The 57,671-nt window shown below is 55.5% G+C and carries 43 protein-coding genes and 3 pseudogenes (1 of these 46 running past the window's edge); 19 read left to right on the top strand and 27 right to left on the bottom strand.

Features of this window, described 5'->3' with window-relative positions; all coding sequences use genetic code 11:
- Window positions 1–311, bottom strand: partial view of a Wzz/FepE/Etk N-terminal domain-containing protein gene (locus tag Q1A48_RS08375; protein WP_299943385.1) — the start only. The gene continues 841 nt to the left of window position 1, outside the view; 311 of the gene's 1,152 nt are visible here — the first part of the coding sequence; its start codon is at window positions 309–311; its stop codon lies off the left edge, out of view.
- A gap of 830 nt (window positions 312–1,141) precedes the next feature.
- Window positions 1,142–1,384 (bottom strand): annotated as a pseudogene (locus Q1A48_RS08370) (transposase); the annotation flags it as partial.
- Window positions 1,385–1,629: 245 nt separating this feature from the next.
- Between Q1A48_RS08370 and Q1A48_RS08365 the strand changes: the two are divergent.
- The 3 genes from Q1A48_RS08365 to Q1A48_RS08355 all read left to right on the top strand — a co-directional run bounded on the left by Q1A48_RS08365 (window position 1,630) and on the right by Q1A48_RS08355 (window position 4,556).
- Window positions 1,630–2,769: a sigma-70 family RNA polymerase sigma factor gene (locus Q1A48_RS08365; protein ID WP_299943383.1), complete on the top strand. Its 1,140-nt coding sequence runs from the start codon at window positions 1,630–1,632 to the stop codon at window positions 2,767–2,769.
- Between the two features lie 176 nt (window positions 2,770–2,945).
- The gene (locus tag Q1A48_RS08360) at window positions 2,946–3,518 is read left to right on the top strand and encodes an acyloxyacyl hydrolase (protein ID WP_299943381.1); all 573 of its coding nucleotides are present in this window, start codon (window positions 2,946–2,948) and stop codon (window positions 3,516–3,518) included.
- A gap of 147 nt (window positions 3,519–3,665) precedes the next feature.
- Window positions 3,666–4,556 (top strand): TraB/GumN family protein, encoded by an 891-nt coding sequence (locus Q1A48_RS08355; RefSeq protein ID WP_299943379.1) that lies wholly within the window; start codon window positions 3,666–3,668, stop codon window positions 4,554–4,556.
- A gap of 158 nt (window positions 4,557–4,714) precedes the next feature.
- Here Q1A48_RS08355 and Q1A48_RS08350 read toward each other — a convergent pair whose 3' ends face one another.
- Window positions 4,715–8,272 carry an indolepyruvate ferredoxin oxidoreductase family protein gene (locus tag Q1A48_RS08350; RefSeq protein WP_299943376.1) on the bottom strand — a complete coding sequence of 1,186 codons (3,558 nt, stop codon included), beginning with the start codon at window positions 8,270–8,272 and terminating at the stop codon, window positions 4,715–4,717.
- 275 nt (window positions 8,273–8,547) lie between these two features.
- Here Q1A48_RS08350 and Q1A48_RS08345 point away from each other — a divergent pair, with 275 nt between their 5' ends.
- Window positions 8,548–9,018: an Lrp/AsnC family transcriptional regulator gene (locus Q1A48_RS08345; protein WP_299943373.1), complete on the top strand. Its 471-nt coding sequence runs from the start codon at window positions 8,548–8,550 to the stop codon at window positions 9,016–9,018.
- A 105-nt stretch (window positions 9,019–9,123) separates the two neighbouring features.
- Here the strand turns inward: Q1A48_RS08345 and Q1A48_RS08340 are convergent, their stop codons facing one another.
- Together Q1A48_RS08340 and Q1A48_RS08335 are read right to left on the bottom strand one after the other, a co-directional pair.
- Complete coding sequence (locus Q1A48_RS08340) at window positions 9,124–9,636, bottom strand: shikimate kinase (RefSeq protein ID WP_299943370.1); 513 nt, start codon at window positions 9,634–9,636, stop codon at window positions 9,124–9,126.
- Window positions 9,637–9,664: 28 nt separating this feature from the next.
- Window positions 9,665–10,387: an acyltransferase gene (locus Q1A48_RS08335; protein ID WP_299943368.1), complete on the bottom strand. Its 723-nt coding sequence runs from the start codon at window positions 10,385–10,387 to the stop codon at window positions 9,665–9,667.
- Between the two features lie 115 nt (window positions 10,388–10,502).
- Here Q1A48_RS08335 and Q1A48_RS08330 point away from each other — a divergent pair, with 115 nt between their 5' ends.
- Window positions 10,503–11,120 (top strand): class I SAM-dependent methyltransferase, encoded by a 618-nt coding sequence (locus Q1A48_RS08330; protein WP_299943365.1) that lies wholly within the window; start codon window positions 10,503–10,505, stop codon window positions 11,118–11,120.
- Here the strand turns inward: Q1A48_RS08330 and Q1A48_RS08325 are convergent.
- From Q1A48_RS08325 to gloA, 8 genes are all read right to left on the bottom strand, one after another.
- Window positions 11,049–12,164 carry a prenyltransferase/squalene oxidase repeat-containing protein gene (locus tag Q1A48_RS08325; RefSeq protein WP_299943363.1) on the bottom strand — a complete coding sequence of 372 codons (1,116 nt, stop codon included), beginning with the start codon at window positions 12,162–12,164 and terminating at the stop codon, window positions 11,049–11,051. The genes Q1A48_RS08330 and Q1A48_RS08325 overlap by 72 nt on opposite strands.
- Complete coding sequence (locus Q1A48_RS08320; protein WP_299943361.1) at window positions 12,161–12,907, bottom strand: class I SAM-dependent methyltransferase; 747 nt, start codon at window positions 12,905–12,907, stop codon at window positions 12,161–12,163. The genes Q1A48_RS08325 and Q1A48_RS08320 overlap by 4 nt, the downstream gene beginning before the upstream one ends.
- Window positions 12,907–14,250 carry a glycosyltransferase family 4 protein gene (locus tag Q1A48_RS08315; protein ID WP_299943358.1) on the bottom strand — a complete coding sequence of 448 codons (1,344 nt, stop codon included), beginning with the start codon at window positions 14,248–14,250 and terminating at the stop codon, window positions 12,907–12,909. The genes Q1A48_RS08320 and Q1A48_RS08315 overlap by 1 nt, the downstream gene beginning before the upstream one ends.
- A gap of 589 nt (window positions 14,251–14,839) precedes the next feature.
- On the bottom strand, window positions 14,840–16,225 hold the full coding sequence (locus Q1A48_RS08310; protein ID WP_299943356.1) for a glutamine synthetase family protein: 1,386 nt from the start codon (window positions 16,223–16,225) through the stop codon (window positions 14,840–14,842).
- Window positions 16,226–16,332: 107 nt separating this feature from the next.
- Entirely contained in the window at window positions 16,333–17,682 is a 1,350-nt protein-coding gene (locus Q1A48_RS08305) for an aspartate aminotransferase family protein (protein ID WP_299943353.1), read from the bottom strand.
- A gap of 382 nt (window positions 17,683–18,064) precedes the next feature.
- Window positions 18,065–18,730, bottom strand: a complete 666-nt coding sequence (locus Q1A48_RS08300) for a GntR family transcriptional regulator (RefSeq protein ID WP_299943350.1) — start codon at window positions 18,728–18,730, stop codon at window positions 18,065–18,067.
- Between the two features lie 2 nt (window positions 18,731–18,732).
- The gene (locus Q1A48_RS08295; RefSeq protein ID WP_299943347.1) at window positions 18,733–19,839 is read right to left on the bottom strand and encodes a hypothetical protein; all 1,107 of its coding nucleotides are present in this window, start codon (window positions 19,837–19,839) and stop codon (window positions 18,733–18,735) included.
- 67 nt (window positions 19,840–19,906) lie between these two features.
- On the bottom strand, window positions 19,907–20,347 hold the full coding sequence (gene gloA, locus Q1A48_RS08290; RefSeq protein WP_299943344.1) for a lactoylglutathione lyase: 441 nt from the start codon (window positions 20,345–20,347) through the stop codon (window positions 19,907–19,909).
- A gap of 75 nt (window positions 20,348–20,422) precedes the next feature.
- On the opposite strand from gloA, the gene Q1A48_RS08285 reads away from it, so the two are divergent.
- On the top strand, window positions 20,423–21,589 hold the full coding sequence (locus tag Q1A48_RS08285) for a hypothetical protein (protein WP_299943341.1): 1,167 nt from the start codon (window positions 20,423–20,425) through the stop codon (window positions 21,587–21,589).
- A gap of 186 nt (window positions 21,590–21,775) precedes the next feature.
- Here the strand turns inward: Q1A48_RS08285 and Q1A48_RS21785 are convergent.
- Both Q1A48_RS21785 and Q1A48_RS08280 read right to left on the bottom strand, forming a co-directional pair.
- A pseudogene (locus Q1A48_RS21785) lies at window positions 21,776–21,997 on the bottom strand (DUF5615 family PIN-like protein); the annotation flags it as partial.
- Between the two features lie 54 nt (window positions 21,998–22,051).
- Window positions 22,052–22,441 (bottom strand): annotated as a pseudogene (locus Q1A48_RS08280) (transposase); the annotation flags it as partial.
- 176 nt (window positions 22,442–22,617) lie between these two features.
- Between Q1A48_RS08280 and Q1A48_RS08275 the strand changes: the two are divergent.
- Window positions 22,618–23,334 (top strand): SIMPL domain-containing protein, encoded by a 717-nt coding sequence (locus Q1A48_RS08275; RefSeq protein ID WP_299943338.1) that lies wholly within the window; start codon window positions 22,618–22,620, stop codon window positions 23,332–23,334.
- Between the two features lie 104 nt (window positions 23,335–23,438).
- On the opposite strand, the gene Q1A48_RS08270 is transcribed toward Q1A48_RS08275, so the two are convergent.
- Window positions 23,439–24,815, bottom strand: a complete 1,377-nt coding sequence (locus Q1A48_RS08270; RefSeq protein WP_299943335.1) for an amidohydrolase family protein — start codon at window positions 24,813–24,815, stop codon at window positions 23,439–23,441.
- Window positions 24,816–24,906: 91 nt separating this feature from the next.
- Between Q1A48_RS08270 and Q1A48_RS08265 the strand changes: the two genes are divergently transcribed.
- A complete protein-coding gene (locus tag Q1A48_RS08265) occupies window positions 24,907–25,518 on the top strand; it encodes a glutathione S-transferase family protein (RefSeq protein ID WP_299943333.1) in 612 nt (203 codons plus the stop codon).
- Window positions 25,519–25,633: 115 nt separating this feature from the next.
- Here the strand turns inward: Q1A48_RS08265 and Q1A48_RS08260 are convergent, their stop codons facing one another.
- Together Q1A48_RS08260 and Q1A48_RS08255 are read right to left on the bottom strand one after the other, a co-directional pair.
- The gene (locus tag Q1A48_RS08260) at window positions 25,634–28,450 is read right to left on the bottom strand and encodes a pitrilysin family protein (protein WP_299943330.1); all 2,817 of its coding nucleotides are present in this window, start codon (window positions 28,448–28,450) and stop codon (window positions 25,634–25,636) included.
- A 198-nt stretch (window positions 28,451–28,648) separates the two neighbouring features.
- Window positions 28,649–29,734 (bottom strand): Glu/Leu/Phe/Val dehydrogenase dimerization domain-containing protein, encoded by a 1,086-nt coding sequence (locus tag Q1A48_RS08255; RefSeq protein ID WP_299943326.1) that lies wholly within the window; start codon window positions 29,732–29,734, stop codon window positions 28,649–28,651.
- 338 nt (window positions 29,735–30,072) lie between these two features.
- Between Q1A48_RS08255 and Q1A48_RS08250 the strand changes: the two genes are divergently transcribed.
- Together Q1A48_RS08250 and Q1A48_RS08245 are read left to right on the top strand one after the other, a co-directional pair.
- On the top strand, window positions 30,073–32,040 hold the full coding sequence (locus tag Q1A48_RS08250; RefSeq protein ID WP_299943323.1) for a VacB/RNase II family 3'-5' exoribonuclease: 1,968 nt from the start codon (window positions 30,073–30,075) through the stop codon (window positions 32,038–32,040).
- A gap of 191 nt (window positions 32,041–32,231) precedes the next feature.
- Window positions 32,232–33,704: an aminoacyl-histidine dipeptidase gene (locus tag Q1A48_RS08245; protein ID WP_299943320.1), complete on the top strand. Its 1,473-nt coding sequence runs from the start codon at window positions 32,232–32,234 to the stop codon at window positions 33,702–33,704.
- 164 nt (window positions 33,705–33,868) lie between these two features.
- Here Q1A48_RS08245 and Q1A48_RS08240 read toward each other — a convergent pair whose 3' ends face one another.
- From Q1A48_RS08240 to Q1A48_RS08200, 9 genes are all read right to left on the bottom strand, one after another.
- A complete protein-coding gene (locus Q1A48_RS08240) occupies window positions 33,869–36,649 on the bottom strand; it encodes a TonB-dependent receptor (RefSeq protein ID WP_299943317.1) in 2,781 nt (926 codons plus the stop codon).
- A 170-nt stretch (window positions 36,650–36,819) separates the two neighbouring features.
- Window positions 36,820–37,515, bottom strand: a complete 696-nt coding sequence (locus Q1A48_RS08235) for a gluconate 2-dehydrogenase subunit 3 family protein (RefSeq protein WP_299943314.1) — start codon at window positions 37,513–37,515, stop codon at window positions 36,820–36,822.
- A 1-nt stretch (window position 37,516) separates the two neighbouring features.
- Window positions 37,517–39,313 carry a GMC family oxidoreductase gene (locus Q1A48_RS08230; RefSeq protein ID WP_299943311.1) on the bottom strand — a complete coding sequence of 599 codons (1,797 nt, stop codon included), beginning with the start codon at window positions 39,311–39,313 and terminating at the stop codon, window positions 37,517–37,519.
- A 97-nt stretch (window positions 39,314–39,410) separates the two neighbouring features.
- Window positions 39,411–39,533, bottom strand: a complete 123-nt coding sequence (locus Q1A48_RS08225; protein ID WP_299943308.1) for a hypothetical protein — start codon at window positions 39,531–39,533, stop codon at window positions 39,411–39,413.
- Between the two features lie 162 nt (window positions 39,534–39,695).
- A complete protein-coding gene (locus Q1A48_RS08220; protein ID WP_299943305.1) occupies window positions 39,696–40,406 on the bottom strand; it encodes a DUF1080 domain-containing protein in 711 nt (236 codons plus the stop codon).
- Window positions 40,407–40,475: 69 nt separating this feature from the next.
- The gene (locus Q1A48_RS08215; protein WP_299943303.1) at window positions 40,476–41,486 is read right to left on the bottom strand and encodes a LacI family DNA-binding transcriptional regulator; all 1,011 of its coding nucleotides are present in this window, start codon (window positions 41,484–41,486) and stop codon (window positions 40,476–40,478) included.
- A gap of 46 nt (window positions 41,487–41,532) precedes the next feature.
- The gene (locus Q1A48_RS08210; protein ID WP_299943301.1) at window positions 41,533–42,876 is read right to left on the bottom strand and encodes an MFS transporter; all 1,344 of its coding nucleotides are present in this window, start codon (window positions 42,874–42,876) and stop codon (window positions 41,533–41,535) included.
- 69 nt (window positions 42,877–42,945) lie between these two features.
- The gene (locus Q1A48_RS08205) at window positions 42,946–44,007 is read right to left on the bottom strand and encodes a sugar phosphate isomerase/epimerase (protein WP_299943298.1); all 1,062 of its coding nucleotides are present in this window, start codon (window positions 44,005–44,007) and stop codon (window positions 42,946–42,948) included.
- A gap of 55 nt (window positions 44,008–44,062) precedes the next feature.
- Complete coding sequence (locus Q1A48_RS08200) at window positions 44,063–45,238, bottom strand: Gfo/Idh/MocA family oxidoreductase (RefSeq protein WP_299943295.1); 1,176 nt, start codon at window positions 45,236–45,238, stop codon at window positions 44,063–44,065.
- Window positions 45,239–46,485: 1,247 nt separating this feature from the next.
- Here Q1A48_RS08200 and Q1A48_RS08195 point away from each other — a divergent pair.
- The 9 genes from Q1A48_RS08195 to Q1A48_RS08155 all read left to right on the top strand — a co-directional run bounded on the left by Q1A48_RS08195 (window position 46,486) and on the right by Q1A48_RS08155 (window position 57,573).
- The gene (locus tag Q1A48_RS08195) at window positions 46,486–48,342 is read left to right on the top strand and encodes a multicopper oxidase domain-containing protein (protein ID WP_299943293.1); all 1,857 of its coding nucleotides are present in this window, start codon (window positions 46,486–46,488) and stop codon (window positions 48,340–48,342) included.
- A 591-nt stretch (window positions 48,343–48,933) separates the two neighbouring features.
- A complete protein-coding gene (locus tag Q1A48_RS08190; protein WP_299943290.1) occupies window positions 48,934–49,632 on the top strand; it encodes a hypothetical protein in 699 nt (232 codons plus the stop codon).
- A 205-nt stretch (window positions 49,633–49,837) separates the two neighbouring features.
- On the top strand, window positions 49,838–50,338 hold the full coding sequence (locus Q1A48_RS08185; protein ID WP_299943287.1) for a hypothetical protein: 501 nt from the start codon (window positions 49,838–49,840) through the stop codon (window positions 50,336–50,338).
- A gap of 10 nt (window positions 50,339–50,348) precedes the next feature.
- On the top strand, window positions 50,349–50,687 hold the full coding sequence (locus tag Q1A48_RS08180; protein ID WP_299943285.1) for a hypothetical protein: 339 nt from the start codon (window positions 50,349–50,351) through the stop codon (window positions 50,685–50,687).
- Window positions 50,688–51,227: 540 nt separating this feature from the next.
- Window positions 51,228–53,591, top strand: a complete 2,364-nt coding sequence (locus tag Q1A48_RS08175) for a TonB-dependent receptor (protein WP_299943283.1) — start codon at window positions 51,228–51,230, stop codon at window positions 53,589–53,591.
- A 292-nt stretch (window positions 53,592–53,883) separates the two neighbouring features.
- Entirely contained in the window at window positions 53,884–55,014 is a 1,131-nt protein-coding gene (locus Q1A48_RS08170; protein ID WP_299943280.1) for an alkaline phosphatase family protein, read from the top strand.
- 251 nt (window positions 55,015–55,265) lie between these two features.
- On the top strand, window positions 55,266–56,258 hold the full coding sequence (gene rdgC, locus Q1A48_RS08165) for a recombination-associated protein RdgC (protein ID WP_299943277.1): 993 nt from the start codon (window positions 55,266–55,268) through the stop codon (window positions 56,256–56,258).
- A gap of 273 nt (window positions 56,259–56,531) precedes the next feature.
- The gene (locus tag Q1A48_RS08160; protein ID WP_299943274.1) at window positions 56,532–56,924 is read left to right on the top strand and encodes a hypothetical protein; all 393 of its coding nucleotides are present in this window, start codon (window positions 56,532–56,534) and stop codon (window positions 56,922–56,924) included.
- A 112-nt stretch (window positions 56,925–57,036) separates the two neighbouring features.
- Window positions 57,037–57,573: a DUF2058 domain-containing protein gene (locus Q1A48_RS08155; protein WP_299943271.1), complete on the top strand. Its 537-nt coding sequence runs from the start codon at window positions 57,037–57,039 to the stop codon at window positions 57,571–57,573.
- Window positions 57,574–57,671: the final 98 nt, after the last annotated feature.

The following is a 57,671-nucleotide window of genomic DNA, read 5'->3' as shown; positions in this document are numbered from 1 at the left end:
CGGCGGCTTTCTTCAGATTGTAGGTTGCCAGTAAACTCTGCGAATACTTCATCGACAGTGAAAGGCAGGAGCCCACTCTTCTCGCTTCGCGCTACGTTGAAACCAGCAATATCCCTGAGCGCTGGTGGCAATACAGCAATACGTGCTTCGTAAACCGGCTTACTCAAAAATACATAAAGCGCAGATCCCAGAGTAATCACAAGGGTTACTGACGCTATCAGCCATTTTTGAGCCCACAAGCCCTGTACCAGCGCAACCAGGTCGATTTCGTCATCCTCTGGTGCTCGGCCTGGATAATTAGTTTGAATCACTGTTGACCTACTCTGTTTTTGAAAAACTGTAATTTGCCGCGCGTGAGAGTAACTGCTTGACACGCCGAACACTTGCACAAAAACGCAGCATTCTGCCACTGCTCCCGGACTTTTCAACCCCCCCGCCATGGTGAATTTGGATTAAGGCAGGATCCGTGCTGATATTGAAGTCCTTCCCCGCACCCTATTAAATCACTTTAATTCACTTGACAAATGCAGATTTTATCAGCATGTTTCATAAAATTTTGCTCAAGAAGGAGTGCAAGATTTAAGCGATGCAACTTTAATGGGTTTGATAAACATGCCCAGGCCCAGCCTCCACCTCATAGCCGTACTTATCACAGAAGGCGCAGGGGCTTACAATGACTTGCGGGCTCATGATACGAACAGATTCACTACTACCCTTTACCAAGACCGGACAACCACTCAGAGTATTTGGATTAGTGTTACTAAGAAAATAACAAGGTCTAAAATCCTATTGGGACAACCAAACCTTTAATTGTATACGATCTAATCATCAATATACAAGCCGAACTCTTCCATGAGGCATGAATATCCTCAAGCCAGGCACTCGAAGTAAATATCAGCATACCAAGTTGCCGGTTGAAAGAACTCCAAGAGCATGAAAATGTGGCTTTTCGCGACTACACTGCGCTGAACACACAGAAATAAGAATGCTTCGTTTGCGGAAGGAGAGCAAACAGCTAATTAGCTGTGCAAAATCCTAAAAAATAATCTCCGCCGTACATCCTTTATATACTCCCCTGCCACTAGTCCTAGGGGCTGTTCCTGTTTCACATAGGTAGCCATAGGAAGGCACAAGCCATAGTTATCACCAGCGCTTGAAATACTTTCTGCCACTTACCTAACGCTGACCAGGCATTGAAGCGCTAGCACATCTCACTCCAACATCCGAAGCCCTTCGGTAGATCTCTCCATGGACAACCTGTACGCATTCGATTGAACATGCCCTCAACGGTCATACGGAGATCCCCCTTGTTAGAGATGGCCAGTTGCCGCAGAATTCTCCACAGCTTCGACCAGTGCTCATCGCTGAGCATTAATCGGGACATTGCAAGCTCGTTTCATCGTTGTGATAGAACCTAAATAACGCGAACTTGCTCTTATAAATCAATATGGCTACATTCAAGCGGGAACAGCTCCTAGTCTTCGCCTTTAGAAAAAAGACCCAAGAGTCCACATCAAAATAGGCGCTTTTTTCAACGTTCAACTATAGTTAAAGTGAATTTGGCGCCAAACTGCGTCTGGCCCCAACCGCTTACAGCGTTCACACACTACGTACAGAGAGTTTAGGTACTTGTCCCGAGAAAAGTTTTACTCAAGGGATGAAGATTGGCTGAAGGATACAGACGAAGCCCTATCCGATTCCGGCACAGGTGCCTGTGGCCATGCAGAGCCTGGACCGGATATCGGAGAGATCCCCGCATCAGGGGAGCCGCTCACTGAGAGTGGCAGCACCCCAATGCAAAGCTATCTCAAACACCTGTACCGGCTCGACTTACTCACTCCCGAGGAAGAGCACAGTACCACCTGCCTGCTGCGGGATTTGGAGGACCGATTAATCGCCCTGTTACAACACTATGGCAAACAAGCGGTGCAGCTGCGCAGCGAGGGCGTTGAGCAGAGAGGCAGCACCGGGGCCTATGATCACGGCCTGATCATAGGCCATGCCCAGGAACTTCTGACACTGGGGCATCTTCTCCCGCGGGACCGCAGTCGGCTGACCGGCTTACTGCAGCGCTTCCAAAAACAGCGCAAAAAACTGATCCAGTGCAACCTGCGCCTGGTCATTGCCATTGCCAAGCGGTTTCGCAATCCGGCTGTGCCCTTTATCGATCTGATTCAGGAGGGCAATGTGGGGTTAATGAAAGCCATAGAGCGCTTTAAACCCCAAATGGGCTATCGCTTCTCAACCTATGCCTACTGGTGGATACAGCAGGAAATCCAGCTGGCTCTGCGCCGCAACGAGGATCTGGTGCGCCAGCCTGCCAATGTCCAGGACGACCTTCGGAGCATATATCGGGCCATTGGCGAAGTGCGCGCGCAGGGTCTGCCGGCCTCGGATGAGAACCTTGCAGGGCATACGGGATTGGACCTGGAACGCATCCAGAGCCTGCTGAAATTGCCCGGCCCCACCGGTTCACTCGACGACCCTGTCGCGGATGATCAAAGCAGTACCCGGCTCGACTATGCGCCCGCCGACGAGCTGTACAACACCGATGCGCTGGTCACCAATCAGGAACTGGCAGAGCGGTTGCGCGAAGCGGTCGAGCGCCTGCCGGCGCGACAGCGCACCGTATTAAATCTGCGTTACGGGCTCGCCTCTGACAGAGACTGCTCTTTTCGTGTGATAGGCGAACAGCTCGGCCTCAGCCAGGAGCGCGCCCGTCAACTCCACTCGGATGCCCTCCGCCAACTGAAACGACAGTGGCGATAATACAGTGCCCGCAACCGACCCGCCGCTGGCATGGGTTCCCCCCTGTCGTGTACTTACCCGGCACTTTGGGGGATCACTCCGCCAGGGTCAACACTCTTGCCACCAACAGCATTCCTACTAGTCTTAAATACGACCTTTAAGCAGTGAGTTACCTACCTGAGGTTATGTGTAAATCTATGGCCGTAAGTGCGCATTGCACCGGAGTGATCAATTGTATACTTCTCGCCACTTGCGGGTTTTCCATCTCCCCAACTGTTTTTGCTGAGCAGGAGTTGATTGTCAGTGCCGGCAAGGGGCTGGGAAAGGCTCTGCTACAGAGAAATTCCATTTCCGCTGCGGAAATGGCGGGCGTGAATTATTCCTATCTCTTTGCCTCATCCGGCAATGCAAGCAATCTTTGGCAATGGTGGGGACAGGGAAGTTACTCCTACCTGCGCCTGGCACACCACAACGAAAACCAACAACAGAATATTGTTGAAATCAAGCCGGTGCTACGCTGGTATCCACGCAATGAGCCCAGCGGCACTTTTGCTGAAGCCGGTGTTGGCGCCTCCTACCTGAGTCGCAGGAATTTTGGTGATATCCAACTCAGTACAAAGCTCAATTTCGCCTTACACTTTGCATTGGGGTATCGCTTTTCCAGTGGCCACACCTTGTCTCTGCGTTACAGCCATTTTTCTAATGCTTATACCAATAATCCCAACCCCGGGTTTGATTTTGCCTCACTAAACGGGCACTTTAACTTTTAATACATCTCTCAGATGATCCCGCGAAAGAACCAATCCCTTCAAAACCTGCAACACCATTCCCCCCGATAGAGACCTCATCGGCCGCAGTATAAAGCGTGAAGGCAGAGTGCTAACATGTGTTGACTTAGATAAGATCAGGAAAATGACATGTTTCATCGCTATCTAGCCCATTCGATTGCTGCTGCTCTCCTCCTGTTTGCCGGGCTTGTGTCGGCAGCTGAGGCAGACAAAGGCGTCTTCTGGAAGGCTACCAGAGAGAACAAAACTGTCTATCTGCTCGGCTCCATTCATCTGGCGACTGAGGATTTCTACCCCCTGCGCGCTCAGATAGAAGAAGCCTATTCAAACAGCGATACCATTGCCGTTGAGGCCGATATCACCGCTGCCGAGAGCGATATGCTGCTGCAGCAGAAAATCATGATGGCGTCGGTTTACCAGGGTGATCGGAGCCTGCGCGATGATCTGCCCCCGGAACTGTACCAACAGCTGCAGGGCTGGATACGCAAACACAACATGCCCGAAGCCCTGTTTATTCGCCAGCGCCCCGCCATTGCCATGGCTTCCATGGGCATGATTGAAATGCATGCCCACGGCCTGAAACCCGAATGGGGCATCGACAGGCACTTTCTCAAAAAAGCCAAACAGGACGGCAAGGCGGTATTGGAACTCGAAGGGGTACTGCAACAAGTCGAGCTGCTCAACAGCCTGGAGAATCCAGCATTGCTGCTCCAGCGGACCCTGGAGCAACTGGAGGATATCTCCTCTTTACTGCCGCAAATCACCCGTGCCTGGAAAACCGGCGATATCGACGCCCTCAACCGCCTGATTGTTCTGCAGGGACTTGAAGAAAACCCGGACTACAAACCGTTGTTCGACGCTTTGTTTTTCCAACGCAACGAAAAGATGACAGCCTGGATCGCGACTAACGCGCCCAACTACCCCTCTCTATTTGTGATCCTGGGAGCGGGCCACTTGGTGGGTGAAAAGGGCGTGATCCGACTGCTTGAACAGGCAGGATACAAGCTGGAACAACTCTGACGATCATTGAATAGCTATCGGCTTGCCGGACTCTGTATCTGAAGGCGCTGTGCCAGGACAACAGGGAGAGCGCGCAATTTCACCGGCTGCAACAGGGGTAACACCGATATACCGGCGCGGCAAATAACCGCCAGTGCCAAACCCCTGATGCACATGGCCTACCCCGCTTGCTGCGCTCTGGCGGGATCGAATACTGCCACCTCGGCCGCCAGGTCGTTATCACCCTCGGGGCTTTCAAACCGGTTGAGCGCCATGGCGCGCCGTTGCTGCGCATCCTGCACAGCAGCCTCTTTTACCGGGCCATAACCGCGGATCACATCCGGGTAGCCCAGCAATTCAAGGGCTGCACTGTGGTTCTGGCCGCTTAGCTCACGCACGACCTTGTTAACCAGCTGCTCATAGTCGGCGATCAGGGCCCGCTCCTCCCTGCGCTCGGCAGTATATCCAAACACATCCAGGGTTGTGCCGCGCAGGCATTTCAGTTTGGCCAAAACGGCAAAGGCTTTAAACATCCAACCGCCAAATTTCATCTTGCGAGGCCGTCTCAGCACTTTGTCAAAGGGGGCCAAAAGTGGCGGGGCCAGGTTGAACTCCAGATTAAAGTCCCCGCTAAAATTCTCCTGCAGTGACTGGATAAAACGGTCGTCGGTATACAGTCGTGCAACCTCATACTCGTCTTTATAGGCCAGCAGCTTGGCATAGTTGCGAGCAACCACTTCCGCAAGTGCCTGGCTTTTGGGCAAGATGAGGGCTTCTGCGGCGCTCACTTGGTCTACCAGGTTCTGATAGCGCTTCGCCAGTTTCGGATTCTGGTAGCCAGTGAGATGTTCAACCCGGTGGGCAACCAGTTCTTGCAGCCCTTGCGGAAATGCCACTGGCGCTTGCTCACTGGCGAGAAGCCCTTCCAGAGCCCGGGGGTTTGCAGCGGCAAGCCGGCCTGCTGCAAAACCTTGCAAGTTGCCTTCCACAACAACACCGTTCAACTTGATGGCCTGCTGTAGCGATGCCTGGGAAAGCGGTAATAACCCTTTTTGCCAGGCAAAACCCAACATAAAGATATTGGCGGCAAGCGTATCGCCAAGTGCGGATTTGGTGAGCCGGTGCGCTGCAACGGAATCCAGCGCACTGACTGCGCTGCTCAGGGTATCCAGAATCGCCTGGGGCGAATGCACCTCTTCCCGCCCCAATACACTCGCAGCAGTCGGACTCAAATGGGTGTTCACCACGGCGCGGCTGCGGGTTTCGTCCAGCTTGCTTAGACAGGCGGCCAGGTTACCCGCGGCTATCAGGTCGCAGGCCATCAATGCATCGGCACGGCCGTCGGAGATACGCACCGCTTGCAGCGCTTGCGGCCGCGCGGCAAAGCGTATGTGGGAGTAAACCGCACCGCCCTTTTGCGCCAGGCCGGTCTGGTCCAGTGTACTGCAAGCCGTCCCTTCGATATGGGCCGCCATTGCCAGCAGTGCACCGATTGTCACTACACCGGTACCACCCACACCTGTCACCAGGAAATTGTAGGGAACCTCCAGTGTGGGCTGCTGTGGCGCAGGGAGTTTCTCCGCTTCGGTGCAGAGCCGATCCCCCACTCCGGCATTTTTGGCCAGGCGCCCCCCTTTCACAGTGACAAACGACGGACAGAAACCATTGATGCAAGACAGATCCTGGTTGCAACCGGTCTGATTGACCCGGCGCTTGTCACCCAGTGCAGTGGAGACTTTCTCCACGGCTATACAGCTGGACTGCTGCACACAGTCGCCACAGCCCTCACAGACTAGTTCGTTGATAAATGGACGACCCTCGGCCTGAGGCAACAGGCCGCGCTTGCGCTTGCGACGCAATTCGGTGGCACAGGTCTGGTCATAAATGATGATGGAACAGCCCTCAAGTTCCCGCAGTGTTTCCATTACCGCTGGCAGGTGATCGCGGTGGCGTATCTCAACCTCGGCGGGAAAGGACAGGACACCACGATATTTCTGGGGGTTATCCATCACCAGTACAACCTTCTGCACCCCCTCCGCCAGTACCTGTCGGCAGATCATATCCGGTGACAGCTCGCCGTCGTGGGGCTGGCCACCGGTCATTGCTACAGCGTCGTTAAACAGGATTTTGTAGGTGATATTGACCCCGGCGGCGACAGCGGCGCGAATCGCCAGAATGCCGGAATGGAAATAGGTGCCATCACCGAGATTCACAAACACGTGTTTTTCGCGAGTGAATGGTGCCTGCCCCACCCAGTTGACACCCTCGGCACCCATCTGGGTAAAGGTATAGGTCTCACGATCCAGCCACTGGGCCATATAGTGGCAACCGATACCGGCAAGGGCACGGCTGCCCTCCGGCACTTTGGTGGAACGGTTATGGGGGCAACCGGCACAGAACATGGGCAGGCGCGAAACACTGGAACCCGCCTGCCGGGAGATACGTTGGGCCAAGGCACTGAGGCGCATCAAGCGGTGTTTGCCGCCTTCACCCAGCCTGTCAGCACCCAGCACAGCACCCAGCACCTGGGCAATAATAGCCGGCGACAGCTCTCCGTAAGCCGGCATCAGCGGTCGATCATGTTCGTCCACCTTGCCCAGAATACGCGGAAAGTGGGGATCTTTCTGGTGTACGTTGTACAGCTCCTCTTTCAGCTGCACTTCCATCAGGCTGCGCTTCTCCTCCAGCACCAGCAGCGTATCCAGGCCGCGGGCAAATGCCTGGATACCGGGTACATCCAGGGGGTAGGTCATGCCCACCTTGAGAATCCGGATTCCGATCTGGCGGGCCCTCTTCTCATCGATGCCCATATCCTCAAAGGCCTGCATCAGGTCCAGGTGGGCCTTGCCTGTGGTGACAATACCCAGCGTGGCCTCGGGATTCTCCAACACCACCCGGTTTAAGTGATTAGCGCGGGCAAATGCGAGGGCTGCCGGTCGTTTGTAACGCCACAGGCGCTCCTCTTGCGCGAGGGGGTTGTCCTGCTTGCGGATGTTCAAGCCGCCATCGGGGCGCTCGATCTCCGGATAGATGAACGCTACGCGCCGCGGGTCCACTTCCACCGTGGCGGCACTGTCCATATTTTCCGCCAGGGTAATCATTGCCACCCAGCAGCCGCTAAAGCGGGACAGCTCCAGCCCGTAGTGGCCGTAATCCAGCACTTCTTGTACAGTGGCGGGATTCAGTACCGGGATATGCATATCCACAAAGGCGAATTCCGACTGACCGGGATAGGATGAGGACTTGCAGCCGTGGTCATCACCGGACACGATCAGGGCGCCCCCTTTGGGAGAGGAGCCCGCTGCATTGGCATGACGGAAGGCATCGCAAGAGCGGTCCACCCCCGGGGTCTTGCCGTACCAGATGCCGCAAACGCCATCCACCTCGGCACCCTCGAACAGGCCCACCTGCTGGGACCCCCACACAGCGGTCGCCGCCAGTTCCTCATTGACGCCGGGCTGGAAACGGATATTGTGCTGCTCCAGCAGTTTTTTGGCTCGAGACAGTTGTAGATCGTAGCCCCCCAGTGGAGAGCCGCGATAACCGGAAATAAAAGTGGCAGTGTCGAGGCCGCGGGATTGATCCATGCGCATCTGGTCAATCGGCAGGCGCACCAGCGCCTGTATCCCGGAGAGCAGCACACGGCCCTCGAGGAGGGTATAGCGGTCTTCCAGGGAGATCTGTTTTCTTGCCTGGGTAAGCTCCGCGCACTGGGAACGGGTCTCTTTATCAGTCATACACCTAATTTCCGCTCATTCACTCTGTGTAAAACCCGTTTTGGGCTATGAGTCATTATTTTTTGAATTGCCTCTAGTCGGCAAACAAATATCGCCATTGTGGTCCACACCAGCATCCGCGGGCGGGCAATCAGCAACAGCACCCGTCCCGAGACAAGCTGGTCGGGCCATACTAGTTCGTTAGGCGCAACAGGGCATTGCTTTATTTACACAAATGTGCGTAAATTTATGATGAAAATTTCGATTATAAAAATATTTATAGGATAGGAGTCTTTATGAAGCGCTTGACAGACATGGATGACTTCGACCGCAAGATTCTGCGTGCACTGCAGGAAAACGCCGATTATTCCATGGCGGAACTCGGCGACAAGGTCGGTCTCTCCCACACCCCCTGCTGGCGGCGCATTAAAAGGCTCGAGGCAGAAGGCATTATCCGCGGCCGTGTTACCCTGCTGGACCCCCGCAAGCTAGACCTAGGGGTCACAGTATACTGTTATATCACGATTCACAACCACGACGAAGAATCCCTGAACAGTTTCGAATCGGCAGTACAGGACGTTCAAGAAGTGGTTGAATGCTACTCGACCAGTGGGGACAAGGACTATGTGCTGCGCGTAGTCGTCGACAGCGTAGAGCATTATGAGCAGCTTTTAAAGCGCTCGCTGGTCCACCTGCCCAATGTGGCTTCGGTCAATTCCACCTTTGCCTTGAAACAGGTGAAATACACCACGCAACTGCCTCTATAAACAAGGCAGGCAAGGGGTTCAAAAGAGAGCCCCACTGTTCCGGGGCTATCAGCGCTGCTCTCCAATGGCTGACAACCCCGATTGACCGGGGGTATCCCAGGTGTTTTAACCCCGCGCCTTTAGCGCCTCTATCAGCTGCTCCAGCACTTCCTGCATGGTCAAACCGTCACAGCGTACCGTCATATCCGCATATTGCCTGTAAAGCGCCTGGCGCTCTAAAAATAACGCTTCAAAGGTTTGCCCCGGTGCCTTGGCGATACCGCGGCTTTCGTAATTGTGAATACGGCGGCGCAGCGCTTCTGCCGAGCACTCCAGAAACACGACCGCACCGAGGCTACGCAGGTTTGCCATACCCGCATCGCTGTACACAGCGCTACCGCCGGTTGCGATCACATGCCTGGGCAAATGGGCACTGGCAATAATTTCCCCCTCAATCCTCCTCAAGTTCAGATAGCCACTCTCCGCGATAATCTGTTGCAGGGTTTTGCCTTTACGGGCCTGAATCAACACATCGGTGTCGACAAAATCCAGAGCCATCTCTTTGGCCAGCAAAACGCCCAGAGTGCTTTTCCCGGCACCGGGCATCCCAATGAGCACAATACTTTTTCTTTTCTTCATCAGTTCACATCTTGGAGCAAAAAACCATTCAATCACCACGCCGAGGGAAAAACAACGCGCGCAACCAGCCGCGCAGGCTGTTGCCCTGCAACAGCATTTTATCCAGTTCCTCCAGGTTATGGGTTTGGCGGAAAGCGTCGGTAAACAGGGCCTCGCGGGTGATCATCCGCCGTTTGGGATCGATGGTTTTCACCGGCTTCGCCGGATTGCCGGCGACCACCATATTCGCCGGCACATCCCGCGTGACAATGCTACCGGCACCCACCACAGAATGATCGCCGATGCTAACCCCTTTGCAAATGGTCGCACTATCGCCGATCCAGACATTATTGCCCAGCCGCACCGGCGCTGTGCAGCGAAAAGGCCGCGTGCGATTGTAAATACCATGCCAGTCGGAATCAGAGATATACACGTTGGCAGCGAGCATGCAGGCATCGCCAATTTCTATGGAGTGCGCCGCGGAGATCCGCACTCCGGGAGAAATCAGTACATAGTTTCCAATGGTAATGAATGCCTCGCGCCCCCTGTGGCCAAAAGTGGTGAAGCGTATGCATTTTTCCGCATTGGAAATTAAATGGGGGTAGTGACCCAAGCGAATATTTGCACCAAATACCTGTACCGAGGCAGGGTCCATGACCTCCGGCTCAACCCCCACAGCATCGAACTGCGGAAGCAGGTAACGCTCGGTACGCCACGTGCGCCAGCGCAGCTGCAAGCGCTTTAGCCAATAGGGTCTGTGATCTTTGCGCATCGTTTAAATTCAGGTTTCGTCCATTTGAGGTCAGCACCAGCAAAGCAAATCGCAATTGCTTTTGCGGATGCCGGGGTTTAGTGTTCGGACCACAACAAATAGAAAGCCTTTCTCCATGACCATTAGACTATCCATTGATACTCGAGCCATTAAGGGGTTCCTCGCAGCCCAGGAAGGGGAGGCCCTCTATCATCTCGCCGCGGAGGCCAGTGGCCTTGGCCCCTGCCTGGAGGTCGGTAGCTATTGCGGTAAATCCACCGTTTATCTGGCCGCGGCCTGCAAACTGACCAACAGCGTGTTGTTTGCCGTGGATCACCACCGGGGCTCCGAAGAGCATCAACGCGGAGAGGAATACCATGATCCGGAGCTGTTTGACGATCACATTCAAATGATGGACAGTTTTGGCAGCTTCCGCGCAAATATCCGTACCGCTGCACTGGACGATTGGGTGGTTCCCATTGTGGCGCCTTCGTCGGTTGCGGCGCGCTGCTGGAATACCCCTCTGGGCCTCGTCTTTATCGACGGTGGCCACTCCCTGGAAGCGGCGATGACCGACTACCGCTGCTGGTCACGCCACATAGTCCCGGGCGGTTACCTCGCCATCCACGATATCTTCCCCGACCCAGCCTATGGGGGGCAGGCACCCTACGATATTTATAAACTAGCCCTGGCTTCCGCTCAGTTCGAACTGGTCGAGACAGTGGACACCCTGGGTATTTTGCGCCGTCTCTGACAACAGGGACACAGTGGTAAAGAGCCCGCTCGCCGGTGTCAGACCGGCAAGTGCATCGGCAGCCAACAGCATCGCCCCCACCGTCCAGGTGGTTTTCTCCTCCGGCCAAACCGCATCATCGGGATAGACATACCCTGTCCAGTAACCGCCGTCACTGTCCTGCCAGCGGTGCAGCCCCCGATAGATTACTTCGGCGCGGGCGCGCTGCCCGGTGGCCAGTAGCGCCATGGCCAATTCACAGGATTCGGCCACTGTCACCCAGGGCTCGTCATTGACACAGTGGCAACCCAACCCGGCCACCACAAACTCCTCCCAGCGCTGCTGCAGACGCACACGGGCCGCCGCGCCGGAGACAGCACCGCAAAGCACCGGGTAAAACCAATCCATGGAAAAGCGCGCCTTGGAAGCCCAGGTGCGGTCGAAGCGCTCGGGGCTGTTGCGCAAGGCATTGCCCAGGGCAAAGCGGCCCGACTCCCAATGCGCGCGCGAAACCCCCAGTCGGTGGGCGATATTGATCGCGCACTCAAGGCTCTTGTAAATGGAAGAGCAACCGGTAACCAGGGCATCCTCTTTGGGTTTGCTCTCAGTATCCACCGCCCAATGGATTTCACCGTGTTCGGTTTGCAGGCCCAGCACAAACTCAATGGCACGCTCCACCATCCGCCAAAAACGATGCAGGCACTTCCTATCACCGCTGATCAGGTAGTAATGCCAGATACCGGTGGCAACATAGGCAACAAAATTGCTCTCGCGGCGCTCTTGGTTTTCTATTGCGCCATCCTTGTAGGCCGCCCACCAGCTGCCGTCCTCCAACTGCGTATCCGCCAGCCACTGGTAGGCTTTTTCTGCAGCGGCCAACTCACCGGCAATCGCCAGTCCCATGGCCGCTTCTACATGGTCCCAGGGGTCGGCGTGGCCTCCCTTAAACCAGGGAATAGCACCGTCGGGCTGCTGCTGGGAAAGGATATAGGCTGCGCTGTCTTGCACAAAGCCGTTTGGGAATAACCCTGCAGGGTTAAGCGGAAAAGCCTCCAGCTCACTCACGGGCTTTTTACTCCTGCCGGCAACTGCCGCACGGCCCGGTGGGCCTTGACAAAATAGAGTGCGAGGCTTTTGCCAAGTACCGGGTTTAGCAGTTTTTCCACAACGCGGGTGGCCACGGGCTGTTTCATTAGATCCCACACCAGCAACCGATGATAAGCGGCGACCAGGCGGGATTCCGGTTTGTTCCAGAACAGACACTTTAGCCACCAGTAAGGGGCGTGCAGGGCGTGGGCTTTGTGACGAGCGAAATAGCGGTGTCCCAGGGCCTCAATACTTTCGCGCAGTTCACGCTCACGAAAAATACGGATATGGCCCCCCTCCACCTGGTGGTATGCATCGCTGAGCTGCCAGCAAAGCCATTCGGGGAAGTAAGCCGGTACAGTGGCGGCGAAAATACCCGAGGGTTTCAGCACCCGATCGATTTCCGCCAGAAGCGCCTGATATTCCCCGATATGCTCCAATACCTCAGAGCAGATCACCACATCAAAGCAAGCGTTTGCAAAAGGCAATTGCAGACCGTTGGCAACGCCGAATAACAGGCGCCCTTTTGCGTATTCGGGGCTGCTAAATGATTCAGCACGCCCACTGGCAGTGCGCACATCGTCAAAGCAGAGGTCGATGCCATAAACATCCACCGCATCGGTGATCATCAGGTGGATGCAGTGACGCCCTTCTCCACATCCGAGATCAAGCACCTTCTGACCGGGACGGAGGTTCAAGTGTTGCGGAGCCACTGTAATCATCAAGCGGCCTCCACACCGCGGATAGTGTTCGTCGCCAAACCGCACTCACTGTTCTGGGACACGGGGGGCTCACCCAGGATTTCGCGGTAATACGCCACCAGATTCTCTGCGGCCAGATTCCAGGAGAAGCTGTTTTCAATCCGGGCCCTACCCCGTGCACCCAGTTCAACCCGCAGGGTTTCACGGGACAACACCCTGCCAAGGGCTTCCGCCAGCGCTTTGCTGTCGCCGGCCGGCACAAGGATGCCGGCATCTCCAACCACCTCCGGAAGCGCGCCGCCATCACTCGAAACCACCGGTGTGCCACAGGCCATCGCCTCTCCCGCAGGCAGACCAAACCCTTCGTAGAGGGACGGGCAGGCCACGACAGTGGCACTGCGGTAGTAATCCACCAGCTCCTCAATGGAAATGCCGGAAACAAACTGTACCGAATCGCGCAACTGCAGGCTTTGCAGCAGTTGCTCGGTGGCACCGCCCGCCTGCATCGCGCCCACCACCAGTAATTCCACATCGGTGAACTGTTTGCGCAACTCGGCCAGGGCCAGCAACAACACCCGCAGCCCCTTGAGTGGCTGGTCTGCCGACGCCGTCGTCATAATACGTAGCGGCCGGCGCTGCACCTGCAGGTCCGGTTTGAATATCTCCGTATCAATGCCATTGTAAATCAGCTGTACCTGCTCGGGTGCCACACCAAACAGCTCGACAATATCCCGTTGCGACTGGCGCGACACTGTCACGATGTGACGTAGTTTGCGCGCGACCTTGGTCTGCATCTTCAGAAAGCTATGCCAACGGCGCACCAATAACCTGAAACGCCAGTCCGGCGCCGCATCCAGGGCCAGTTGCCGGTCACGTGTGATGGGGTGGTGAATGGTGGCCACAACGGGCAAACCGCTTTTTTCAATCTCCAGCAGGCCATAACAAAGCGACTGGTTATCGTGCACTATGTCGTAGTGACGGCCACATCTGCGCAGGTACCTGACCACCCGGCGGCCAAAGGTATAGGGTTCTGCGAACCCGCCGGTGAGCTTGCTCAACCATTCGAAGAAGTCCGTCCAGGACAGCAGATGCTTCGCCTTGAGGGCCCGGATGGGGTGCTCAGCCTCATAGAGGTTGAGCCCGGGCATCTCGATCAACCTTACCCTTTCATCCAACTGCGGATAAGGTTGGCCCGAGATAACATCCACGACATGCCCCGCATCCACCAGTGCCTTACTCAGGTAGCGCAGGTAAATTCCCTGGCCGCCACTGTGTGGATGGCTGCGATAACCCAGAAGGCATATGTTGAGTGGCCGAGCCTTGCCGGCCAGAGGACCGTCCGCATACTTACCCAAGGCGGTCATAAATTCCCTATTCGCATTGTTCGGGGACCCACACGCAACGACCGATCAACGCTGTCTTTTATGCAGCATCCCTGTGAACGCCGGTTGAGTCGGGCCCGCGCAGTTAAAGCGGAAGAATACACTGAGGTGGAAATGACCGCTAGGCTGAAACAGTCCACACCAATGGCCATGCTGGCCAGAAAACATGACTTCAGGACAGAAAAAACGCGCAGGGGGCAGTGGGCTCTGCGCCAAAGAATCTATAAATATCCCACCCATAAATTTAATAAATACAGATAGTTATACAAAGATTCTCACCTTACATATAACCTCTGTTTCTCCCTCACCCCCACCCGCTCCGCCAGCGCGCGAACCTGCCATTGGGCTGGGATGCACAAGCACCATGATACCCGCAGGTAGAATAAAAAATGCCCGCCAAATAGCGGGCCAGGTTTTTTGAACACACTTTCAGGAGGAGAGTTGCAAGCGCATTACGCACTTAAATTTAGGTATAGCAGAGGATCACAATCCGCCGCCGCTCCCTGTCGTGAAAGCCGTTTAGTCAAGATGCCTTGATCACCGCTGTGACGCATAGCAATACGCCTTGAGCTTACACGCGGTACAAGTAGCTCTGATATTCCACATCGGTCACCCGTGCGCCAATTTCTGCCTGCTCCTGCCGCTTCAGCAACAGGAACAGCGCAACAAAGCGCGGGTCGAGATACTCACGCCACAGGGCGCTCTGCTCAAAACGCTGCAGTGCGCCATCCCAGGTATTGATCAGCTGCTCACTCTCAACCTGATAGGCATCCCCTTCAACCGGAGCCGGTGGTTCCAATTGGTTTTCCAGCCCATGGCATACACCGGTGAGAATCGCCGCCAGAACCAGGTAGGGATTCACATCGGCACCGGCGATACGGTGCTCAATGCGGCGGGCCTCCGGGCTGCTGGCTGGAATGCGCAGGGTGGTGGTGCGGTTATCGTAGCCCCAGCACAGGTTCAGCGGTGCGTGGGAACTCTCCTGGAAACGGCGATAGGAATTGCTGTGCGGTGCGAAAAATGCCATCGCATCATTTGCGCTCGCCAGCATACCCGCAACCGCCTGGTGCAGCAGCGCTGAGCCCTGTTCACTGCCATTGTCGAAGACATTCCTGCCAGCGCTGTCAACCAGGCTCAAATGCACATGCATACCATTCCCCGCCCGGTTGCCAAACGGTTTTGCCATGGTGCTGACACGCAAACCGTGACTGCGCGCCACACCCTTTAACAGACGTTTGAACAGCAGGGTTTGATCCGCAACCGCGAGCGGATCGGCACTGTGATTCAGGTTGATTTCAAACTGACCGGGAGCGCATTCCGACAGCACTGAATCCGCTGGAATACCCTGCTCTTCACAGGCAGCACGGACATCGGCGAAGAAATGCCCCTGGGCGTTCAGCTCCGACAGATCGTATACGTCTGTGGAGGGCACCAGTTCCGCATCGTTATCACACACGGGGCGCGGATGCGCCAGGTGATCCAGCTCATCATGCAACAGGTAGAACTCCAGCTCAGTGGCACAAACCGCGCTGTATCCGAGCTTTTTCAACCTGTCCAGCACCCGTTGCAACTGGCTGCGCGGATCGGCGTAGAGTGCGGAACCATCCGCCTCGTGCAATTGCATATGCAGCTGAGCGGTCAACTCCCTGTGCCAGGGTGCCGGGCTGATTGGGGATACCGGAAGACAGACGCCATCGCTGTCGCCACTGGCAAACACCAGTGGGCTATCCTCGATATCTCGCCCCCAGATATCCAGACTAACGGCGCTGCGCGGCATTTGCAGGCCCCCCTTGAACAGCTTCTGCGCCGAATCGGCGGGCAGCCATTTACCCCGGGGCACACCGTTGATGTCGAATATAAAACCTTCAATCCACTTTAAGTCCGCATGCTCTGCCAGGAATTGGTGTGATTGCGCCAGCAGGTCCGGCCGAGCAGCGAATTTTTTTTCTTGAGACATAAGTTGCCTGAGATAATCCTGTCAAACCACAAAAACAGTCTAGAGCCGCCACCCCGGCCCGCTAGAGGCGGGCAGAGGTGGCGGCCATAAGAGGCACTACGACGAGTTTACGCCAGTGCCGCGGCAGTGCCGTCCAGAGCGCGCCATGCTTTTTCCACCAGCTCATCCACCTGCTCGGTGGTGATGATCAACGGCGGGGCGATGATCATGGTATCGCCGGTGGCGCGCATCACCAGTCCATTTTTAATACTGAGGTCGCGACACATAGCACCGGCCGTGCAATCCTCATCGAAACGGGCACGACTGGGCTTGTCTTTTACCAGCTCCAGGGCGCCAACCATGCCCAGGCTGCGGGCCTCGCCCACAATCGGATGATCCGCCAGCTCTGCCCAGCGCTTGGCCAAATAGGGACCGGTCACATCACGTACAGTGTCGATAATCTTCTCATTGCGCAGGATGTTGATGGTCGCCAGGCCCGCCATACAGGCTGCCGGGTGCGCAGAGTAGGTGTAGCCGTGGGTAAATTCCCCCCCTTTGCTTTTGATCACCTCGGCGACACGGTCATTTACCAGAGTACCACCCAACGGAAAGTACCCATTGGTCACCGCCTTGGCAAAAGTCATCAGGTCCGGTTTCATGCCATAGTAGTCAGCCCCGAACCACGCACCGGTGCGACCAAAGCCAAAGATCACCTCGTCCATCACCAGCAGAATATCGTACTGGCCCAACACCTTTCTCACCTCAGGCCAATAGGTCTCCGGCGGGATTACCACACCACCTGCCCCCTGGATCGGTTCGGCAATAAAGGCCGCAACATTCTCCGGGCCCAGTTCCTGGATTTTTTCATCCAGGGTCCGGGCGGCGTAAATGCCAAACTCTTCCGGTGACATATCGCCGCCCTCGGCGAACCAATAGGGCTGCTGTACATGCTCGATGTAGTCCAGCGGCTGGAACTGCTTGTGCATACCACTCATGCCACCGAGACTGGCGCCGGCGATGGTGGAACCGTGGTAGCCATTCTTGCGGGAGATCACAATGCGCTTCTCCGGCCTGTCCTGTAGATCCCAAAAGCGGCGAATAATACGTAGATTGGTGTCATTCGCCTCGGAACCCGAACCGGTAAAGAACACGTTGTTGATAGCCGCCGGAGTCACTTCCGCCAGGGCATCGGCCAGTTCAATGGCGGGCGCGGTGGTGCACTGGAAAAAGCTGTTGTAAAACGGCAGGGTGTTCAGCTGCTCATAAATGGCATCACTGATTTCCCTGCGGCTGTAGCCCAGATTACAGCACCAGAGACCGGACATGCCGTCCAACATGCGGTGGCCATCGATATCGGTAATATAGGCGCCCTCTGCACGGGTGATCACCCGGGTGCCCTGCCGACCCAGGTCGTGGAAATCGGTGAAAGGGTGCAGCAGATGTTTGCGATCCTGTTGTTGCAGCTCAGTCTTGTTCATATTCCGCTCCTGTCTTTTGCGCCGAGATCCACTCCAGTGAGTGAGATCATGGACCCGCACCAATGAATGAAGAGTAATCCCGCCATCTGTCAGCCACCTGGATAGGTCTTGTACACAGGCCGCCACCCGGTAGCGCATTTCTCTTAAATTTTGTGATCACATTTTAGTGGCGAGGCTCACAGAAGTGCAAGATTTATCGAACCTTCACCCGCTGCCTAAACGTCAACGGGGCTCTTATGGGACTATTACAGAGGTTAAACAAAATTTGACCAAACAGTCAGAGCAGGTAGCAGCCCGCGATGCAGCACTTCGGAGCAACGCTCCCCCGAGGTGACTGAAGAGGGCCACTGGCGCACCGGGACTGGGTGGGATACGAGGCTCGCTAAAGCAATTCCTCCGCAGAGATAGAGCCGAGTCCCTCCTCAATATCCTGGCGAATGGCCCTGCGCACCTGCTCAACATCCCCCCTGGCAACCCCCATCAGGAGATCCTTGTGGCGGTCGGGCAGTTCCTGTACACCGAAGCGCTGGAACACCAGATGTTGCAGAGGGGCTGTTTGCAGCCACAGACTCTCGATCAAAGAAAGGATGATATGAGGGCGCCCCAGGCGGTAGAGCGTAAAGTGGAAATCGAGATTGGCCGTCACATACTGCTCTATATCTTTTTCCTCCAGTGCAATATTGACTCGGGTATCCAGTTCGCACAGAGCCTCCAGGGCTTCCTCATCCACAAAAGGCAGGGCCTGCTCGGCAGCCTGGCACTCCAACACCACCCTGGCTGCACAGATCTCTGCGAGCTTTTCCAGGGTCATAGTGGGAACGGTCACGCGGCGGGTATCCGATACCTCCAACGCCCGCTCGGAAGTGAGGCGTCTCAGCGCTTCCCGCACAGGCATGGGGCTGCAATCCAGTTCCGCCGCCAACCCGCGAATAGTGATTGCGTGGCCGGGCAGAAATTTGCCGCGCAGAATCGCGTCGCGTACCTGAAAATAGACCCGCTCCTGGGTGGTGCGAAACACTTCCTGCGTGGGGTTAAATGCCCGCGTCATAGTCACGCCGCCCTGACCTGCTGCAGCTTATGGGGCGCCTCATCGCAACCGACCTCGATCAGGTGATCCGCCACCCGACCGCTCTGCCAGATGTTGTGGAAATCATCGGCAACCCCCCGGCTCAGATCCACCACCCGATTCCAGTACCTGATGCGCTCTGTGGGATTCAGCTTGTAAAAATCGCTGCGATCCGGAATCCTGCCACCGGGCAGCCCGGCCACAAATGCGGGAGATGGTGCAACCAGCAGCGTGGATGCCATCGCATCACCGCGCACACGCCGCCAGGAGAGCCCCTTGTCGAACCAACCCGGCACCATATAGGGGAAAAAGTGCGGATAGAGGACCAACCCGTGCGGGTGGCGAAAACGCAGATCGAAATGGTAATCGGTGATACCACCATCGCGGTAGTTGCCCTGCGGTGCTCCGGCGGGGTTTTGTACGCCCGCCATCACCAGAGGAATAGACCCGCTGGCAAGTACTGCGGCACAGACATTGCGGGCAGACAAGGCCGCATTGACCGTGCTCAGGTTGCCAAATTCCACTGCCGCGCTGACGTCGGAGTGGAATATCACCCGCTCCCAAAAGGCGCTCAGACTGTGTCGGGACACCGCGTTAGCCAAAGCCGAAGCGAAGAGGGCCGGGGCCAGCAGGGCGCGTTTTTCACTCCCGAGGGGCCCCCGGCCCCGCACGGTGACAAAATGGCTGTGCCATAGCGGGTTCTTCACCACCTCACAGGCACCGCGCTCGCCCAATACACTTTGCAGAACCCGTTCCCCCGTGGCAGTAATTTCCCTGGGTGTCGGCTTTGAAGAAGTGTAACTTTGGTTGATATACCCGTGCTCCAGGCGCTCCAATGCCGCCAATGGGTCCCGCATCGCGTAACACAAGTTGCGGAAACTGCCAATGGAGGATCCCAGAGTCACTATTGGCTCACGCCGCCCCTTGAAAAACTCCCCCATCAACACCCGGTCCAACTGACTGATCACCAGCCATTTGGGGCCACCGGAGGCACCGACCAGGGTCGAGAACTGCTTCTGGTGTAAACCTTCCTGGCGAATGCGGCGAGCTGCCGTAGCGCCGGCCAGCAAAATGCAACGGGTACGCTTCACAAAACTTCTCTTGTACTTTTCCACAGATCCACACTTCACCTGCTGCTCAAAAAGACTTCACTCCAGGCTACCACTCGCCGGTATTTTCCATCGACTGCCAGGGCTCCTGGGGTGTGAGTGGTTCGCCGTTTTGCAGGAGTTCGATAGAGATACCGTCCGGTGAGCGGATAAATGCCATATACCCATCGCGGGGTGGTCGATTAATGGTCACACCCGCTTCCATCAGACGCTGACACACCCCGTAGATATCATCCACACCGTAAGCCAGGTGGCCAAAATTGCGCCCCCCGGGGTAAGATTCGGGGTCCCAGTTGTAAGTCAGCTCAAGTACCGGCGCCCTTTTCTCGCAGGCGGCTTCCATATCCCCCGGCGCGGCCAAAAACACCAGCGTAAAACGGCCCTTGTCATAATCCGTGCGGCTCACCACCTGCAGACCCAGTATTTCACAGTAAAATTTCAAAGACGCATCCAGATCTGACACGCGCACCATTGTATGTAGGTAGTTCACCCTCTACTCCTTCGTTTTGCCCGGATATACAATTGCGATATAAGGGATGATTCAACTTCACACCGTCAAATGCAAATGTATAAAAAATTCTATCGCAAGTTTTCACAGCCATCCGACATCTGCGCGCCGCCGATACTGCACATGGCCTGCCATTCCCACCATTACTGGCCGGATGTCACCCTCGATGCGGCACAGGAATACTGGCACGACGCGGCACGCTTGGCCGATGACAAGTGGGACACCATCTTCGGAAAAAAAATACCCGCCTGGCAAAACGCTGTTGCGCGCACCCTACAGTTGCCCGATGCCGATCAAATTGCCATTGCCCCCAATACCCACGAGTTGGTCTACCGCTTGATCAGCGCCTTCGATCAAAACCAGCCCTTGCGTATACTGACCACTGATGGCGAATTCTACAGTTTCACGCGCCAATTGGAGCGACTGGAAGAGCTGCCCAACATAGAAGTTACCAGGATTCCAAAAGCCCCCTACGCCACACTGGCCGAGCGCTTCGAGCGGGCGTTACAGACAGCAGACTACCAGCTTGCCTATGCGAGTCTGGTCTTTTTCGATTCGGGTGTGGTGTTCCCGGACTTATTGCGCATCGCCGAGGGCAGGCCCGCTGGTACCCAGTTCGTTATCGACGGCTACCACGCCTTCTTCGCGCGCCCGGTCAACTTGCACGGAGTCGCCAACAAGGTGTTCTTTATCGCCGGCTCCTACAAATATCTCGGCGCCGGTGAAGGCCTTTGCTTTATGACTATTCCCGCTCCCTGCACCCTACGTCCGGTCAACACCGGCTGGTTTGCGGACATGGCAGAATTGCAAAACCGCTCGGAAGGCGTCAACTATGGAAATAACTGGCTGCGTTTTGCCGGGGCGACCATGGATTACTCCTGCCTGTACAAAGGGCTGGCCATTTTCGACTTGTTCCGGCGCGAGGGCATTACAGTCGGGAAAATCCACCGTTATGTCCTGGCTGCACAGCGGCGCTTTCTTCACAGCATGGACAACGCTAACCATCCCCTGCTCAACCGGGGGAACCTGATTTTTCATGATCTTGAGCAGGGCCATGGACACTTCTTCACCTTTGACTGCCACAGTGTGGAGAATGCGGAGCGACTGCACAAAGCACTTAGAGCCCGCAACGTGCTGTGCGATCGGCGCCAACAACTGCTGCGGCTGGGCTTTGCCATCTATCACGATGAGAATGAGACGTATCGACAGGTTTTCAGTGGCTGAGGTTGTCACGTCTATAGCGCTTTGCGGTGGATGATTTTCCGCCTACAGGGCTTCCAATGTAACCCTATAGATTCCACCCAGCTCTAGGAATAACAGGGCCTGCGCGTTATATTCCTTCCAAAATCATCCAAAGTCTACCTTGGGAATCCGCGATAACGTGGGGGGCCAAGTGGGGGGAATGGAAAGCTATAGGAGGAGCATGGGAAAGCTAACCGCGAAAGAAATTGAAAGGATTAAGGCGCCGGAGAAGTATGACGACGGGGACTTATTGGTTTTCATCAAAGTCTCAATGGAACGTACTCGCACATTGTTGCCAATATCCAGACGAATCACCTTGGGCGGTGGCCCGAAGCGGTGCCAGTAATCGACAAAATCTTTGTCTTTAGTGAGCAGTGGTAAGTTGTGCTCTTGAGCACACTCCGAGTGTGTAAATAATTCTGTGTAACCGTCCCTGCCAGTTGCTTATTGATAATCGGTGAGGCGGTCACCGAATTCGATCATAAAGCGGTTCGGTGCTGGCTTCCAGTTGTGGATCGGGACCGTCCATTTTTTCGCGGCGGCTAGCATCGCCAAGTACACCACTTTCATCGCAGAGTCGTCCGAGGGGAACACCTTGCGTTGCCTGGTTGCTTTCCGTATAACGCTATTCAGTGACTCAACGGCATTGGTCGTATAGATCACTTTTCGGATCTCCGGCGGATACTCAAACAAGGTGATCAGGTTCGGCCAGTACGTCGCCCAAGACTTACTGATTTGCGGGTAGGCCTCATCCCATCGCTCTCCGAAGCGCTCTAGCTCTGCGTGTGCGGCGGCTTCCGTGGCTGCTGTGTAGATCCCTTTCAGATCGGCCGTATGAATCACCCTGGGTTCCTCGGAGGCTAACATTCTTGAGAGAATCAGCCAATGAGCAAACAACCTAGAGGGCACCTCTATAAATTCACATATTATTCTTGAAAATAGCGGTTGTATTCTCCCCCGCCAATACTCCAGGGTTTCTCACAACCCATTGCGATTGATAAGGAAAAATCATGAAGTTAATACAAATCTCCACAGTCACACTACTTGCCCTGCTTGTCACCGCTTGCGGCAGCGGTAGCGCACCTGCCGAGCGGGGTACTCTGGTCACTATCGCCGCGCGTGGTGAAGTCAGCCAGGCGCCCGATATCGCAAGCATCTCCGTGGGTGTGGTCACTGAGGCTGCGGACAGTAAAAAAGCCATGGGCGATAACGCCGAGCAAATGGAATCCTTGATGGCGGCCATCACAAAAGCCGGTATCGCCAAAAAAGACATCCAAACCAGCGGCATCAGCCTATGGCCCCGCTACCAGTATCAACAGAATCGAAAGCCACAACTCGCCGGTTATACTGCGCGTAACACGGTCAGCATCAAGGTGCGCAAGCTGGACGAGTTGGGTAATCTGCTGGACGACCTGGCGAGCGCCGGTGCCAACCAGGTGAACGGCCCCAGCTTCGAGATCGGCGAGCCGGCACCGGTTCAGGCGGAGGCCCGTGAAAAAGCCCTTTTGGATGCCCAGGAACGAGCGGCCATCTATGCAAAAGCTCTCGGCATGAAGGTGCGCCGAATCGTGAGTATTTCTGAAAATGGAACCGGCGATCTGCCCCACCCGGTCATGCTTCGCCGCAACCAGATGACCGCCGAAAGTGACCAGGCGACCACTCCTGTTGCCCCTGGGGAAATAAAGGTAACAGTGAACCTGAACTTGGTATTTGAGTTACAGGACTGATCTTTTTGGGCCCTGCATCCTCTCCCGCAGTGCCCGAGGATTCACCTTCCAATTAACAATGCCCCGCGCGCAATGGGGATAAGTTCGGTTTCATTGCGGACTCATCAACCGCGCGCTCCCGGCTCTACAAAGATATCGGCGGCGGGTTGGCTGGGTTCTTTATAAATCCTGCCGTCTTTCATCACAAACTGCACCCGCTGCAATTCGGAAATATCCTCAAGCGGGTTTCCCGCCACTGCAATAATATCTGCCATCTTGCCCTCGCTGATACTCCCCAGTTCATCCTGGACTTGCAGTAGCTGCGCGGCATTCCAGGTGGCTGAGCGAATCGCATCGGCAGGGGTCATACCCCCTTGTACCATCAGGACAAATTCCTGCGCATTGTCCCCGTGGCGGGTCACCCCGGTGTCGGTCCCAAAAGCAATTTTAACACCACGCCTGTATGCCCTGGAGAATGTCTCCAGCATCAAAGGGCCGATGGTGGCCGCTTTTGGGCGCACAATGTCCGGCAAAAATCCCTCAATGGCGGATTTTTCCGTCACCCACTCCCCGGCCATCAGTGTCGGCACAAACCAAGTATTGTTGCGACGCATCAGATTAATCACTTCCTCATCCATATAGGTGCCGTGTTCGATGGAGTCCACACCGGCGCGAATCGCGCGCATCATCCCCTCTTTGCCATGGGCATGGACCGCCACAGTAAAGCCGTAATCCCGCGCGGTGGCCACAATTGCCTCCAGCTCATCCGCCATGAACTGAGGATTCTGTCCACTTTTGGCCACGCTCAACACACCACCGGTAGCGGTAATCTTAATCAGGTCGGCCCCCTCCTTGTAGCGCTGGCGAACGGCCTGTCGCGCGCTGGCCGGTCCGTTGATCACACCCTCTGCCGGGCCGGGATTACCCATCAGATCCCAGCGGCGACCATTGGTGGGGTCGGCATGGCCACCGGTGGTCGCAATGGATTTGCCCGCGGTATAAATCCGCGGCCCCTCAATGATGCCCGCCTCTATGGCTTTGCGCAGACTCACGGTGACATTATCCTGGTCACCGAGATTACGCACAGTAGTAAAGCCCGCAAGCAGCGTGCGCTTGGCGGCATCCACCCCGCGCAAAGTGAAATCCGCCGGATTCCAGGTATAGGACTCCATATAGGCTTGCGGACCAAATTCATAGGTGAGGTGACTGTGCATATCCATCAGCCCGGGCAATACGGTAAAATCGCGCAGGTCCACCAGAGCCTCCCGGTCCCGCTTGGCAAACCCTTTTTGCACAGACTCGACCCGGCCATCCACTATATGCACAGTGCGGTTTTCCAACAATTTTCCGCTACTGCTGTCAAACAGTTTCCCCGCGTAAATGGCTGTACCCTGCGCTTGGATCTGCGCCTCAGTCTGCAGGCTCGGCAATCCCATGCAGATAAACACTATCGCGACGGCAGCGCGGTTGGCGAGGTAGCCCCACTTGGTATTTGTTGTCATTGTCGTCCCCAGCAAGTCTCACTTAGATTCGTATCGTTCTTATTGGAACGCGCACAATTTACCGCAATCTGTGAGTCGAGAGGAAGCCCCAATGAAAATCTACGAATATGCTGTTGCACCCAATTGCCGTCGAGTGCGCATGTATCTGGCGGAAAAAGACCTCGATATACCCTTCGCTCAGGTGGATATTGCCAAGGGGGAAAACCTCACCCCGGAATTTCGCAGCATGAATGCCAATACGAAGGTGCCGGTATTGGCGCTGGACGATGGCACGCACATCACGGAGTCAGTGGCGATTCAACGCTATTTTGAAGAGCTGCATCCGGAGCCCCCTTTGTTTGGGCGGGATGCAAGGGAAAAAGCCCTGGTCGAGATGTGGGGCCGTCGCGCCGACTTCAATCTGATGCTGACCGTCGGGATGTGCTTCCAGCATGTCTCGGGTTTCTTTAAAGACCGTATGAACGTCTACCCGGCGTTCGGCGAGGATGCCGGTAAGCACGCAATGCAGTTTATGGGTGTCTTGAACGACCACCTTTCCGACCACGAGTATCTGGTGGGTGATTATTTTTCTGTAGCAGACATCGGTATGGTTTGTGGTCTGGATTTCGGCAAGGTGCAAAACCTGCGCCCTGATGCCGAAAAGCACCCTCATCTGATCCGCTGGCGCGAGCAGCTCAAACAACGCCCCAGTTTCAACGCCTGAGGGTCGATTTGCACTAACACCTAAATGGCGGAATAAAAGCGGGGGGGGGTGTAAAACTATTCAAATTGGTCATCGCCCCCACCTATTCTGAAGGGGCGATGACCCTTCCGGGGTGTCAATCCCTGGCGGGCAGTACCTCTACAGGCCCGATGTCCAGGGCTTCCACTTCCCCTTGAATCTTGTCGAGGTCTCCCACAATTACCCAGGTAAACTGCTCTGGAGCGAGGAATTCCCTCGCGGCAGCCACCACCTGCTCCTGATTGAGGGCGGCAACTCGCTGGGGATACTCGGCAATATAGTCTTCCGGCAGGCCTTTTTCTAGCTGCCAGTTAATACTGGAAAGCAACTGCCCCTTGGTCTGGAAGCGTGCGCTCTGCTTGAGCACCTCATCGTTACGATAGTCTTCCAACTCCTTCTCTGTGATCGGGCGTTTATCCAGGTAGTCCCGGTACTCTTTCACAAGCTCCTTGATCGCGGGAGCCGTTTTGTCAGTTTGCACGGGCGCGAACAGGATATAAGGGCGCTGGCCTTCCGTATCCATAGACACTGCGCGGGCACCGTATGACCAGTGTTTGTCCTCGCGCAGGTTCATATTGACCCGGGAGGTAAACTTACCCGCGATAGTATTGGTCATCGCATCGAAAGCCTCAGCGCCCTGGGGTTGCCAGGGGGGCATGACCAGCCCCGCCATGATGTAGCTCTGCTGCGCGCCGGGGCGGTCCAGCAGATACACCCGCGCTTTGTTCGGGCGCGCCACCTTTGCAAGCTCAACACCTGGTAATTCTGCCTCGGGCGCTTTCCAGCCGCCCAGGGTACCATTCAGCAGGGGTTCCAGCTCCTTTTCTGTCACATCGCCAACAACAGTAAGGGTGGCATTGTCCGGCCTGACCCAGGTTTTCTGGAACTGCACCAGGTCTTCACGGGTAATGGAGCTGATTCCTTCTGGGGTACCAGAACCGGTCAAGGGTGAACTGTAGGGGTGTCCAGCACCAAACAACAGTGGCGGCAGCTCCCGCAGGGCAAGCCCCCGCGGCTGGGCCTTTTCCTGAGCGATCCTATCCAGGCGATTGGACTTGACCCGCTCTAGATCGGATTCCGGGAACTGCGGCTCGGTCACCACTTGCGCAAAAAGCTCCAGAGACGGGGCCAATTGCGACTTGAGCGCACTCATACTGATGGTGTTGTAATCCAGCCCGCTGCCCCCGCCGATATTCACGCCCAGCTCTTCCGCCCGCGCACTGAATGCCAGGCTATCCAAGTCACCAGCACCCTCGCTCAGCATCTGTGCAGCGACAGAGGCCAGGCCGGGTTTGCTGTTGTCCGCCGCCGCGCCACTGCGAAACTGCAGGTTCATCAACACTACCGGTGTGTCATGGCGCTCGGCCAAAACCACCTTCAGTCCGTTTTTGAGGGTGAACGCCTGCTGTTGCGGCAATTCCAGTTCGACCGTTTTATCCACCTCAGGTAAGTGGCTGCGATCCGCACCCTCACTGTCGGCAGTATATTGTTTTTGGGGCTCGATAATCAGGGTGTAAGCATCCGCCTTCAACCACTGCTGCGCCACATCCTGTACCTCGAGCGCGGAAACCCGGGCGTATTCCTCGATTCCCTTTAACAGGGCACCGGGATCGTCAAAGTAAAATTCAGAGCGGGCCAGGATATCGCTCTTGCCGCCAAAGCCGCCAGTTTTTTCCAGACCCTTTACAAGGCCGGCAAACTCCCCCTGCTTAACCCGGCGCAGGTCCTCTGTACTCACGCCATTTTTTGCAAATGCACGCAATTCCTTGTTCAACAGTTTTTCGACTTTATCGACCGACTGCCCGGGTTTTACATCCACAATAATAAAGAGCTGCCCGGCCAGCTGACGCCCGTAGTAGAAGGCGCTCACGCTGGTGGCGACTTTCTCATCTCGTACCAGGCGGCGATAGAGCAGAGAATTCTTCCGATTTGCCAACAATGATGTCATCAATTCGAGCGCGTGCTCCTCTTCACTGCCAACCGCCGGTACATTCCAAACCTTGTAAATACGGGTTTGTGGCACCTGGTCGTAGACCACTTCGCGTTTTTTGACCTGAGCCGGCAATTCCCAGCGTTTGATACGCGGCTGCGCGCCCGTACTGGGTATATCGCCAAAATACTTGCGCGCCTTGGCCATAGCCTCATCAACAGTGACGTCGCCGGCAATCACCAGGGTGGCGTTTGCCGGCTGGTAGTGATCCGCAAACCACGTTTTCACGTCTTCCAGGCTGGCATTGTCAAGATCTGCCATAGAGCCGATGGGTGTCCAGGAGTAAGGGTGGGAGGCGGGAAAGGTACTCTTGGCGATGATGTCGAAGGCTTTACCGTAGGGGGCATTTTCACCTTGTCGCTTCTCGTTTTTTACCACACCGCGCTGCTCATCCAACACTTCCTGGGTGATCGCGCCCTTGAAGTGGCCCATCCTGTCCGACTCCATCCACAGCGCCATATCCAGAGCACCTTTGGGAACCGTGGCGAAATAATTGGTGCGATCATTGTTGGTGGTGCCATTCATATCCGTGGCACCGGAACGCTGGAAGGGCTCAAAGTACTCGCCTGGGTGATTTTCGCTGCCGTTAAACATCAGGTGCTCAAACAGATGTGCAAACCCGGTTTTCCCCTTCGGCTCATCCTTGGAGCCCACCTTGTACCAGATATTGGTGGATACAACCGGGGCCTTGTGGTCCTCATGCACGATCACCGTTAGACCATTGGACAGCACTTCCCTATGGTAGGGAATATCCAATTTCGGCGCCGGGACATAGGCCGCTTTACCAAAAGCGGCCGCCTTGCTAGGGGGCGCCGCCGCTTCATCCACGGATAGCGCGTGGGACCTATCGTTGGTGGATTTCCCACAACCGGCAAGACCGATGGTGGCGATAAGAACACTGATAAACACTGGACGCAGGTCCATATTGTCACTCCTAATCAATAGCAGCGGAATCAGGGCAATTGTTTACCCGCCATTGTCTACAAAACCTTCTGCCGACTCAGAGTTCGGCCACGATCCTGCCTGGACAAAAAAATGGGCACAGACGTGCCCAAATATATACAACACAGAGAGAAGCGGTGAACCTCAGCCGCCCACGGTATGAAACCGCCGGTGCCTTTGTTATGCCGCTACTGTACCGGATTTGTTCTCGGCGCTCGGCACAGAATGGTGGCCAAAGCGCTCCTCGGCGATGCGGTCAGCCACATGTGCCGTGGTTTCACCGGTGTTATCCGCCCGCTCAAACACCTCTTGCATGGTGTTGCCGATTTCTTCAATGTGGGCGCGCACCTCTGCAGCGTCATAGTCGCCCCGCTGCTGGTAATAAACGTCGATAATACCACCGGCGTTAATCACATAGTCGGGGGCATAGAGAATGCCTTTCTCGCGCAGTACTGCGGCGTGGCACTCCTCGGCCAGTTGGTTGTTGGCGGCACCGGCGATAGCCCCCACTTTCAAACGGGCAATGGTGTCATCATTCAAAATGGCCCCCATGGCACAGGGCGCGAACAAATCCACATCCAGATCGAAGATCTCGTCAGCAGTTACGGCAATGGCACCCAGCTCATTGACCGAACGATCAATATTGTCTTGGAAAATATCCGTGACAAAGAGTTCCGCGCCGGCCTCTTTTAGCAGCTTGCCCAGGCGGAATCCCACATTGCCCATCCCCTGGATAGAAACTTTAAGACCACTCAGGTCGGTTTTACCCCAGCGGTGCTGCGCGGCGGCCTTGAGGCCCACAAACACGCCATAGGCAGTGGAGGGCGACGGGTCACCGCCATATTCGGAGCCCGCGAACAGACCGGACACATACTCTGTGGTCTCGCCGATAACTTGCATATCGGCAACGCTGGTGCCGGAATCCTCCGCGGTGATGTAACGCCCGCTAAGTGTGTTGATGAACTCGCCCATGGCCCGCAATAGCTCGGGCGTCTTATCCTGACGCGGATCACCGATAATCACCGACTTTCCGCCTCCGAGCCTCAGACCGGCCATGGCAGACTTATAAGTCATTCCGCGCGAGAGGCGCAGCACGTCATTGAGCGCCTCGCCGTCATCGACATAGGGCCACATGCGGCAGCCCCCCAGGGAAGGCCCTAAATTCGTATTGTGGACCGCGATAATTGCCTTGAGACCGCTCTTGGCATCCTGAAAAAACGCCACTTGTTCGTGTTTATCGTAAGCGGAATGGGAAAAAACACTCATTAACTGTTCCTCTCCGGAAGGCTGGTTCTAGCGCTGGGGAACAACCACAGCCCTTATCATTTTTTTGAGGGGTAAGATTATATCCTGCTTCACCAGATAAAGTTTGCATATTTTGCACATATCGGCGAAATAATAGCGAAATCTTCATTTATATTGTTATTTCTTAGGATGACTCTCTTAAAAGAATATGCCGGACCTGAGGGTCAGAAAGCCTTGTGGTTGGACCATTGCGTCCGGCACCCAAGAAAAGACTTCCAGCTCCGGACAGGATCGCATTACACGATGCAAACTGGGTCTGGTAGAATCCGCGCCCAAATCGAACCCTAGGGAACTACTCGATGCTGAATTCCGACGCTCTGAAGCAACTCTCACAGCTGAAAACCGATATTCGCTCCAGTAAAGAATTTGCCGAAGGCCGGGTACGCGGCAGTAATGGCAAATTCGGTTTCGTGGCGCTGGTGGATGGACGGGAGGCCTTCCTGCCCCCCAGTCAGATGGAGCGTGTTTTCCCTGGCGACCGGGTTCGCGTCAGCCTGGCAGAGGAGCCCAAGGGCAAGCTCACCGCCGAGCTGGATGCCCTGCTTGAAAGTGAACTCGACTATCTTGTCGGCCGATATATCCAGCGGGGCCAGGGGCACTTTATCCAGCCCACCCAAAATGCCCTGACCCGCTGGATCTTCCTGCCCCCAAAGGCCCGGGGCAAGGCCCAGCCCGGCGACTTTATTGCCTGTAAGGTCAATCGCCATCCCTTTAAGGACGGTCGCGCCCAGGCCAGGGTGGAGACGGTTATCGGCAAACCCGAGATACCCGGTATTGAGCACGCCTATACAATCGCCCAGTACCGGTTGCCAGAGCAATTCGGTCCGGCCGCAAAGAAACAGTCGGAAACCATTGCCGGGCAACTGGCGTCTGTGACTGCCGGGCGCACGGACCTCTCCGGACTGGGCTTTGCCACCATTGATGCGGAAAGCACCCGTGATATGGACGACGCCCTTGCCGTTAGCGCACGTGAGGAGGGTTGGACCCTGCATATCGCTATTGCCGACCCCACCAGCGTGATTGACCAGGACAGCCCGCTGGATCAGGAAGCCTTCAAACGCGCCCACAGCCTATACCTGCCCGGCGAAACCCTGCCCATGCTGCCCTGCAATCTGTGCGAGGACCTCGTCTCCCTGATTCCCGAACAACTGCGCCCGGCACTGGTTGTGCATATTGATATCAACAACGATGGCAGTATCAGCGGGAGCCAGTATGAATTTGCCGCAATTCGCTCCCAGTACAAACTGAGTTATACACAAGTCAGCCGTTTTATCGAGGGTGACGATGCCGCAGTGCCCGAAGCGCAAAAGGAGAGCTTACGCAATCTCGCTGCAACCTATAAAGCCCGCGCCGCTTACCGCACCACCCACTCCCTGGCCATGGAGGATCGCCCGGAGTATGAGATCTGCCTCAACAGACAACGCAAAATTGAGCGCATCGAAAGGCGGGAGCGCAATATCGCCCAGCGCATGGTGGAAGAAGCCATGCTTGCGACCAATATCAGCATCGGCGCCAAGCTGGCAGAACTGCAGCGGGGCTGCTTTTCTGTGCACCTGGGCTTCCGCGAAGAGCGCATGGGCGAGGTAAAAAGCCTCCTCAAGACGCTTTTGCCGGAGTATGCCGAGAAAGACCTGGACCAACTGGAGCACTACCTGGCCCTGGTAAAGCACCTGGAAAGCCACGGTGACCCACAAATGCAAAACCTCCTGAGCGTACTGAAACGCATGCTGCGCCCCGGTCTGCTCGATAACAAGGCCGGCGCACACCTGGGTTTGGGGCTCGAGGCCTACGCCACGGTGACCTCCCCCATTCGCAAGTACAACGATCTGCACAATCACCGCGTACTGCGTGCGGCCATCCAGAAGGGCGACACCCCGGCGCTCAGCGACACGCACATTGAGGCCCTGCAAAACAGCCTGGTCCGCGGTCGCCAGGCCAGGCGCGCCCTGGAGCAGTGGCTGTATGCCCAGTTTATGCAGGATAAAATCGGTAACACATACGCCGGCAGAATCACCCTGGTAACTGGCGCCGGCCTCGGAGTACGCCTCGATCAATTTGGCATCGATGGATTTGTGCGCCTGAATGGGGACAAAAAGAACCTTCCGGCATTTGACGGCAAACTTCTCATCCTCACACACAATGAGCAGCGTTTCCAACTGGAACAAGCCGTTGCGGTCAAGGTAGCTTCTGTGGATCTGGACAAGCGCCGTGTCGCTTTCGAGCTTGCGTTGGAGAATGCACAACCCGACAGCACGGCAAAAGCATAACCAAGGCAAAATACCCTGAAGAGCCCGATCCCTGTCGGGCTCTCCCCTGTTGTGTTCCAGATGCTGGTTATTAACTGGGTATAACAAAAAATACCACCAGCTTTTGCAATACCCATTGGATTGCCAAATGCAATAACACCGCCACGGCACCGGCTGTGACAGGCAATCCATCAAAATGATCGAGGCCTCCCATGAATCCTATTGCCACACTGACCCCCACCCCTCTGTGGAAACACTTCGCCGCACTGTGTGACATCCCCCGCCCCTCCAAACATGAAGACCGGGTAGTGGAACACGTCCTCAATTTTTCCAGAGCCCGCAATCTGATGGCGCAGTTGGATACAGTTGGCAATGTTATTATCAAGAAGCCCGCAACGCCGGGTATGGAACAGCGCCACACCCTGGCCCTGCAAAGTCATTTGGATATGGTGCCGCAGAAAAATGCCAACACGGTGCACAATTTCCTAACCGATCCCATCAAGCCCTACGTGGATGGCGAATGGGTCACCGCAGAAGGCACCACTCTCGGGGCCGACAATGGCATAGGCGTCGCCGCCATACTCGCCCTATTGGAATCCACCAACATCCCCCACCCCGCCCTGGAGGCGCTGCTCACCATTGATGAAGAGGCGGGCATGACCGGCGCAAAGCACCTGCAGCCGGGCTATTTCGAGGCGAATCTGCTCCTGAACCTGGATACTGAAGATGAAGGGGAGCTCTATATCGGCTGTGCCGGGGGCGTGGATGTGAATGCTTCCCTCACTTACTTTAGGGAACCCATAGCGGTAGACAGCCAGGCCTTTACACTCTCTGTGCGCGGCCTGCGCGGCGGGCATTCGGGCCTGGATATCGATAAAGGGCGCGGCAATGCCAACAAAATTGCCAACCGCATTATCGACACGGCCCTGGGCAAGATCCCCGAGCTGCGCATTGCCGCACTGGATGGCGGCAGTCTGCGCAATGCCATTCCCCGCGAATCCTTCAGCACCCTTGTGGTACCGACCGGGGCCCAGGACAAACTGCAACAGATCATCGACAGCGAAAGCGCACGCCTCTCGCGGGAGTTTGACAACGAAGCGGACCTCGCAATCACCCTGGAACCCACAGAGACACCAACCAGCACCATGGATGCCGCAAGCCAGCTCAGGCTGATTCGCGCCATTCGTTGCTGCCCCAATGGTGTGGCGCGCATGAGCACCAAGTTGGCAGCTATTGCCGACACTTCCAATAACCTGGCCCGCGTTGTTACGGGTGAGAAGGACGGCAAGCCGCTGGTGCAAATCCAATGCCTGGTGCGCAGCCTGTCGGACACTGCCCGCGACCAACACGGTCTGGATGTTGCCGCCAGCTTCGAACTGGCCGGCGCCACAACCAGGCTGGACAATGCCTACCCCGGCTGGGCGCCGAACCCCAACTCGCCCCTGCTTGCACTGATGCAAGGCGTTTATAAAGAGATGACCGGGGCAGACCCAGAAGTAAAAGTGATCCACGCAGGCCTGGAGTGCGGCCTTCTGGCCAAACCCTACCCCAACTGGGACATGGTCTCCTTTGGCCCCACCATCCGTCGCGCACACTCCCCTGAAGAGCGGGTGCATATCCACAGCGTTGCCAATTTCTGGGACTACTTGATCAAAGTGGTACAGGCAGTCCCTACCCGCAATTAACCAGCTGGCGGTGAGTTAACAACGGGCGCTCAAGGGGTGAATATCTGACCAGTACAGACGCTATTGAGCAGCCAAACAATCGATAAACCCGATTGGTCCGTTTACCGCTCAACAGGGTTTCAAACCGTGTGAACAAAGAACTCTGCCCACACGGCGCCGGGACATCAGAAACTATACGTCAGACCCAGGTAGGCGCGGCGACCGGAATAATAGGAGCCATACACCCGGTTCTTTTCCCCCCAGTAGCGGTCCACCTTTTCCTCGGTCAGGTTGATAATTGAAGCGGAGAGTACAAGCGAGTCGATCAGGTTATAGGACGCGTTCACATCCACCTGGTCGTACTCATCGGTAAAGGTATTGATACCGTTGTGGAAACCATCTGCATAGGCGCTGCGATAGTTGTAGGAGGCCCGCACACTGAAATCGTTGGTCTCGTAGTACACCGACAAGTTGTACTGGTCTTTGGAGGTACCCGCAATCTCTGTTTTGGATTTAACCCCTTTGAGATCAATCTCCGCCAACTCTGTATCCGTATAAGTGTAGTTGGCAAGCACCCCAAAACCGTTATCAAAGGCATACTGCGCAAACAGTTCCACGCCCCGGGCAGTGGCATCGGTACCGTTGAGGGGCATATTCATGGCCACCTTCACAGTTTCACCTTTAATTTCCCTGGTGACTGTGGAGCTGCCGTTGATCACGAAAGAGGCGATATCCTTCTGGAACAGGGTCAATCCCATTGCCGAGGCATCGTCGAAATACCACTCCAGACCCAGGTCAAACTGATCCGCATTGTAGGGTTCCAGTTCGGCGTTGCCCGCATAGCCAGTCCTCGGACCTGGCGCCGGCAGATTCGGATTGTTCGGATCGGGTAGCGGGGCGTGGATCGTTTCAGAGCCACCCAGGTCGGAGTAATCCACCCGCGCAATTACCCGTGCAAGAGCTGCACGCATGACCAGTTGCTCGGAAATATCCCAGGCAATATTGGCGCTCGGCAGAATATCGGTGTTGCTGCTATCGCGAACATTGGGCTCATCCTGTAGCTGCCCCTCGATATTATCAAAGGTGCGCGCATACTGTTGGGTCTGCACCGCGCGAATACCAAAGTTTCCGCGCAAAAAGGACGAGGCGAAATTCTGCTGTACATAGGCCGCGGTGACTTCTTCGCCAATGCGATACACCTGGTTCGTCTCAATAAGCACCGTAGGATCACCGTAAGTCTCATAGAGAAACGCTTTCAATTTCTCAAACTTCAGGTAGGCAAAGCCGGGCACATTGACGCCGCCAATAATATTGTCGAGCGGGCCATCCGAAAGAATATCGATGGTATCCGGCACGCCACTGGTGTCCGTGTGGAAGGAGTCGTCCGGCCACCAGGGATAACAGGCACCGTCGACACCACCCCAATTGATGGTCGGGCAAGGGGGCTTGTCATCGTCCCAAGCCTGCCTAGTAATCCGCCGGTTAATTTCGTGATCGCGGTATTTCAGTCCCAGGTCCAGGGCGCTGAACCAGCCATAATCCATATCAATGGATACATCCATCTGGTAGTAGTTTTCCTGATCTTCACTGCTGGCCCAATGAGAAGAGAACCAGTCGTACAGGGGATAGGTATTGGGGTCGCCCAGATCGGCACTGGTATCAATCTCCGCGGTGCCACTGCTGAGATCCCAGCTCCAATCAGTCACGGTACCATAGCGCGCGTTCACCGATGCAAACAACTTCTCAGACGGCCCCCCTTCCGCGCCGGTATTCCCTACAACCAGGCGCAGGCTATAACCATCCCCCTGATAACTGACATTGAAATCCAGGGTATCGGAACTGTATTTCGCGCGCGTGTAGTCGCCGGCTACCTGCGGCGACTGCAATTGTGTCTGGCCCCTGTCCAGCATGCCGATGCCGAGCAAGGTATCGCCATCCTCATCAAACTTAAGACCACCAGGGGCAATGGCATCACCATAGTTCCACTCAGGAAATACGATGCGATAGTTTTCTGAATTGCCCCCCTGTTCAAAGCGAAAATAATTGAAGCCGAATTCCAACTGCTCCAGCGGGCGCCACTGGGCACTGAACTGCATTCCCTCGCGGGTGCGCGCCTCCTCAAAGACACTGCCCACCACGGCCCTGGGGGCATAAAAATCCCGGTATTCGTTACCGTCGATATCCACCAGGGAACCTCTGGCCTCTGTGCCCTCCTGCGGTGCTTCATCACCCTGCCAGCCCCAGTTTTCTACCGAGGTGCTAATAACACGGTTCTGGCGATCCTGCCTGGAATAGCCAAACAACACACCAACGGTCTCTTGATCATTTTTCCAGGAGAAAAAACCCGTGAACTGGGGCTCATACTTCCCGGTGACATCCGCATAAGTGGTCTCCACGACTACCCTACCCTCTCCCGCATCCAGATCCAGGGGCCTACGGGTATGCAAAACCACGGTACCGCCGATCCCCCCCTCATCCAGTTTTGCTTCGGGACTCTTGTAGACATCCGCGCGGGAAATCATCGCCGACGGCAACAGCGTATAGGAGAAAGACCGTGACGGATTATCGCCCGGCGTGGCGATATAATTACCGTTCAGTTGGGTGAAGGTCAGCTCCGGCGCAGTACCACGGATACTGACCCGCGCGCCTTCCCCGCCACTGCGGACGATGGACACCCCGGGCACCCGCTGCAGGGCGTCCGCCACGTTTTTATCAGGAAATTTACCGATATCCACAGCGGTAATTGAATCCACCACCGCGTTGGAAAAACGCTTCACATTGAGATTTTTCTCCATGCTCTGGCGAATACCCAGTACCACCACTTCCTCAAGGGCCGGGCTCTCTGTTGCTTCCTCCTCCGAACTCTGCGCTTGTGTTATACCGACAATACTGCACAGCACCAGCACACTGGCGGATGTACGCAATAATTCCACTTGACGGTTTGTTTTTAGGGATTTTTCTTTCATTGCTCAACGCCTCTTTTATTATTGTCCGGGCCTTCCGCTCACCCTCTCGACCCGGCATGCTTCAATGCCAAGCTATTGGAATAAGCCCCGGTTTCAGGTCTACCCGTCCCTGGTTTACGTTTTTTTAAATGGCAACCCGCTTTCCCGCGGGTTGACGCCATAGGGGATACTCAGCTATCCAGGCCGAGTCGCTTTAGTACCTCGGGCGGCGCTCCGGGGAAGCTGGCCATGGGCCTGTTGCCCAGATAGCCGATATCCGCCATACCTTCCTCGGTGGTGTAGAAAGCGGTTGCCGTGAGACCCCTGATCTTGGCAAAGAAACGCGCGCCGGCCTGGAACTCCGGCTTTGCGGTGCGGGTCCACTTGATGTCTTCACAGATCGCGGTTTTTTGAGGTTCACTCAATTCGATAAAAGGCGCATCGAACCTGCGCCTGGACTCCCCATCCAGCCAGACAACCCCGCCACGCACGGTGACAAGATCCGCTTTGTTGTTGGCGTAAGGCGCACTGACATATTCGTTGATATAGTTCTGCGCCCCCACAGAGGAAGCGCTGGGGGAGATTTCATCTGCCGGGATAATCACATCGCACAGAGCCGCCAGTACCGCCATCTCGCTCGCACCCAGCTGCATCTCCCAGGGCACTACTGGATTGAGCAGATCCGGGTCCGTCGGGGTTCCCCTGGCCAGGGTTTGTTTTGGAGCATCCAGGTTTTTCACCGCGGGTTTTGCCGCTGGCTTGCCCTCCTTCACGACCATCTTTTGCGCGACCTTCTCCGAACAGCCAATCACCGGAACTGCAGCGGCGGTGGTCGCGATCAAACGCAAGACATTGCGGCGGCCCAGGTTGGTTTTTTCCTCGCTCATATCAGATGTTCCTCTTCTTGAACTGGTCCACGATGTGGTCACAGGTACGCCAGGCCAGCGCCATAATGGTCAGGGTTGGGTTTTTATCGGCATTGGAAACAAAGGGGGCGCCGTCGGTGAGAAAGAGGTTGGGCACCTCCCAGGACTGGCAGTAAGGATTGAGTACAGAGTCCCTCGCATTGGAACCCATGCGCGCGGTGCCCACTTCGTGGATGATCGCACCCCCATTGATAATTGCCTTGGCACCATCTGTTTGCACGGTGGAGGTGATTTTGCCGCCCATGCCTTCAATAATTTCGGCAAAGGTTTTGTGCATGTGGGCCGCCTGGTTCAACTCCTGCGCACTCCACTGCCAGTGGAATTTCAGCACCGGGATGCCCCACTGGTCCACTTGGTCTGTATCAATTTCGCAATAGCTGTCATCGTTGGGGATCATCTCCCCACGACCATCGAACCAGACAAAGGAGCCGTAGTAGCGTCGGCAGGCTTGCTTGAAATCCCTGCCAAAAGCGCCGGCAGTAAAGTCTCCCATGCCGCCGAAGGCGCCGGCACCCGGCATATTGCGGCCACCGCCAAATTCAATGTGGTAACCTCGGGCAAAATCCAGGTCTCCACGCAACTGTTCCCTGTACAGCCACCAAGGCATATACATATGCATTGCGGAGGCACCGTCCTCGTTATGGGCGGGCAGGTTTTCCAATGCGGGAATCTGTCCACCCACACCGGCACCCACGGTATCCATCAGGTATTTGCCCACGACACCACTACCATTGGCGAGGCCGTCGGGGAACAGTGTACTTTTTGAATTGAGAAGAATACGTGAGGTCTCGGCGGCACTGGCCGCAACCACCACGGCGCGGGCACTGACGAACTTTTCCCGGCGGGTGTTTTTATCGATATAGACAACCCCGCTGGCATTGCCTTGCTTATCGACGGCGACCTCACGCACCATGGCATCGGTAATCATATCCAGATTTCCAGTGGCCAGTGCCGGCGGCAGCAGCACAGTGGTCGACTGGAAATTTGCCTTGATCGAACAGCCGCGTCCGCAGGGCGTGGCCCAAAAACAGGCTGCGCGGGACTGCATGGATGCACGGGTTACCTCTTGTGCGAGCTTGTTGTCGGGGAAGAGTTTGTGCGGGATAGTTTCGTGGTCAAGGCGCTCGCTTAGGATCGCGAGATGTGCCGGAATCACGGGGATGCCCAGCTTGTCACAGGCCTTTTTGGCCAGCAGCTCGTAGGCGCGGGGTTTCGGTGGGGGTAGTAAAATGCCTTTGGGAGAATTCGGGGTGTTCTCCAGTCCCTCATTGGAACCGTAGACACCGATTAACATCTCGGTCTTGTCATAGTAAGGTGCCAGGTCTTCATAATCGATGGGCCAGTCAAAACCGAGTCCATCGCGGGAATAGGGTTTGAAATCGTACTTGCCCATACGCAGTGAAATGCGTCCCCAGTGGTTGGTACGCCCCCCCAGCATGCGGGCGCGCCACCAGTCAAAGCGCCTGCCCCGCTCACGGGATGCCTGGGTGTAGGGCTCACCGGGTACTGTCCAACCGCCGTCCACGGTCGCATCGTAAAACCCGAAAGGCTTATCCGGTGTGCCGCCGCCACGCAGCGGCGCATCCTTGGGCAGATTGAACATGGGAGTTTCCTGAACCGGGTCATAGGATCGCCCCGCTTCCAGCATCAGCACCTTGAGCCCGGCGGTTGCCAGCACATAGGCAGCCATGCCGCCCCCCGCCCCGGAACCCACAATCAGGGCGTCGTACTGTTTCTTTTCAAAATCCTCACTCGGCATAGCACCCTCCTAATTCATCAATTATTTTTTATTTGCTTGTAATTTTTTCGGTTTGCATTTCAAAAAATTGTAACCGGTTACATTATTGAAAAAATTTTTACTCGCCTTCTTCCAGTAAACCACCCTTGATTAATCCCTTTGGGATAACAGAAAGCGGTGCAAAAGTTGCGATGTCTGCAGCCATACCATGCATTGAATATAATTTATTATCATTTTTCATACTGTAACCGGTTACATTAAAAATAAATAATTTTTGATTAAAGCACACTGCCCCATAGAGATCCTGCCTTGGACAGCGAACTCCCCCGGGGGCAGCGAGTCAAACCGGCACACAACGGGAAGATCCGCATTTGCCGGATATCCACTGCGAGAGTCCCATGGATCAAAGCCTGCGGATTTTGATCTTCCGATACCAGACTTTATCGCCATGGTCCTGCAGGGCGATATGGCCCCTTGTGCTGCGCGCAAACCCGGGATAATTGGAAAACTTGCTTCTGGCGAAGCGCGTCTTCCAGTCGTCAGACCAGAGCCGATAATTCACGATCCTGGTACCATTGAGCCAGTGCTCGACCCGACCATCCTGCAATCGAATACGTGTTTTGTTGTACTGCCCGGCAGGTTTCGCTTTTGCAGCGCTCGGCGCATACAGGTCAAACACAGCGCCGGCGCTGTGGCTGGGTTTTTCCAGGTTGGGGAAAGCCCTATTGTCGAGTACCTGATACTCCATGCCACTCATCCACACCGGTGCATCCCCACTGGCAGCGCGATAAATAATACCGCTGTTACCCCCCGGGGAGATTTTCCACTCCAGGGCCAGTTCAAAGTCGGCAAACTGCTCTGCCGTTATCAGGTCCCCCGCCCCTCCGGCGGTGAGCACCAGATTGCCATCGAGCACCTGCCATGCCCCGCCGGCTTGGGTACCGTTGACCCCGGTCCAGCCTCCGAGTGTCTCGCCGTCGAACAGGTCGACCCACTCAGCATCCACTTGCTTGGCGGCGATTTCCCCTGTGCGCTCACAACCGGCGGAGGCCATCAGCAATGGAAGGGCCAGCATCAACAATCGACCGGCACGGGTTTTTATCAATATTCTCATCGTTATGCTCTCCATACTGTGCGGTAATTTCCCGCTCCACCGGCCGCAACTGGTCGGGCGATACTGGTCTCAAACATCCTGAAGGGGGCCAGTGCTTTCCCGTAGCACCAGATTAAAAGGCAAAATGGTGCGGCTGGATTTCAACGGCTTTGCGTCAATCATCAGGCGCAGGGTTTCCATGGCGTAGCGCCCCAATGCCTCCGCGGGCTGGTCGATGGTGGTCAAGGGGGGATCGGTGAACTGCGAGAACTCGATGTTATCAAATCCGGCAATAGACACATCCCCCGGCACTGTCAATCCCATCTTCTTGGCCTGGTGAATGGCACCAATCGCCATTTCGTCATTCATACAGAAAATCGCCGTCGGTGCATGGGCGGCCGAGAGCAGCGCCTCGGCACCCCGCTGCCCCGATGGCATGGTAAATTCCCCCTCTGTCACGCGTTCTGAGTCAAGCTGCAGCCCGCGCTTTTCCAGTGCCTGGCGAAATCCCGCCAGGCGGTCGCGCACAATCGGGCTTGCCACGGGCCCGGTAATCACTCCGATGCGGCTGTGCCCCAATTCCATCAAGTGTTGTGCAATGGCCTGTGCCGCGCCGCGGTTATCCAGCTCAACCACCGGGTAACGGTCATCCTCGGCGATGCGCTCACAGGCATTGACCATCGGCACAGATGCCGCCAGGGTGGCGTCCTTGTCTGCAAAAGGATAACTGCTGTCCAGTTGGATCAGTCCGTCTGCCTGATTGGTTAATGCCATGCCCGCGTAAAACTGTTCGTTGGCCGGTTGCCCTTTTGTATCGCCCAACAGCACCGAATAGCCCTGATCCTGAGCGGCCTTTTCAATGCCCCGGATTACCCTGGAAAAAAAGGGATTGGCAATATTGGGTACCAGCACCATCACCGCAAACGATTTACCGGAACTGAAATTCCTGGCCAGGAGATTGGGCCTGTAACCGACCTCATCCACCGCCTTCAGTACCCGCGCCCTGGTTTGCGGGGAAACCACTTTCGGGTCCTTCAAAGTCCGGGACACAGTTGCCACCGATACCCCGGAACGCCGGGCAACTTCGCGAATGTTCGACATATATACCTGTATATTTTCTGTAAAAAGTTAGCTTACCCGGGCCGGGTTAGGGTTGATCCCCCGCTGGCGAGGGTGCTGAATCGTCGGCCGCATGTTTGTCAACGCGGATTCTGCGCCTGCGATCCCAGAACCAAATAAACCCGAAAATCGGTAGCAAAAACAGGGGCACCACTGCCAGTGACTGGAAGGATTGCACCGAGGCAGTCACCAGCACCGCATCGAGCTCTGCGCCACGCAACTGTTCGAAAGCCTCAAGGCCACCGGCAGCTTCTATTTTTGTGCGGTCGAAGACCGCCCCCAACTGCGGCAATACAAACTGTATGGACAAGCCGCCGGCAAAACCCAGTAACCCAAGAAACAGCGCTCCGCCGCGCACAAAGCGTTCGGACACCGTGGCCAGCATGGTGGGCCACATATAACAGAAACCAATACCCCAGAGGGTTGCCGCTAAAAACGCACTCACCGGGGTGCGCGCCAGACTCAGGCTATACAGTCCCACTGCCGCAAGCAGGCTGCTGACCCAGAGCAGCCCCACAGGGGACAGCCATTTCGCCAACTGCCCGGCAAAATGCCGCATCACAAATACCAGCATGCTCACATATACCAGGATCAGGATGCCTTTCATGCCCACAACCCGCGAGAGTGTCAGATCCACCCATTGACCGGGCGCAAGCTCTGTCGCCGCTGTCAGCCACATGCACAACCACAATAGGATAAACATGGGCTGCTTGAATACCTCCTTGAACATCTCCTCATAGCTGACCCCGGAGGACACCCGCTCGGTGACCGGGAAATCCGTTGTCACTACAAGCCAGGCCATAACCAGCGCCGGCAACACCAGTACCGCCAGGTTCAACTGCCAGGGCCATTCCAGCGCGGAGATTGCCAGCCCCACCAGACCGCCCACCACAATGCCCGCCGGCCACCAGGCGTGCAGGACATTCAGGCGGTGGGTTTTGTTGGCGGGGTCGCTGGCGGCGATCATTGGATTGCTGGCCGCTTCCACCGCCCCCCAACCAAGCCCCGTCAACAGCAGCCCCGCCAGCACCAGGTTTTCTACACCGGCAATGGGAGGCGTCAGGGAGGCAGCAATAATCAACAGGCTGCCGAGTACATAGCCGGTTGCGGAGAGCAGCAGCATCCGCTTGATACCAACAAGATCCACCAGGGCACTGCCAAACAGCAGCGTGAGGGCAAAGCCGGTGAAAGTGAAGCCCAGGGCCTCACCCACCATGGTGGTGGAGTTGGCGAGATCAATCTGGTCGTAAATATCCGATTGCAGGTTCCCAGCAATGGATGTTCTGACGGCGAACCCCAGCCCGATCATAAAAATAGAGAGGTTGCCTACCAGAAAAAGGTTTCTGCTCAGTGGTGTTGCCGGTGGGTGCATTGATCCAATCTCCGTGCCCGTTATTTTTATAGACTGCGCAATGGCATTATTCGCGCTAATGGAAAGACTCTACCGCAGGCCGAGTATCCTGCGATTGCGCGCGCTGTCGGATTTCGCTCCGGCGAAATCGTCAAAGGCCTTGTCTGCGACAGTAATCAGGTGATCGCGGATAAAAGGCGCACCCTCGCGGGCCCCTTGCTGTTGATCCTTGATACAGCACTCCCACTCCAAAACCGCCCACCGGTCAAATCCGTACTGGGTCAGCTTGCTGAAGATCCCGCGAAAATCCACTTGGCCATCGCCGAGGGAGCGAAATCGACCGGGGCGTTCTATCCAGGGTGCGTAGCCGCCATAGACACCGGCCCTGCCACTGGGGCGGAATTCCGCATCCTTCACATGAAAAGCCTTGATGCGCTCGTGGTAGAGATCAATAAAGGCGAGGTAATCCATCTGCTGCAGCAACAGGTGGCTAGGATCGTAGAGGATGTTGGCTCTGGGGTGGTGGTCAACCGCTTGCAGAAAGCGCTCGAATGTCAGCCCATCGTGCAGGTCCTCGCCCGGATGCAGTTCATAACAGACATCGACACCGGCGCGATCAAAGGCCTCCAGTATCGGTCGCCACAACCGGGCCAGCTCGCGAAAGCCCTCTTCCACCAGCATGGCGGGGCGCTGGGGCCAGGGGTAGACAGTGTGCCAGAGCAGTGCTCCGGAAAAAGTTGCGTGGGATTTGAGTTTCAGGTTCGCACTGGCTTGCGCCGCCTTAACCAGCTGCGAGTGCGCCCACTGTGCGCGGCCCTGCAGATTTCCGCGAACCCCGGCGGGGGCAAAAATATCCAGCATCTCGCTGTAGGCCGGGTGTGCCGCTACCAACTGCCCCTGCAGATGGGTGGAAAGCTCGGTAATCTCTACACCCGCGGCATGGCAGACCCCGAGAATATCGTCGCAATAGGCTTGACTGTTGCAAGCCAACGCCAAGTCGAAAATACGTTTGTCCCAAGTGGGAATCTGTATGCCTTTATAACCCAGACCCGCCGCCCAGGCCGCCATCGACGCAAGTGAAGCCGGTGCGTCGCCTGTGGGCAGAAACTGGGCGAGAAAAATTCCCGGCCCCTGAATGCTCGGTGCCTTCATTCTTTGTTATCCTTTCTACAGCTGTACATCAATCAGAAACTGTTAGCAGTTGCGATCATCCCCGCTGACCCCAGTAGGGCCTTAGTGGCACCCAGGCAGATTGGCTGCTGCTTTGGATAGCACCACGCACAAACGCCATGCCGCGCACGCCCGCTGCAATGTCTCCCACAGCATGCACACCCTCTATGGCCCGGCCATGCCGCTTGCACCGGACCATGGCGGCAAAATCCCGGTAAAGATTGGCGAAGGCTTCGATGTAGCCCTCCGGATGTCCCTGCGGCGTTCTCAACCGTGCGCGGACCTTTTCGCCCAGGTAGGCACTATCGACGCCAGCCCGATACACAGCGTCAGCCTGTCCCCGGCGCTTTACCTGCAACCGGTTCGGGTTCTCCTGCTCCCAGAAAAGGGAGCCCAGTTCGCAGTGGACACTGATATTCAGGTTGTTGCCCTCGCCCCCACACACTTGGCTTGCCATTAGGGTGCCGCGGGCACCACTCTCCAATTTGAACAACGCTGTGCCATCATCATCCAGAAGCCGGCCGGCAACTGCCGTTTGCAGATCTGCACAGATCGCGGTTACCCACTGACCGGTAATGTATTCAACCAGGTGGTGCGCATGGGTGCCGATATCGGCAAAACAACCGCTCTCCCCGGCGCGTTGAGGGTCGGTGCGCCAGTGCGCCTGTTTGCTGTTGTGGGTGTCATCCGGCTGTGCCAGCCAGCCCTGAGCGTAGGCAACACTCACACGGCGGACAGGGCCCAGTACCTTTGACTGCACCATATCCCGCGCTTGCATCACCATGGGATAGGCGGCGTAGGTATGGGTCAGCCCGTACAGTCGCCCGGATGCCTCGACCACCTTTTTGAGTTCGAGCACTTCCTCCAGTGTGCGGGCAGCCGGCTTATCCGAAAGCACATGAAAGCCCGCTTCCAGGGCGGCAACTGACACCGGCAGGTGCCAGTGATTGGGCGTTACCACAGCGACAAACTCCATGCGCTCGTCGCAACTGCGCGCAGACTCTGTGCGCATCATTTGCTGGTAATCCGAGTAGACCCGATCTGCCGGCAGCCCGAGTTGTTCTCCACTGGTCCGGCTCCGCTCGGGGTTGTTGCTGAAGCAGCCGGCTACCAGTGCAACCTCACCATCAAGCGCAGCGGCCATACGGTGAATCGGGCCGATAAAGCCCCCTTCTCCACCGCCAACCATCCCCATTCTCACCTTTCTGTCCATACATCTGCCCGTAGCGAAACACCGCTTCTGTGTGGCTCGCACCTTTGTATACACTGTTGTTGTTTTTGCGGGCTTACCGCTGATATTGAAATGTAACCGGTTACATTTCTGGTGAACAATACGTCAATTCGATGAAGATGCAATACCTATAAACCCTATTGGCGCATATATCTTCTTTTTGTGTGAAGGACGTTTGGTCTGTACCGCCTTCGTCGTGGTCACGCTGCCCCACTCATTTGCCGTCTGGCGTGTGTTAAGGAACCTGAATTCCCCCCTGCCCTGGCGCAAGCATTGTGGGAGTGTGTCAAACCAGAGCTGTCACTCACCGCAGCGATCAAAACCCTTCGTACTTGTCGAAACTCCCTATGAAACCCTGTGTTGAAGCCTTCTGTCCGGAGACACCTGGTGCCATTGGGCAGCGTTGAATGCTTGCGATAGCACCCTGGCAAAACCCAACAATGTTTTTCTTAAATGGAAGTCTTTGCTGGCTTGGGTGAACAGGTTTTGTCAGCAGTGTATCCCGGAACTTTCTCGTAAGGCAGGAGGGAAGCATACCCCTGTGCCAGGATCTTATGCGGCATGGATGCCGATGACGAACGTACAGGGATGTATTCACAGCACGTCCCGGGAGAGGGGTATTCTTTCCTTCCGGCCCGATAGTAACAGTGGTATGCCAACTGCCATAGTTCAAAGCCACATCATAGAGAGAGGGGCCTGGCGAAGTGGCACGATGCAATAAAATACTCAACCTGCATTCGGGTTGCTTCTGTCTGGATAACACGGCTTTTCATACAGAATATTCTGTAGACCAGAAAGAAAAGCGCCACCACTGAAGCCTGTTATTTTTTACGGATTGTCCTCCAGTTTACCGGTTTGAAAGTCTCGCACAATGCGCCAAAAACACAGCAGGTCAATTATTGGCGACTACAATGCGAACAGGTTGAACCCTTTAATGCCAATAAAATTATGACCCGACACAACCCCCCAATGGATAAAAACAACCTTAGCTAGGAATAGCGAATATGTTTACAGCCCTCTTTGCGCCAGCCACACAGAGGCGGTGGCTTAAGGAATTACCCGTCAAAAATAATTCAAGATCGAGGGCACTTCGGGTAAAACACTTCACCAATGTACATGCAGGCTATCTTGAAAAGCACACAGGCCACACGGGCTTTGAGGCAATATTGCGCCGGGTATTTTTCTGCTGCGTCCTTCATGCCTCACTCTCAGTGACCCCCGCAGTCGGCGTGGAAACGCCACCCGCCAATAAATCAAACCCGGTGACTTTACTCGATCCAATGGGTATCAAGAAGTTCGTCAACGAGCTTCCGCGGCCCATCGAACTCCTGCCCGAAGGTGCTGCTGCGGTCGATCTGCCGGTCCGGTCCGGGCCTGTTTGGATGGGTCTGCGCGATGAAAACGACGAGCGCCTGATGACGACTGTATGGGGCTTTGAGTACGCAGGGCAGGTCCACTCCCCGGGCCCCACATTTCGAGCGCGCTCGGACCGGCCATTTTCGGTGCAGTGGCTCAATGAACTTTCGGGCCCCCATCTTTTTCCCGTCGACCGCTCCATCCATCTCGCCAGTACCAAGGACCCGGATGCGGTGCCCATCGTGATCCACCTGCATGGGGGCCACAGCGAGTGGGAGAGTGACGGCAATCCGCTCGCTTGGTACACCCAGGGCTATAAAGAAACTGGCCCCCTGTTCAAGAAAAAAACTTATCACTATGATAATTCCCAGGATGCCGCCACGATTTGGTACCACGACCATACGCTGGGTATGACCCGCCTTAGTAACTATGCCGGACTCTTCGGCTTTTATCTGATCGGCGACGAAAACGAAGACCGGCTGATTCGCGAGAAATTGCTGCCCAGCGCGCATCGCACCATCCCAGTCGCGATCACAGACCGATTATTTACCGCAGAGGGGCAACTCTATTTCCCCGGTTGGCGGGGCCAGCCTTCGTCACCGGTTCTGAACCGGGCTGTAGAGGCCAACTGGCCCAACCCCTCGCACCTGGATGAGTTTTTCGGCAATGTGATGGTTGTCAACGGTATGGCCTGGCCCAAGGTCAGCGTCTCCCCGCACGTTTATCGGCTGCGCCTGTTAAACGCCGCCGACACGCGCACACTTGTGCTCAAAATCGACGGCGATGTCCCGTTTGTGCAGATCGGCGGCGACGGCGGATTTCTCGACCGCCCTGTCCGGCTGTCCGAGTTGGTGCTGGCCCCCGCGGAGCGTGCAGACGTGCTTTTGGACTTCAGCCAGTATTCGGGTCGCAAGCTTATATTGCGCAACTTCGGGCCCGACATCCCATTCAAGGGATTTGTCGAGGCGCAGGACCCCAAAAATTCCCTCGCACTGGTGTATAACCGGGGCGGTCACCGTGTTTTGAGTGATGGTCGCGGCGGTATCACTCCGCCAACAAATCCACAAACGAGCGGCCAGATACTGCAATTTGAAGTACTCCCGGCCACAGGATCTGTCAATGCCGGGGGTAAGCCACCGGCAACCATCGGGGACCTGAAGCTCACGGCCGACACGCCCCTGCGCCGCCCCCTCGACAGATTGAGTGAAGCCCAGGCAAGCCGTACGCGGCAGCTGGCCACTTTCCGCCTGGATGATCCCTACGGTCGTAGCCTCCTGCTGCTCGGCACCCTGCGGGACGGTTCTCTGTTCTTTGGAGATCCCGCGACGGAGATTGTCGAGCACAACGCGGTCGAAATCTGGGAGATCTACAATCCCACCAGGTCCGCACACCCCATCCATATTCACCTGGTCGAGTTTCAGGTGCTCGATCGCCAACCCTTCAAGGGCAAGCTGATTCCGAAATCCCAGGCATTCCTGCACACCGACAAGACTTTCCAGGGTGCCCGACTGAAAATCGAAGCCCTTACGGGGGAGCGGCTTCCGCCGCGCGCCGAAGAGCGCGGCCCCAAAGACACGGTGATTGCCCTACCGGGCCAGGTCACCCGGGTCATCGCCCACTTCGATCGCGAGGGCATCTATGTCTGGCACTGCCACCTGCTCTCTCACGAGGACTACGATATGATGCGCCCCTTTGAGGTATTGGCGCCGACATCGTCGAAAACACCCTAGCCTCAGGCCTGCACACGATTGCTTTTATTAGGCTGTAAATTCTAAAAACGCCTCAAAAGAGATGTCTCATTCAGCCCCGGGAATCATGGGGATTGCCTTTGAATTGGATAGCGATAGTTTACTCCAATAATAATAAAGAGCTCTATGATGCCCGCCAGGGATCATTGCGATTAAAACCTTTATGTTTTGAGTATGTTCATTTGGAAAAACCTCTGCTGCTGTCGAAGCACCCGTGCAGCGACAGGCAGAGGCGCAAGTCTGCATGAAAACAACTTGTAAGGGAGGCAACCTATGCTATTGTGGTGCTGCAATGTGTACCAGTTGGTTTCAAGCAAAAGAATTTTGCACAAGGCACTCCCCGCAGGATAAACAAGCACCAAACCTATGGGAAGACACCCAAGTCTGTGTTGGTTATCAAATCGCAGTATATGTTATTGGCGACGCCGATCACTATTTTGCTTGTCCCTGACCGACTGTTGTCATCATTGTGTAAAACACCTGACATCACCAGGATAATTTCCAGAAATTCCAACGCATGTTTCCAGAGGGGATGTTAGGGATCAACTTTTCAACATCAGGGAAGATTGCAAAATGCTAAAACACCTCAAAATCACATGGCTTGGCTGTGCCCTTGCGACAAGTTTCTGCCTCACCGCTACTGCTCAAGCAGCACTTGCCAACGGTGACGTTCTCGTGACCGATCCGGCCATCCTTGAAGCCATGGGCTTTGAGCGGAATGCAGACAACGTCTACATGGCGCCAGGCGTTGAGTGGGAGGACAATCTGGATTCTGGCGCATCGCCAGCTGTTGATCCCGATATCCAGGCCACGCTGTTTCCATCTGGGAGCACAGATTATTCACCAGTTTCACCGAAGGAATTTATCGGCCGGGTCGACACCACCGGTTCGCAGTGGCTGTACTCGGCTGGAAACGGGGTTGAGCTCAGCCGTCTCGGTACCGAGCGCTTCGCCGACGCGCAAGTTGAGGATCTGCCTAACGGCGGGGTATTGCAGTTTCTCAGGTGGTGGTGGTCTGACAATGATCCCAATTCGATGATGGCGGTTTTTCTTTTCGAAATATGTCAGCCTGCCTTCGCCGGTGGGGCCATCACCTTCACAACAGTCGCCACCGATACGAGCCTTGACAACCCCAATGGGTCCGCAGCGATCAGTACGGCAGCCCGGCCAATCGACACCCAAAGCTGTTATTACCTCGCTCGCATACGTTTTGATGCCGCAACAAATCTTTTGAGGCTTCAAAAAGTCCGGCTTCAGTTTACCCACCCCTAGCCTGCACGATGCGGTGGAGCCCACTCTATTATGGGCTCCACGCTCTGGCCCACAGAAACAAAACCTCATAACCCAAGCCATCTTTTTTTATTGCTTGCACATCTCTCCCCGCAGTTCGCGGTATTATCCCTGCTCCGAGGTATCTGCGGGTAACGGATCACCTCAAAAAAATACCGAAAATACACTTTAGTCAAAGGAAGTATCCATGTATTCTAACCATTCCAAGGTAGCGCTGGTGCTACTCCTCTTTCTGGCGCTCCTGGTCAGCAGCTGCACCCAACTGGCACCCAGATACGATGCTGAGCTCTATTCTGATCTCACCGAGGTCAATGTCGAACTCATGCAGTTTTTCTCTTCAGTGACCCATGGTACCAATAAGAACACCTATCCAGAGAGAAACGGGCACTATCATGCACTGATTGGCAGGATTGATGCACTGGCCATGCAATCGAATACCCGCCCTATTCCCAATCGGGACGCCTTAAAAAAGATCAATCACTATTTGAATGCCACAGAGACGAATATCCTCTTCGAAGAACAACCGCCCAGCGTCAACTGCCTGCAGAGGATTTCAATCAGCCTAAACAGAATGCGCGAGGAGGACGAAGACAAGGGGCTTCACACCGGTGCGGTTGCGCTGTTTAAGAATGAAGTATTGATCTCCATGGACCAGGCGCTCACCTATGAATCGTTTCTAAATCGCTGAGGATTTCCACATGTCACTTGATGTTAACCAACTCATCTCCAATATCAAAGATACAGCATCCGCCATCATCGCCCACGACATCACTGAAATTCGCGGTTTCTCAGAACGTCAATTGTCGGCCCTGGCCCTGCAGGCGCAGTTGATTACCAAAGCCATTTTGAACAGAGAAATCAACGAAGACTTAAGGGATTATTTTCTGGACTCTTTGGAAGATATGGCCCTGAATTTTGCCAAGACCCTGCGTGGCCTGCTCGCTGTGACCATCGAGAAGGTATGGAATGCGATCGTCGGTGTTCTTTGGACCGCCATAGAGGCATGCACAGGGATATCCCTCAAGGTTGCCAATTAACGACTTACAGGCTGTTGAAATTCGAAGAATTTCGACGCCTGGTACCGAAATATGGATATTTCGGCAAAATCGGCGAAGCCTAAGTCGTTGATTTTGGGAGAAAAGTGAAAATCACATTTTTCGCTTTTCGTGTTTTGAAAAAGGCAGGATGCCTTTTTCAACAACCTGTTAAGGATACCCCTGTTGCCAGGGCTGGTCAGAACCAGCCCTGGCATACCGAATTTCCTGCCGGGTTATCAGGTTTCAAAACGAGCTTGTCTCGGCCCCGGGTATTTGTGCCCATCTTTCTTTCCAATTGTGCCACCTCTTTAAAACGCCCGCTTTCCCCCGATGGCAATGGCCTGTGTCCGCAAAGGACAACCCCCGCTCTTTTTACCCACTCAGTCAAGGGGATATACCTTATTCAAAAGCCCTTCAAGAGAGTTTCATTCGGCTGTCATGCAGCGTTCATCAAGACGCTTCAATGTACCCGGGCAAACCAGACCGGGCACACATGACCCGGCTTTCGAATTGCCAAATACGACCAACAGGGGTGCCCCGATGAATTCCAGAAAAACCTACCTGGCTTCTGCCATTTCCCTAACCACGCTGATAGCCGCGAATCCATCGCTGGCTGAGCCGGCAGGCGACGGTCAGCTGGAGGAAGTCGTTGTGCTGGGTGCGGGTGCCACTTTTAACAGCAGCGCGGTATCTGAGGCCATGCGCAAACAGCAGTCCTCCATGACCAGTGTCAACGCGCTGATTGATAACCTGCCCGGTGTTTCCGTCAACGAGGGGGATACCTATGGCTTTGATGACTGGTCTACCAATATCAGTGTGCGCGGCTTTACCATCAGCCTGGATGAGCAGCAAATTGGTACCACCATTGATGGTATCCCCAATGGCGGTTCCAATTATGGGGGTGGCGCCAAGGCCAACCGCTTTATCGACCCCGCCAACCTCGCCTCCATAGAGGTTTCCCAGGGCACCTCGGATATTGCCTCCCGCTCACTGGATGCCCTGGGTGGCACCATTGATTACCGCAGCCAAGACCCAGAGGACGCACGCCGCAGCCGCATGGAGCTTTCCGCAGGCGAGTTCGACGCCCGGCGATTCTACTATCGGTTCGACACCGGTACCTTTGCCGGCAACAACACAGCGTGGATCTCCTACGCCACCCAGGAAGCCACTGACTGGATCACCGAAACCGCGCAAAACCAACGCGAGCATATTGCCGCAAAACTGGTCACAGCCCTGGAAAACGGCACTGTCAAAACCTACGTTTCCTATGATGATGTCCACGAGGACAATTACCAGCGTATTTATTCAGAGGCGCAGTTTAAGGAATACCCGGAAGACGACTTTTTGCGTGGAGAATGGGCGGGCATCCCCTATATCGATCAGCTCTACCGCCGCGGCTGGTCTACCCTGCGTAAGAATCTGCTGGCCTACTCACAATTCGAGTACGATCTCACGGAAAGTCTTAACCTGCATGCCGGGCTCTACCATCACACCAATTCGGGACGCGGCGATTGGGTTCCCCCCTATCTGGTGGATATTACCGATGATGGCAATGCAGGCCAGTCGGAATTCCTCGGCGGCGCTACCGCTTACGGTGGCCTTCAGTCAGGACAGATTTTCTATGTAGATGCCAATGGCAATGCGCTCATGCCCATAGACGGCTGCATTTCTTCAGTTGTCAATATCTACGGCCAGTCGGGACCGGAGTATGATACCGCATGCTATCTGGCAAATCCTATCCCGGCTATGTCCTACCGTCATACCCACTATAAAAAGGAACGGACCGGCCTGACATTGGACTTCACTTACAACGGACTGATCGCCGGCTACGAGCACGAGCTGCGCGGTGGTCTCTGGTACGAAGACGCTACTCGTGACGAGCACCGCGACTGGCACAAAATCACCGATGCCACCCGTGGTGCCGATTTTGATGCGACCCCTTACTGGGTGCAGTACGACCGCAGCTACCCTCAGGAAACCCACCAGTGGTATCTGCAAGACGCCCTGGTTATTGACGCACTCACACTGACACTGGGGGCCAAGCAGTTTTTTGTGGAGGTTAAGCGGGAGGATTTATTCGACGCATCACCCGATGTGGGTATCAATTCGGATTCCGATATTTTGCTCTCCGCAGGACTGCTCTGGGAAACTCCACTAGAGGACGCAGAGCTGTTTGCCGGATACGCGGAGAACTTTAAGGCAATCGGAGACAGTGTGCTCGAACGTCCGGATTCGGACCTGGACAATATCGACCCCGAAACATCCGAGACCATTGAATTCGGCCTGCGCTACACTGGGGATAGCTTCACAGCTACCGCCACCTATTTCGAGAACCAATTTGAAAACCGGATTATTTTCCTGGACAACAATACAACCACAGGCCCCAATTACCTGATCGGCACCAATGGCACTTACTTCAATGCCGGTGGTATCGAATCAACTGGCCTGGAATTGTTGCTGGACTATGACCTTGGGGAATCCTTCAATCTCTACACTTCCTATACCCTGATCAATGCCACCTACCTCGGCTCCGGGGATGCCGCAGTCGATGAAGCCCAGGGTATCACTCGCGACAATGCGGTCGTCGGCATCCCGGAGCAGTTGTTTGTGGTGGGTCTGGACTGGAATTCAGCCCTCTTGTACGGCGGTGTTTCCACCAAGTTCACCGGAGATCGCTATGTGGATACGAACAATACCTGGGTGGCGGAGTCCTATATCGCCACCGATGCCTACATCGGCATTAACTTCACAGAGATTAACCCAGCGTTGTCTGCGGTAAACCTGAACCTGGTGATTAACAATCTGTTCGATGCAGATTATCTGGGTACCGTGGTATCCGGAGGCGCCTGGATCGGCGCACCTCGCACCCTCTCCCTCTCCCTCTCAGTCGCTGTGGATTTCTGAGAAAGCACATCGGCCAAGTCACACAGCGCCCGCCGCCGACCCCGGTTGGAACAGGCCGCCGGGATAGAGGGATTTTTTACAGCTGGGTGGGTACTTCAGGGATCGCTACCAAATCAGTTATGGGTGCGCTCTTTGATCGCCCAACTCTTAACCAATAGCCTTCTGGATCGGTCCCAAAGCCAGCATAACAGAGTGTTTGTGAAATAATCCGACGGGCAACAAGCGGTCTAGCACTATACCTGGGTAAGACGAAAAATCAGAGCGGGCACAATTCCCGCAGGAAACACACTCAATGAAAAGAGTATTGATAGCACTGCTGGCGGTGATACTTTGCACCCATGCCCACACCGCCGATCATCTGGTGTTGGTGACAATCGACGGCTTGCGCTGGCAGGAGGTATTTTCCGGCTATGATCCGGAGCTTATTCAACACGACAAATACACCGAAAACAAAGCCCGACTGATCGAACAATTTGGGGGAAAGTCTGCGCGGGAAAAACGTCAAAAGCTCCTGCCGTTTATATGGGGCACGATAGAAAAACACGGGGTACTCGCCGGCAACCGCGATAAGGAGTCCCAGGCTAATGTTACCAATAACTGGTGGTTTTCCTACCCCGGCTACAACGAAATTCTCACCGGACGCGCCGATCCGAACATCAATTCCAATGAGGCCATACCCAATGCCAATATCACTTTTCTGGAATGGCTGCAAACAAAACCCCGTTTCAAAAAAAATATTGCCGCGTTTGGCAGTTGGGGCGTTTTTTCTGCCATCATAAACCGGGAACGCAGCGGTATTTTTGTCAATGCCGGGCTGGAACCCGCCATCTGGCCACAGGTATCGGTGCGCGCCCGGTTTTTAAATGACCTGCAAGGCCAACTGCCGGTTTTCTGGGAGGATGTGCGCCCCGATGACTTCACCTACGGCCTGGCGAAAGAATACCTGATTCAGAAAAAACCGAAAGTGCTCTACATCGCCCTGGGGGAGACCGATGATTTCGCCCACGATGAACAGTATCTGCAGTCCGCTCATCGCAGCGACACCATCCTGGCGGACCTGTGGAATACCCTGCAAACACTTGAGGGCTACCGGGATAACACCAACCTGCTTGTCACAGTGGACCACGGGCGCGGCAACACGGCTGAAACCTGGCCGCACCATGCCAGCGGCCCGGCGCTCACCCAGTACTTCGGCAAAAAGGACCATCCGCACCAGGAGGGGATACCCGGTTCCAACGAGATCTGGATCGCAGCACTGGGCCCGGATATCAAGCACATCGGAGAGGCTTCCGGCGGTGCAACTCTGTATCAGAGTCAGGTGGCCGCAACCGCATTGAGACTACTGGGCTTTACCCCCAGTGATTTTGACAAGTATGCCGGTCCGGCAATCGCCAGCATTCTCAATAATCAGAAAGTCCAATAAGCCACAAGGGCCTGGACGACTGCCAGGGCGAGTAGAGGGCACCTGCCTGGAAAAGGGCGCGCGGTTGACCCGGCTTTCACGCCACGCCATTGTCCCTCCCTACCCACCGACGCCCTCTGCAATCCGGTCAAATCCGGGTGACGGTACAAAAAATAACCAGGCCGGTATTCGGGAAGATTACACTGGCTGTGTCACGCCTGTTTTCGCATAATTGCGCTTGCACACGCAATTCATAACAGATGGCCGGATGTATGTGGTTTAAAAATCTTCGTATTTATCGCTTAACCAAAGAGTTCACCTTCGATGCCGAAACACTCAGCCAACTGCTGGAGCCGCACGCCTTTGTTCCCTGCGGAAGTCAGGATTCTGCCCGATACGGGTGGGTGCCCCCACTGGGCCGGTACGGCAACCAGCTCGTGCACGCCACCAATGGTTATCTCATGGTTTGCGCCAAAAAGCAGGAGAAGGTCATTCCTGCCGCAGTGGTCAATGAAAGAGTGGAGGCGCTGGCACAGGCCATCAGCGACAGGGAATCCCGCCAGGTAGGGCGCAAGGAGCGGCAAAACCTCAAGGAAGAGGTGCTGCTGGAAATGCGCCCCCAGGCCTTCGCGCGCTCCCGCCTGCACTATGCCTACCTCGCCCCCCAATCCAATTGGGTGGTGATCAATGCCTCTTCCGCCTCTGCCGCAGAGGAGTTATTGGAAAACCTGCGCGAAGCCATCGGCAGTCTCGCCGTGGTGCCTCTCGCCGCCAAAAACCTACCGCAGCAGGCCATGACCCAATGGCTCACCGCGTCACAGGCACCAGCGCAGTTTGATTTCGACCACGAGTGTGAACTGCGCGATCCCAAAGACAGCGGCAGTGTGATTCGCTGCAGGAATCAGGACCTCTGCGCACAAGAGATCCAAAACCACCTGCTGGCCGGGCTGCAGGTCTACAGACTGGGGCTGGTTTGGCGCGGCGGCATCGCATTCCTGGTGGACGACCAGCTTTCCCTGAAACGTATCAAATTCAGCAGTGAACTGCTGGAAAAAGCCGACAACACAGATGCCGATGGGGCGGCACAACGTTTCGATGCGGATTTTGCGGTAATGACTCTGGAGGTCACTGCCCTGATCAGAGATCTGCTCAAAGCTCTCGGTGGTGCCAGCACCGAGTCGGCCAGTGTCGAGGAAATTGTGACCAAATTCTCCAATGGACAAGCCGATACCATGCCACGGGCAGTAAAAGAGGTGTCCTTTTGACCCCATCAGCTAGCGGGCAATCACCCTGCCGCAGCGACTGGCTGCTACAGAATAGGCGTTCAGTATCAAGTTGTTAGGCAATATCGGGGAGCACAGTATTCAAACTCGGTTTCTGTTTTAAAAGGATACAGGGGAGCGCTTCAAGTAGCCAAAACGACAAAACCAAAAAAAGCCGCACGATTACCATTCAGTATCTGCGCTTTCCCGCTACTGGAAAAAAAAACCCATCCACCTATTGTCTATTTGGCTGGAGGCCCCGGCGGCTCGGGCATTATGGCCGTCAATTATCGCTTTGGGATGTTTATGGCATTGCGAGAGTACGCCGATGTGATCGCTCTGGATCAAAGAGTCATTGGACACTCCAACAACCAGCCCACTTGTGAATCCGAGCAGATCGTACCGCCGCTAACACAGATCTTTGATGCCCATAACATCGATTATCACCACAACGCCTTGGAAGAGTGCTTATCGTTTGGGCGCAGCAAAGAGATCTTGCTGGTTATAAGATTATGGAGAACGCCCGTGGCAAAACCACTTCACATTGAATGGGCAGTCTATTCCATCTTGCCGGCGAGTGGCAAATTTGCTACTCATGAGATGCTTTTCCGCCAAACACAGCTCCCCCGGAACAAAATTCAGTGCGGCAGCCCGGTCAAGTTCAGGTAAAATACCTGCGGTAGCTCTCTGATAACAAACCTGGCTGAAAATTGACCAATCAGTTCTCCCGCCAGGTTTGGCGGGACAAGTTGTTTAAACATATTATTGCGGGAAACACACCATGGCTTCACTTCAAGACCAACTGCTCCAAGCCGGGCTTGTCGACAAAAAGAAAGCCAAGCAAATCAGTAAGGAAAAGCGTAAGAAACAAAAAGTTGCCAAAAAGTCCAGAGAAGCACAAATCGATGAAACCAAAGTGGTTGTGCAGCAGGCCCGCACCGATAAAATGGCACGGGATCGCGCTTTAAATGCCCAACGTGACGCCGCTGCCCGACAGAAAGCCATCGCCGCACAGATTAAGCAATTGGTGGACAATAACCGCCAAACACAGGGCAATGGCGAAACTGCCTACAACTTCACCTTCGACAAGAAGGTTAAAACAATTTACGTAACAGAAGCACTGCGCGACCACTTGATAGCTGGCAGACTGGTAATTGTTGCGATGGACGAACGTTTTGACCTTGTCCCCAGGGGGATTGCAGACAAGATTGCCGAGCGCAATAGTGATATCGTGGTGAAACCGGCTGAGACCACCACTCCAGACAACGAAGACGACCCTTACGCTGACTTCAAGATCCCCGATGATCTGATGTGGTGAGGTAGTCCAACCAGAAATTAGCTGTAGTAGTTCAGACTTGATCTGACAGTTACCGGTTTTTCTGACGGTGGTCTGTCAGGTCAGGTTCAGTTCACGAA

It is taken from the genome of uncultured Microbulbifer sp. (assembly GCF_947489355.1).
GTDB lineage: Bacteria > Pseudomonadota > Gammaproteobacteria > Pseudomonadales > Cellvibrionaceae > Microbulbifer.
Note: the sequence above shows the minus strand (reverse complement) of the source record. Positions and strands in the feature narration are given on the sequence as shown.

Excerpts from the sequence above, each read along its gene's own strand:
- Q1A48_RS08360 (WP_299943381.1), top strand. The coding sequence starts at position 2,946 with ATGGCCGTAAGTGCGCATTGCACCGGAGTGATCAATTGTATACTTCTC.
- Q1A48_RS08355 (WP_299943379.1), top strand. The coding sequence starts at position 3,666 with ATGTTTCATCGCTATCTAGCCCATTCGATTGCTGCTGCTCTCCTCCTG.
- Q1A48_RS08350 (WP_299943376.1), bottom strand. The coding sequence starts at position 8,272 with ATGACTGATAAAGAGACCCGTTCCCAGTGCGCGGAGCTTACCCAGGCA.
- Q1A48_RS08345 (WP_299943373.1), top strand. The coding sequence starts at position 8,548 with ATGAAGCGCTTGACAGACATGGATGACTTCGACCGCAAGATTCTGCGT.
- Q1A48_RS08340 (WP_299943370.1), bottom strand. The coding sequence starts at position 9,636 with ATGAAGAAAAGAAAAAGTATTGTGCTCATTGGGATGCCCGGTGCCGGG.
- Q1A48_RS08335 (WP_299943368.1), bottom strand. The coding sequence starts at position 10,387 with ATGCGCAAAGATCACAGACCCTATTGGCTAAAGCGCTTGCAGCTGCGC.
- Q1A48_RS08330 (WP_299943365.1), top strand. The coding sequence starts at position 10,503 with ATGACCATTAGACTATCCATTGATACTCGAGCCATTAAGGGGTTCCTC.
- Q1A48_RS08320 (WP_299943361.1), bottom strand. The coding sequence starts at position 12,907 with ATGATTACAGTGGCTCCGCAACACTTGAACCTCCGTCCCGGTCAGAAG.
- Q1A48_RS08315 (WP_299943358.1), bottom strand. The coding sequence starts at position 14,250 with ATGACCGCCTTGGGTAAGTATGCGGACGGTCCTCTGGCCGGCAAGGCT.
- Q1A48_RS08310 (WP_299943356.1), bottom strand. The coding sequence starts at position 16,225 with ATGTCTCAAGAAAAAAAATTCGCTGCTCGGCCGGACCTGCTGGCGCAA.
- Q1A48_RS08305 (WP_299943353.1), bottom strand. The coding sequence starts at position 17,682 with ATGAACAAGACTGAGCTGCAACAACAGGATCGCAAACATCTGCTGCAC.
- Q1A48_RS08300 (WP_299943350.1), bottom strand. The coding sequence starts at position 18,730 with ATGACGCGGGCATTTAACCCCACGCAGGAAGTGTTTCGCACCACCCAG.
- Q1A48_RS08285 (WP_299943341.1), top strand. The coding sequence starts at position 20,423 with ATGTATAAAAAATTCTATCGCAAGTTTTCACAGCCATCCGACATCTGC.
- Q1A48_RS08275 (WP_299943338.1), top strand. The coding sequence starts at position 22,618 with ATGAAGTTAATACAAATCTCCACAGTCACACTACTTGCCCTGCTTGTC.
- Q1A48_RS08270 (WP_299943335.1), bottom strand. The coding sequence starts at position 24,815 with ATGACAACAAATACCAAGTGGGGCTACCTCGCCAACCGCGCTGCCGTC.
- Q1A48_RS08265 (WP_299943333.1), top strand. The coding sequence starts at position 24,907 with ATGAAAATCTACGAATATGCTGTTGCACCCAATTGCCGTCGAGTGCGC.
- Q1A48_RS08260 (WP_299943330.1), bottom strand. The coding sequence starts at position 28,450 with ATGGACCTGCGTCCAGTGTTTATCAGTGTTCTTATCGCCACCATCGGT.
- Q1A48_RS08255 (WP_299943326.1), bottom strand. The coding sequence starts at position 29,734 with ATGAGTGTTTTTTCCCATTCCGCTTACGATAAACACGAACAAGTGGCG.
- Q1A48_RS08250 (WP_299943323.1), top strand. The coding sequence starts at position 30,073 with ATGCTGAATTCCGACGCTCTGAAGCAACTCTCACAGCTGAAAACCGAT.
- Q1A48_RS08245 (WP_299943320.1), top strand. The coding sequence starts at position 32,232 with ATGAATCCTATTGCCACACTGACCCCCACCCCTCTGTGGAAACACTTC.
- Q1A48_RS08240 (WP_299943317.1), bottom strand. The coding sequence starts at position 36,649 with ATGAAAGAAAAATCCCTAAAAACAAACCGTCAAGTGGAATTATTGCGT.
- Q1A48_RS08235 (WP_299943314.1), bottom strand. The coding sequence starts at position 37,515 with ATGAGCGAGGAAAAAACCAACCTGGGCCGCCGCAATGTCTTGCGTTTG.
- Q1A48_RS08230 (WP_299943311.1), bottom strand. The coding sequence starts at position 39,313 with ATGCCGAGTGAGGATTTTGAAAAGAAACAGTACGACGCCCTGATTGTG.
- Q1A48_RS08225 (WP_299943308.1), bottom strand. The coding sequence starts at position 39,533 with ATGAAAAATGATAATAAATTATATTCAATGCATGGTATGGCTGCAGAC.
- Q1A48_RS08220 (WP_299943305.1), bottom strand. The coding sequence starts at position 40,406 with ATGAGAATATTGATAAAAACCCGTGCCGGTCGATTGTTGATGCTGGCC.
- Q1A48_RS08215 (WP_299943303.1), bottom strand. The coding sequence starts at position 41,486 with ATGTCGAACATTCGCGAAGTTGCCCGGCGTTCCGGGGTATCGGTGGCA.
- Q1A48_RS08210 (WP_299943301.1), bottom strand. The coding sequence starts at position 42,876 with ATGCACCCACCGGCAACACCACTGAGCAGAAACCTTTTTCTGGTAGGC.
- Q1A48_RS08205 (WP_299943298.1), bottom strand. The coding sequence starts at position 44,007 with ATGAAGGCACCGAGCATTCAGGGGCCGGGAATTTTTCTCGCCCAGTTT.
- Q1A48_RS08200 (WP_299943295.1), bottom strand. The coding sequence starts at position 45,238 with ATGGACAGAAAGGTGAGAATGGGGATGGTTGGCGGTGGAGAAGGGGGC.
- Q1A48_RS08190 (WP_299943290.1), top strand. The coding sequence starts at position 48,934 with ATGCTAAAACACCTCAAAATCACATGGCTTGGCTGTGCCCTTGCGACA.
- Q1A48_RS08185 (WP_299943287.1), top strand. The coding sequence starts at position 49,838 with ATGTATTCTAACCATTCCAAGGTAGCGCTGGTGCTACTCCTCTTTCTG.
- Q1A48_RS08180 (WP_299943285.1), top strand. The coding sequence starts at position 50,349 with ATGTCACTTGATGTTAACCAACTCATCTCCAATATCAAAGATACAGCA.
- Q1A48_RS08175 (WP_299943283.1), top strand. The coding sequence starts at position 51,228 with ATGAATTCCAGAAAAACCTACCTGGCTTCTGCCATTTCCCTAACCACG.
- Q1A48_RS08170 (WP_299943280.1), top strand. The coding sequence starts at position 53,884 with ATGAAAAGAGTATTGATAGCACTGCTGGCGGTGATACTTTGCACCCAT.
- rdgC (WP_299943277.1), top strand. The coding sequence starts at position 55,266 with ATGTGGTTTAAAAATCTTCGTATTTATCGCTTAACCAAAGAGTTCACC.
- Q1A48_RS08160 (WP_299943274.1), top strand. The coding sequence starts at position 56,532 with ATGGCCGTCAATTATCGCTTTGGGATGTTTATGGCATTGCGAGAGTAC.
- Q1A48_RS08155 (WP_299943271.1), top strand. The coding sequence starts at position 57,037 with ATGGCTTCACTTCAAGACCAACTGCTCCAAGCCGGGCTTGTCGACAAA.